Annotated in this window: 45 protein-coding genes (1 of these 45 only partly in view); 28 read left to right on the top strand and 17 right to left on the bottom strand. The window is 71.8% G+C overall.

What is annotated here, in order from left to right:
- On the top strand, positions 1–15 hold the end of the coding sequence (locus ACFT4A_RS19405; RefSeq protein WP_382831760.1) for a hypothetical protein. The gene continues 291 nt to the left of window position 1, outside the view; 15 of the gene's 306 nt are visible here — the last part of the coding sequence; its start codon lies beyond the left edge, outside the window; its stop codon occupies positions 13–15.
- Between the two features lie 33 nt (positions 16–48).
- On the opposite strand, the gene ACFT4A_RS19400 is transcribed toward ACFT4A_RS19405, so the two are convergent.
- The 4 genes from ACFT4A_RS19400 to ACFT4A_RS19385 all read right to left on the bottom strand — a co-directional run bounded on the left by ACFT4A_RS19400 (position 49) and on the right by ACFT4A_RS19385 (position 8,574).
- Positions 49–1,038: a hypothetical protein gene (locus tag ACFT4A_RS19400; protein WP_382831758.1), complete on the bottom strand. Its 990-nt coding sequence runs from the start codon at positions 1,036–1,038 to the stop codon at positions 49–51.
- Positions 1,035–2,372: a CHAT domain-containing protein gene (locus ACFT4A_RS19395; RefSeq protein WP_382831755.1), complete on the bottom strand. Its 1,338-nt coding sequence runs from the start codon at positions 2,370–2,372 to the stop codon at positions 1,035–1,037. The genes ACFT4A_RS19400 and ACFT4A_RS19395 overlap by 4 nt, the downstream gene beginning before the upstream one ends.
- Before the next feature lie 13 nt (positions 2,373–2,385).
- Positions 2,386–5,265 carry a hypothetical protein gene (locus ACFT4A_RS19390; RefSeq protein WP_382831752.1) on the bottom strand — a complete coding sequence of 960 codons (2,880 nt, stop codon included), beginning with the start codon at positions 5,263–5,265 and terminating at the stop codon, positions 2,386–2,388.
- 108 nt (positions 5,266–5,373) lie between these two features.
- Positions 5,374–8,574 carry a tetratricopeptide repeat protein gene (locus ACFT4A_RS19385; protein WP_382831750.1) on the bottom strand — a complete coding sequence of 1,067 codons (3,201 nt, stop codon included), beginning with the start codon at positions 8,572–8,574 and terminating at the stop codon, positions 5,374–5,376.
- 257 nt (positions 8,575–8,831) lie between these two features.
- Between ACFT4A_RS19385 and ACFT4A_RS19380 the strand changes: the two genes are divergently transcribed.
- On the top strand, positions 8,832–9,362 hold the full coding sequence (locus ACFT4A_RS19380) for a hypothetical protein (protein ID WP_382831748.1): 531 nt from the start codon (positions 8,832–8,834) through the stop codon (positions 9,360–9,362).
- A 25-nt stretch (positions 9,363–9,387) separates the two neighbouring features.
- On the opposite strand, the gene ACFT4A_RS19375 is transcribed toward ACFT4A_RS19380, so the two are convergent.
- Both ACFT4A_RS19375 and ACFT4A_RS19370 read right to left on the bottom strand, forming a co-directional pair.
- Complete coding sequence (locus ACFT4A_RS19375; protein ID WP_382831745.1) at positions 9,388–10,302, bottom strand: NADP-dependent oxidoreductase; 915 nt, start codon at positions 10,300–10,302, stop codon at positions 9,388–9,390.
- A complete protein-coding gene (locus tag ACFT4A_RS19370) occupies positions 10,299–10,763 on the bottom strand; it encodes a hypothetical protein (protein ID WP_382831743.1) in 465 nt (154 codons plus the stop codon). The genes ACFT4A_RS19375 and ACFT4A_RS19370 overlap by 4 nt, the downstream gene beginning before the upstream one ends.
- Positions 10,764–10,995: 232 nt before the next feature.
- Between ACFT4A_RS19370 and ACFT4A_RS19365 the strand changes: the two genes are divergently transcribed.
- The 12 genes from ACFT4A_RS19365 (at position 10,996) to ACFT4A_RS19310 (ending at position 24,037) form a co-directional block, all read left to right on the top strand.
- Complete coding sequence (locus ACFT4A_RS19365; RefSeq protein ID WP_382831740.1) at positions 10,996–12,243, top strand: sedoheptulose 7-phosphate cyclase; 1,248 nt, start codon at positions 10,996–10,998, stop codon at positions 12,241–12,243.
- A complete protein-coding gene (locus ACFT4A_RS19360; RefSeq protein ID WP_382831738.1) occupies positions 12,240–13,055 on the top strand; it encodes an SDR family NAD(P)-dependent oxidoreductase in 816 nt (271 codons plus the stop codon). The genes ACFT4A_RS19365 and ACFT4A_RS19360 overlap by 4 nt, the downstream gene beginning before the upstream one ends.
- Positions 13,056–13,074: 19 nt before the next feature.
- Positions 13,075–13,758, top strand: a complete 684-nt coding sequence (locus tag ACFT4A_RS19355) for an HAD-IA family hydrolase (RefSeq protein ID WP_382831735.1) — start codon at positions 13,075–13,077, stop codon at positions 13,756–13,758.
- Between the two features lie 11 nt (positions 13,759–13,769).
- The gene (locus ACFT4A_RS19350) at positions 13,770–14,816 is read left to right on the top strand and encodes an ROK family protein (protein WP_382831732.1); all 1,047 of its coding nucleotides are present in this window, start codon (positions 13,770–13,772) and stop codon (positions 14,814–14,816) included.
- Positions 14,813–15,943, top strand: coding sequence for an alcohol dehydrogenase catalytic domain-containing protein (locus tag ACFT4A_RS19345; RefSeq protein WP_382831730.1), 1,131 nt, complete (start codon positions 14,813–14,815; stop codon positions 15,941–15,943). The genes ACFT4A_RS19350 and ACFT4A_RS19345 overlap by 4 nt, the downstream gene beginning before the upstream one ends.
- Entirely contained in the window at positions 15,940–16,722 is a 783-nt protein-coding gene (locus ACFT4A_RS19340; RefSeq protein WP_382831728.1) for a sugar phosphate isomerase/epimerase family protein, read from the top strand. The genes ACFT4A_RS19345 and ACFT4A_RS19340 overlap by 4 nt, the downstream gene beginning before the upstream one ends.
- Positions 16,719–17,768, top strand: a complete 1,050-nt coding sequence (locus tag ACFT4A_RS19335) for a zinc-binding dehydrogenase (protein WP_382831725.1) — start codon at positions 16,719–16,721, stop codon at positions 17,766–17,768. Before ACFT4A_RS19340 ends, ACFT4A_RS19335 begins: the two co-directional genes overlap by 4 nt.
- Positions 17,765–19,036: an MFS transporter gene (locus ACFT4A_RS19330; RefSeq protein WP_382831723.1), complete on the top strand. Its 1,272-nt coding sequence runs from the start codon at positions 17,765–17,767 to the stop codon at positions 19,034–19,036. Before ACFT4A_RS19335 ends, ACFT4A_RS19330 begins: the two co-directional genes overlap by 4 nt.
- An 89-nt stretch (positions 19,037–19,125) precedes the next feature.
- Entirely contained in the window at positions 19,126–19,902 is a 777-nt protein-coding gene (locus ACFT4A_RS19325) for an alpha/beta fold hydrolase (protein ID WP_382831720.1), read from the top strand.
- Positions 19,903–20,355: 453 nt separating this feature from the next.
- Positions 20,356–21,594, top strand: a complete 1,239-nt coding sequence (locus tag ACFT4A_RS19320; RefSeq protein WP_382831717.1) for an acyltransferase family protein — start codon at positions 20,356–20,358, stop codon at positions 21,592–21,594.
- 67 nt (positions 21,595–21,661) lie between these two features.
- Positions 21,662–22,858, top strand: a complete 1,197-nt coding sequence (locus ACFT4A_RS19315; RefSeq protein WP_382831714.1) for an MFS transporter — start codon at positions 21,662–21,664, stop codon at positions 22,856–22,858.
- Positions 22,859–22,864: 6 nt separating this feature from the next.
- Positions 22,865–24,037, top strand: coding sequence for an acyltransferase family protein (locus tag ACFT4A_RS19310; RefSeq protein WP_382831712.1), 1,173 nt, complete (start codon positions 22,865–22,867; stop codon positions 24,035–24,037).
- 24 nt (positions 24,038–24,061) lie between these two features.
- On the opposite strand, the gene ACFT4A_RS19305 is transcribed toward ACFT4A_RS19310, so the two are convergent.
- The 3 genes from ACFT4A_RS19305 to ACFT4A_RS19295 all read right to left on the bottom strand — a co-directional run bounded on the left by ACFT4A_RS19305 (position 24,062) and on the right by ACFT4A_RS19295 (position 27,245).
- Positions 24,062–25,267 (bottom strand): MAB_1171c family putative transporter, encoded by a 1,206-nt coding sequence (locus ACFT4A_RS19305; protein WP_382831710.1) that lies wholly within the window; start codon positions 25,265–25,267, stop codon positions 24,062–24,064.
- Between the two features lie 323 nt (positions 25,268–25,590).
- Entirely contained in the window at positions 25,591–25,824 is a 234-nt protein-coding gene (locus tag ACFT4A_RS19300; protein ID WP_382831707.1) for a hypothetical protein, read from the bottom strand.
- 854 nt (positions 25,825–26,678) lie between these two features.
- Complete coding sequence (locus ACFT4A_RS19295) at positions 26,679–27,245, bottom strand: Uma2 family endonuclease (RefSeq protein ID WP_382831704.1); 567 nt, start codon at positions 27,243–27,245, stop codon at positions 26,679–26,681.
- A 431-nt stretch (positions 27,246–27,676) separates the two neighbouring features.
- Between ACFT4A_RS19295 and ACFT4A_RS19290 the strand changes: the two genes are divergently transcribed.
- The 5 genes from ACFT4A_RS19290 (at position 27,677) to ACFT4A_RS19270 (ending at position 36,392) form a co-directional block, all read left to right on the top strand.
- Positions 27,677–29,710 carry a thioredoxin domain-containing protein gene (locus ACFT4A_RS19290; RefSeq protein ID WP_382831702.1) on the top strand — a complete coding sequence of 678 codons (2,034 nt, stop codon included), beginning with the start codon at positions 27,677–27,679 and terminating at the stop codon, positions 29,708–29,710.
- Between the two features lie 146 nt (positions 29,711–29,856).
- Positions 29,857–31,137, top strand: a complete 1,281-nt coding sequence (locus tag ACFT4A_RS19285) for a glycosyltransferase (RefSeq protein ID WP_382831699.1) — start codon at positions 29,857–29,859, stop codon at positions 31,135–31,137.
- On the top strand, positions 31,134–32,789 hold the full coding sequence (locus ACFT4A_RS19280; protein ID WP_382831696.1) for an ArnT family glycosyltransferase: 1,656 nt from the start codon (positions 31,134–31,136) through the stop codon (positions 32,787–32,789). Before ACFT4A_RS19285 ends, ACFT4A_RS19280 begins: the two co-directional genes overlap by 4 nt.
- Entirely contained in the window at positions 32,786–34,000 is a 1,215-nt protein-coding gene (locus tag ACFT4A_RS19275) for a glycosyltransferase (RefSeq protein ID WP_382831695.1), read from the top strand. The genes ACFT4A_RS19280 and ACFT4A_RS19275 overlap by 4 nt, the downstream gene beginning before the upstream one ends.
- Positions 33,984–36,392 (top strand): galactose oxidase-like domain-containing protein, encoded by a 2,409-nt coding sequence (locus tag ACFT4A_RS19270; RefSeq protein ID WP_382831692.1) that lies wholly within the window; start codon positions 33,984–33,986, stop codon positions 36,390–36,392. Before ACFT4A_RS19275 ends, ACFT4A_RS19270 begins: the two co-directional genes overlap by 17 nt.
- On the opposite strand, the gene ACFT4A_RS19265 is transcribed toward ACFT4A_RS19270, so the two are convergent.
- The 3 genes from ACFT4A_RS19265 to ACFT4A_RS19255 are packed head-to-tail and all read right to left on the bottom strand — an operon-like array spanning position 36,383 to position 38,522.
- Positions 36,383–37,114: a Mut7-C RNAse domain-containing protein gene (locus tag ACFT4A_RS19265; RefSeq protein ID WP_382831689.1), complete on the bottom strand. Its 732-nt coding sequence runs from the start codon at positions 37,112–37,114 to the stop codon at positions 36,383–36,385. The genes ACFT4A_RS19270 and ACFT4A_RS19265 overlap by 10 nt on opposite strands.
- Positions 37,115–37,147: 33 nt before the next feature.
- Complete coding sequence (locus ACFT4A_RS19260; protein WP_382831687.1) at positions 37,148–37,774, bottom strand: TetR/AcrR family transcriptional regulator; 627 nt, start codon at positions 37,772–37,774, stop codon at positions 37,148–37,150.
- 34 nt (positions 37,775–37,808) lie between these two features.
- Complete coding sequence (locus ACFT4A_RS19255; RefSeq protein ID WP_382831686.1) at positions 37,809–38,522, bottom strand: hemolysin III family protein; 714 nt, start codon at positions 38,520–38,522, stop codon at positions 37,809–37,811.
- Between the two features lie 329 nt (positions 38,523–38,851).
- Here ACFT4A_RS19255 and ACFT4A_RS19250 point away from each other — a divergent pair, with 329 nt between their 5' ends.
- Together ACFT4A_RS19250 and ACFT4A_RS19245 are read left to right on the top strand one after the other, a co-directional pair.
- Positions 38,852–40,681, top strand: a complete 1,830-nt coding sequence (locus tag ACFT4A_RS19250) for a phosphoenolpyruvate carboxykinase (GTP) (protein ID WP_382831684.1) — start codon at positions 38,852–38,854, stop codon at positions 40,679–40,681.
- Positions 40,682–40,918: 237 nt separating this feature from the next.
- Positions 40,919–42,652 (top strand): Ig-like domain repeat protein, encoded by a 1,734-nt coding sequence (locus ACFT4A_RS19245; RefSeq protein ID WP_382831682.1) that lies wholly within the window; start codon positions 40,919–40,921, stop codon positions 42,650–42,652.
- Positions 42,653–42,836: 184 nt separating this feature from the next.
- Here ACFT4A_RS19245 and ACFT4A_RS19240 read toward each other — a convergent pair whose 3' ends face one another.
- Both ACFT4A_RS19240 and ACFT4A_RS19235 read right to left on the bottom strand, forming a co-directional pair.
- Positions 42,837–43,253, bottom strand: coding sequence for a hypothetical protein (locus tag ACFT4A_RS19240; RefSeq protein WP_382831679.1), 417 nt, complete (start codon positions 43,251–43,253; stop codon positions 42,837–42,839).
- Between the two features lie 113 nt (positions 43,254–43,366).
- Entirely contained in the window at positions 43,367–44,578 is a 1,212-nt protein-coding gene (locus ACFT4A_RS19235; RefSeq protein WP_382831676.1) for a pyridoxal phosphate-dependent aminotransferase, read from the bottom strand.
- Positions 44,579–44,997: 419 nt separating this feature from the next.
- Here ACFT4A_RS19235 and ACFT4A_RS19230 point away from each other — a divergent pair, with 419 nt between their 5' ends.
- The gene (locus ACFT4A_RS19230; protein ID WP_382831674.1) at positions 44,998–45,924 is read left to right on the top strand and encodes a trypsin-like serine peptidase; all 927 of its coding nucleotides are present in this window, start codon (positions 44,998–45,000) and stop codon (positions 45,922–45,924) included.
- A gap of 22 nt (positions 45,925–45,946) precedes the next feature.
- Here the strand turns inward: ACFT4A_RS19230 and ACFT4A_RS19225 are convergent, their stop codons facing one another.
- Both ACFT4A_RS19225 and ACFT4A_RS19220 read right to left on the bottom strand, forming a co-directional pair.
- On the bottom strand, positions 45,947–47,560 hold the full coding sequence (locus ACFT4A_RS19225; protein WP_382831671.1) for an amidohydrolase family protein: 1,614 nt from the start codon (positions 47,558–47,560) through the stop codon (positions 45,947–45,949).
- A gap of 11 nt (positions 47,561–47,571) precedes the next feature.
- Positions 47,572–48,849, bottom strand: a complete 1,278-nt coding sequence (locus tag ACFT4A_RS19220; RefSeq protein WP_382831669.1) for an amino acid deaminase — start codon at positions 48,847–48,849, stop codon at positions 47,572–47,574.
- A 140-nt stretch (positions 48,850–48,989) separates the two neighbouring features.
- Between ACFT4A_RS19220 and ACFT4A_RS19215 the strand changes: the two genes are divergently transcribed.
- The 5 genes from ACFT4A_RS19215 to ACFT4A_RS19195 all read left to right on the top strand — a co-directional run bounded on the left by ACFT4A_RS19215 (position 48,990) and on the right by ACFT4A_RS19195 (position 53,378).
- On the top strand, positions 48,990–50,024 hold the full coding sequence (locus ACFT4A_RS19215) for a sugar kinase (RefSeq protein WP_382831667.1): 1,035 nt from the start codon (positions 48,990–48,992) through the stop codon (positions 50,022–50,024).
- Positions 50,021–50,782 carry an IclR family transcriptional regulator gene (locus tag ACFT4A_RS19210; RefSeq protein WP_215118906.1) on the top strand — a complete coding sequence of 254 codons (762 nt, stop codon included), beginning with the start codon at positions 50,021–50,023 and terminating at the stop codon, positions 50,780–50,782. Before ACFT4A_RS19215 ends, ACFT4A_RS19210 begins: the two co-directional genes overlap by 4 nt.
- Positions 50,779–51,189 carry a RidA family protein gene (locus tag ACFT4A_RS19205; protein ID WP_189722954.1) on the top strand — a complete coding sequence of 137 codons (411 nt, stop codon included), beginning with the start codon at positions 50,779–50,781 and terminating at the stop codon, positions 51,187–51,189. Before ACFT4A_RS19210 ends, ACFT4A_RS19205 begins: the two co-directional genes overlap by 4 nt.
- Positions 51,190–51,285: 96 nt before the next feature.
- A complete protein-coding gene (locus ACFT4A_RS19200) occupies positions 51,286–52,764 on the top strand; it encodes a GntP family permease (RefSeq protein ID WP_382831662.1) in 1,479 nt (492 codons plus the stop codon).
- 65 nt (positions 52,765–52,829) lie between these two features.
- Positions 52,830–53,378 (top strand): hypothetical protein, encoded by a 549-nt coding sequence (locus ACFT4A_RS19195; RefSeq protein WP_382831660.1) that lies wholly within the window; start codon positions 52,830–52,832, stop codon positions 53,376–53,378.
- Here ACFT4A_RS19195 and ACFT4A_RS19190 read toward each other — a convergent pair.
- Positions 53,375–54,727 carry a M14 family metallopeptidase gene (locus ACFT4A_RS19190; protein WP_382831658.1) on the bottom strand — a complete coding sequence of 451 codons (1,353 nt, stop codon included), beginning with the start codon at positions 54,725–54,727 and terminating at the stop codon, positions 53,375–53,377. The genes ACFT4A_RS19195 and ACFT4A_RS19190 overlap by 4 nt on opposite strands.
- Before the next feature lie 272 nt (positions 54,728–54,999).
- Here ACFT4A_RS19190 and ACFT4A_RS19185 point away from each other — a divergent pair, with 272 nt between their 5' ends.
- Positions 55,000–57,645: an ATP-binding protein gene (locus ACFT4A_RS19185; protein WP_382831655.1), complete on the top strand. Its 2,646-nt coding sequence runs from the start codon at positions 55,000–55,002 to the stop codon at positions 57,643–57,645.
- Positions 57,646–57,671 lie beyond the last annotated feature (26 nt).

Here is a 57,671-nt window from a genome sequence, read left to right as displayed (position 1 = left end):
TCCGCGAACGGCTGACCAACCCGGCTGCCGCCCGTCGGCAGCTCGCTGTCACCGGCTGTGGGCGGCCAGTGACAGCAGCAGGTGCGCCGTCTCCGGCCGCAGATGGTCGGAGTGGGCGCCCGCCGGGCCGTGCCCCCGGACGAAGACGTCGCTCGCGTCCACGCTGACGAAGCGATGGTCGAGCGCGGCGAGGGGGTAGGGCTCGGCGCGCGGCAGCATCCGGATCGCCGAGACGGGGGCGGGCGCGGTCCCGATGCCCGCGTGGCCGACACCCGCCCGCTTCTCGGCCCGCAGATGCCAGAAGCCGGTGGCACGGTCGTGCCGGGAGTACGTCGCGACCACCGGGCCGCGCAGCGGCGCCTCGGAGAGAGCGGGGAAACCGGTCGCGAACGCGTCGCGCGGGGCCGCCATCTGCAACAGCAGCATCGAGTCCACCGTGAAGGGCCGGCCGGGCGGCTCCGGTGTGCTCCAGCCCAGGGTGAGCGGCTCGTCGGCGGCCCACTGCACGGCCTCGCACAGGAAGCGGCAGCCGAAGGAGTGGCCGATCAGGTGCAGATACTGGCCCTCGCGGTTGGTGAGGACGGGCGGGGCGGCCGGGTCCCCGCGCAGGCCGTCCAGACAGCCGAGCAGCCGGCCGATGACATGAGCCGCGTGACCCCGGGTGCTCATGGCGTGCGCCCGGTCCCGGATACGCCGGTAGCCCCCGAGCGAGGGCAGCGAGCGGGAGGGCCAGCGGACCAGCACGGTCCACGGCTGCCACGGCCGCAGCCCCCGGTACAGGGCCGGGCGGCGGTCGTACTGGGCCGAGGCGAGGGCCAGCAGGCGGCGGACCGCCACCAGGGCCGCGTCGGGCTCGGTCCGCCAGCCGTGGACATAGACCAGGAGGTCCGTCGCCCACGCGGGCGGGGACAGCTCCTCGTGGAAATGGTCGGCCAGCCGGTCGGCGGGGACCGGGCGCGGACCGCGCCGCGTCTCCTCCAGCAGCCAGCCGTCCGGCCCCAGGTCGACGGTGCGCACCGGCACATCCGTGGCACTCATACGGGCACCTCCCGCTCGGCGTCCGTGTCGGGCGCGTCGGCCCGTTCCAGGCGGGTGTCCATGCCGTGGTGGAGGGCGTAGGCCAGGCCCAGGGGATTGTGCAGTTCGCCGGCGAAGTGCCGGGTCACCGCGAGGGCGATGCTGCCCGCGGTCTGCGTCCCGTCCAGATAGCGGGTCAGGAACTCCAGCGCGTACTCGGCCGCGAAGACCTGGGGTATCTCTATCTGCGGGCCCAGCACACCCCGCGCCCCCGCGTCGACGAACGCCCGGCTCAGGAACTTGGCGTCCGTGCTTCCCTCGGGCAGCCCCGCGTGGCAGGCGTTGAGGACGACGAACGGCTGGAACGGGTGGTCGACGCCGAAGCGGCGGCGCCGTTCGCGGATCGTGTGCGCGTCGATGCTCTTGTGGTCGGTGAGGCTGAGCACCAGGGAGGGCGGCTGTGCCCCGTCGGCGGTGAAGCGGCCGTGGCACCAGAAGTACATCAGCTGCTCGCACAGATCGGACCGGGCCAGCGCGCTCACCAGTTCCTGCCAGGTGGACCGTTCGACGAACCGGGTGCCCTTGGCGAGGAGGGCCGCCACGTCGGCGGCGCGGGTGCGGCCCGCCCGGTCGACGCGGGTGTCGTGGTTCAGGCTCACGGCCGGTACGTGGGGGGCCTCGCGCAGGCCGGCGAGCCAGGGGTAGGCGCCGCCGGTCTGCTCGATCTGATGGCGGTGGCCGAGGAAACGCCGGAACAGCGCGGGGAGGGCCTCCGCGGGGGGCTCGGGGTCGGGCGGCAGGTCCTCCGCCGCCAGGCACACCATCGGCCAGGGCAGATGCAGATCCGAGTCGAAACGGACCCGCAGGCCCTCGCCCCGGGCGAGGGCCTCCGTCAGATAGCCGCGGAAACGGGCGATGCGCGGGTCGGTGCCGCCCAGCAGCGTGCCGTACAACAACTCCGAGCCGACCAGGGCGAGTTCCTCCATCAGGGTGGTCAGCTCGTCCACGGGACGGGAGCGCAGGTCCACCAGGGAGGCGTACGGGGTCTCCGGCTCGCCCGCGGCGGGGCGGCCGTCGGCCGTCTGGGGACGGTGGTCGACCAGGACCTCCTTCCACATCCGGCACAGCCGCGCCGCGGCGGACCGCACCTCGGCCGGATGCACCGCCAGATCCACCCGGTGCTCCGTGCCGTACAGCGACGGCACGGCCGGGCCGTAGAGCCGCGCCCTGAGACGGTCGTCGCCCAGGACGTCCAGGGACACCGTGATGTCCGGCCCCTCGGTCAGCGCGTCGGGCAGGGCGGTGAAGCCGCGGCTGGGGTCCTGGATGATGCGTACGTGAAGCTCTCTTGGCATGCGCGGGGCGTTCCTAGCGGCCTCGGTGCGTGACGGCTTCGGGCGAGGACAGCCCGCCGTGCTCGTCGTGATCCAGGATGTCGAGTTCTGTTTCCACTTGCTGCAGGACCGTCCCGGTGCGTTCGAGGGCGATGGTGAAGCGGATGCGGTGGGTGCCGGTGCGATGCGCGGTGAAGGTGAACTCGGCGCCGTGCGCGGCCTGTTCCGAGGGGCGCAGGAGGGAGCTGGCGGGGTCGACGGATGCCGGGGTGAGGGGCGCGGCCGTCACCATCAGCCAGGGCCGGTCCGCCCCTGAGGCTCCCCAGGGGTGGCCGTCCTCGGGGGAGACCCGCAGGAGCAGGCGGGCGGTGGTGTCCTCGGCGGGGGTGTCGTCGAGCAGGGTGACGCGGACGCGGCAGTGGGGGCCGGCGGGGCCGGGCACGTCCAGGAACCAGGGGCCGCTGTGGCGGACGGCGACGGTGTCACGGGCGTGGGAGGGGATGGTGCGGCCTCCCAGCACACCCCCGGCCTCCCAGAACCGCGTGATGTCCCGCATCAGTCTCTGCGGGTCCGGGATCGGGATGTCGCGCGGGAAGGGGGCGAGAAGGGACCCGACCACGCGCGGACCGTCCCCGCGCAGGTGGTCGAGTGTCGCGGCCCGGACGGTGGCCGTCCACACCAGGCCGTACACGTCTCCGAGGGCCCGGAAGCGTTCCTCCGCCGAGTCCAGGAGCGGCAGGTTGAGGCCGCTGGGCCTGCGGCGGGCCACCATCTCCAGCTCGGTCCACGCCGTCCCGAGGGGGCATCCCATCTCCCCGAACCGCGCCCAGACGGGCCCCAGCGACACCAGTACAGAGGCCGAATGGGACTCGTAGCGGGCGGAGGGCAGGAGAACGGTCCGGTGCTCCGCCCAGGCGCTGCCCAGGCCGTCTCCGCACTCCCGGAAGAGCCGCGCGGCATGCGCCAGCGACCCGCGGGCACCGTGGAGGTCCCGTTCCAGATCCGCGACGGCCCGGTACAGGCTCGTCCACGCCGCTCCGCGGACGTCCCCGGCGCGCTGGTGCTGTGCGTGTGCCTGCCGGCCCAGTTCATCGGCGGTCTCCGGCCGGCCGCGCCGCAGCGCGAGCCGGAACCGCCCCGTCATGACCCAGTTCCCACCGCGGGTGTCCGCGACGGACAGCAGCAACGCGTCGGCCTCGTCGAGCAGGCGGCCGGCCTCGGTGTCCCGGCCGCTCAGCAGGCACACCCGGGCACTGTGCAGCAGCGTCCAGCCGAGCCCGCGCCTACACCCCGAGGCCCGGTGCAGGGCGGCCGCCCGCAGAAGCGCCTGCTCGGCCTTCGCCACCTCGCCCTGGTCGCACCGGACGGCCCCGAGGACCAGCAGCGCCCAGGCCGTGTGCCGGTCGTCGGGGCGGGCATCGTTCCCGAGCAGCCCGTCCAGCAGCCTCAGCGCCTCGGTCAGCCGCCCTGACTGATGGCAGAGGGCGGCGGCGTGATGGATGGCGTCCGGGTTGCTCCACTTGTCGGTGTCGTACAGCGCTCCGGCCTGCTCCGGCAGGCCCAGATCGGCGGCGAGCGAGCTGAGCGCCCGGCGTACGGAGAGGATGGGCCACAGCCGGTGCAGCGCCACGAGCCGGTGCGCGTCACCGAGGACGGCCAGCAGCAGGGCCAGGCCGTCCGCGATCGCGTCCTCCTGTCGCCCCCGGTGCGCGCTGTTGGCGAGCAGGGACAGGAACTCGTCCAGGTGGGGGAGGAGTTCCGGCAGGTCGAGTTCCCGAGGGGCGAGTCCTTCGGGTGAAGGGCCGATGTGGTGCTCGGGCAGGGGCCTGCCGTCCAGGGCGACGGCGGCGCCTTGGAGGGAGCGCTCCGCCCACAAGGCCGTGACGATCTCTACCGAGGGCCCCGGCTCCACCGCCCGGACGACGTCCGCCACCGGTTGGGGAACGCAGAAGGTTCCGTCGCTGCTCCACCGCTGTACCAGCTCCTTGGCGAGCAGGCCGCCCAGCACGGAGCGCACGTCGCTCGGGTCGCCGTCCAGCGAGCAGAGCAACTCCGCCGTGCGCTGGGTGAACGGTGCCCCGGAGTTCCGCGCCGCCAGACGTCTCAGCAGCGCCCGCTGATCGGTCGTGCAGTCGTCCAAGGCCAGTCGCACGAGCCGTTGGGGCCCCGACTCGCCCGGTCGCGGCCCCGGTCGCGGCGGCGCCATCCTGTTGGCGATGAAGAAGCCGGCGATCCGGGCGAGCGCGGGCAACCCCTGCGCCGCTCTGACCAGAGCGCCCGGCCAGGACGCGAGCCCGTACCAGGTGTCGCGGCCTCTCCAGGGCGCTCCGGTCGCCATCCGGGCGACGAGATCCATGCTCGCCTCGGGACCCAGGGGATCGACGGCGAGCAGCCGGGCCCCGATGCGCCGCCAGCCGGCCTCCTTCCGTGAGGTGACGAGCACCGCCAGGCCGCGACAGTCACGCAGGAAGGGCAGCATGCCCCGCACCACCGGGGGCGCGGCTCCGTCCAGGACGACGAGGCGGTCGCGAAGCTGCCGGGTGAGTTCGCCGCGCAGGGCGCGCCGGAACGCGCGGTCGTCGCCCAGGGCCGCCCCCACGATGGCGGCGCGTGACCCGCCGCTCTCGCCGAGCAGCCGTAACAGTGTGGGTTCCACGTCCGCGGGAGTGGCGTCGTAGAGGGAGATCCAGTGCGTGCTTACGGCGTGCCGGTGGACGGCCTGGGCGGCCAGGGCGGACTTGCCGACGCCTGCCGGGCCGTGCAGCACCATCAGGGTGGGGAGGCTGCGGCCGGACGGCGGGGGCGGGGCTGTGCGCAGCTCCAGCCACGTCCCGATGCGGCGGATTTCGTCCGCCCGCCCGAAGAATCCCCCGAACGTCGGAGGCGGTGTCGGATCGCGCGGGTCCTGTCCCAATGGCTTCCCCCCCGTCGGCCCGCCTCCATCGGTACTGTCCGTCAACGGTTGCAGTCCCCAGGTCCGGCCGTCAGCGAAACGTCCGACAATGACCCGTAAGGGCCCGCCTCACCCCCGTGCCGCCGAGACCGCCACCCCCATCACCTCCCGCGCATGCCGGCTCGGCGTCATCCCCAGCCCCCACGCCTGCCACCCCGACTCCAGGCTCACGCCCCGTTCCAGCAGCAGCCCCCAGGCGTCGATGTACTCGTCGAGCTTCTCGTCCCGCAGGGGATGGCCCGCGCGGGACAGCTGGGCCAGTTCCTCCTGGGCGACGGCCGTGCCGACCTCCGCGCCGCCCGGGGCCGCGTACGGCAGGAGGGTGCAGCGCAGGAAGCGGGCCCAGTCCTCGCCGCGGCGGTCGCCGTAGGACGTGAAGAGGGCCGTCGCCTCCTCGCAGAGGGCGAGGGCCTGCTGGGTGCGGGCGTTGCCCGCGTCCACGACGGCCAGTTCCAGGCAGGTCCACGCCTCGCCGTGGGCGACGCCGATGCGCTGGAAGTCGGCGCGGGCGTCGACGAGGAGCTGGCGGGCGAAGCCGGAGTTGCGCAGGGAGCCGGTCTGGGCGGCGCGCTGGTCGCGGGTGGCGCGGGCCGAGTGGTGGCGGGCGCAGGCCAGGCCGTAGACGTCGCGCATGCGGGAGAACATCGTGCGGGAGCGTTCGAGTTCGCGGACCGCCTGGTCGAGGTTGCCGGTCTCCTCCAGGGCCTGGCCGAGGTAGTAGAGGGTCCAGGCCTCGCCCCGGGCGTCCTCGTTGTCGCGGTGCCGGGCGGCCGCGCCGCGCAGTTCCTCCACGGCCGGGGACGCGTCGCCGGCGACCAGCAGGGCCCGGGCCAGCTGGGTCAGGGCCCAGGCCTCGCCGCGGGCGTCTCGGGTACGGCCGTAGAGGTCGAGGGCCGCGCGCAGTTCGGACTCGGCGCGCGGGACGTCGCCCATGCGCAGGCCCAGTTGACCGAGCTGGAAGTGGGCCCACGCCTGGCCGTGCACGGACTCGCCGGCGCGGTGCAGGACCAGGGACTCGGTCAGCAGGTCCAGGGCCTCGGCGACCCGGGCGCGGTCCCGCTCCACCGCCGCGAGGGCGTGCATCGTCCACGCCCGGTCCGTCGCCAGCTCGGCGGAGGACTGCAGGGCCAGGGCCTCGCGGAGCTTCGCCGACGCCTCCGTCAGATTGCCCTGGTGGTGCAGGGTGATGCCGAGGGAGCACAGGGCCCGGGCGGCACCGGCGTCGTGGTGGGCCTCCCGGTAGAGGTCGACGACCGAGGCGAGCGTGGTGCGGGCCTTGTCGAGTTCGCCCAGCTGCCGTGCCGCGATGCCGGTGCGCCACTGCACCGAGCGGACGAGCAGTCCCTCGTCCACGGCCTGTGCCAGCTCGCTGATCTCGCCCAGGCGGTAGAGGTCGCCGCGCAGCAGGCAGTAGTCGCACAGGGCGCCCAGGAGGTTCAGGACCGCCGCCTGGTTCACGCCCTCGGCGTGCCGCAGCGCCGCCGTGATGAAGCTCGACTCGTCGTCCAGCCAGCGCAGCGCCTCGTCGAGGGAGGTGAAGCCGTACGGGCTGAAGCGGTTGGTGCGGGTCGACATGTTGCCGTCGACCATGCGCAGCACCGAGTCGGCCAGCTCGGCGTAGTTCACGATCAGCCGTTCCTGCGCCGCCGTGCGCTCGGCGGGTTCCTCCTCGTCGAGGAGGCGGGCCTGGGCGAAGGCGCGGACCAGGTCGTGCAGCCGGTAGCGGTCGCCCCGGACGTGGTCGATCAGGCCCGCGCGGGTCAGGGCCTGGAGATGGCGCTTGGCCTCCGTCTCGTCGGTGGCCAGCAGCGCGGCGGCCGCCGCGGCGCCGAGCGAGGCCCGGCCGGCCAGGGCCAGCCGGCGCAGCAGCCGCCGTACGGTGTCCGACTGGTCGGTGTAGCGCAGCCACAGGGCGCGCTCCACCGGCTCGACCGGGCCGTACGCGCCGAGGTCCGTGGCCAGCGCGCGCGGGGAGCGCGGGCCGAGGCACGACCCCACGATGCGCAGCGCCAGCGGCAGCCCGCCGCACAGCTCCCGGACCTGGTCGGCGGACTCGGCGTCGTACGGCCCGGAACGGTCCTGCGCCGCCGCGCCCAGCAGTTCCTCCGCACCCGCCGCGTCCAGCGGCTCCACCGCCAGCTGATGCACCCGCGCGGGCAGCTCGGCCGGCTCCAGCGGCCCCCGCGCGGTCACCAGCACCAGACTGTCGGACCGCTCCGGGACCAGGGCGCGGATCTGCTCGGCGTCCGAGGCGTCGTCCAGGACGATCGTGACGGGCAGGCCGGTCAGATGCTGGTGGTACAGCTCGCTCAGCCGCTTGACCTGCTGGTCGGGGGAGGAGCGCTCACGGAACAGCAGTTGCTCCCGGGGCGCGCCGAGCCGGTTGAGCAGATGCAGCAGGGCGTCTCGGGTGGACAGCGGTGACCCGGCCGGGCCCTCGGCGCGCAGGTCGACGACGCAGGCGCCGCGGAAGTAGTCCCGCAGCTCGTGTGTGGCCTGCACCGCGAGCGTCGTACGGCCGCTGCCGGGCGTGCCGTGCAGGACGACCACCGTCGGCCGGGTCTCCGTGCTCGCGCGGGCCGCCTGCACCCACTGCCGGATCTGCGCCAGCTCCGGTCGCCGCCCCGCGAACGGCTCCGCCGGATCCGGGAGTTGCGCGAAGGACTGCTCCAGCACATTGCGCCCGCGCGCCGCCGCGCTCTTGTCGGCGCCCCGCAGCCGCGGCCCGGTCTTCTTCGGCCCGGTGGAGGCGGCGAGCACCCGCTGCTGGTCGAGGAACGGCCGGATGCCCCGCACCTCCAGCGCCGTCAGCCACTGCAGCCGCAGCTGTTCGGGACCGCCCGGCTGGCTCACGGCCCCGGCGCGGTGGTGCGCGGCCGGCAGATGGGAGCCGACCACCTTGACGACCGTCGCCGCGGCGCCCACGACCCCGACGGCCACGCCCGCGCCCAGCGCCGTCCCGGTGCTGGTGCCGAGGGACATGTCGGCGACGACGGCCGCGACCGCCGCGACCCCGGCCACCAGCAGCGGAGTCCCGGCGCCCTCCCGGGCGTACCGCTGCCCGAAGGTGAGCTGTCCGGCCGCCGCCTCGTCCAGGGCGCGCGTGTAGGCCTCGTACTCCTCGGCCGCGCTCCGCGCCATCCCGTCGAGTCCCCCGCGTGCCCGCGCGAGCAGCACCTTTCCGTCGCTGCGCCCGCCGGTCCGCCGTACCTCCTCCTCCACGGCCCGTGCCAACAGCCCCTCGGCCTCCGCCCGATGACTGTCCCGCATGTCACGTCCCCCTTCGGCGGCACCGGTGTGCCCCTGCTCATGCCCACGGTCGTTTCTTGGTCAAGTGTGCGGTGGACGGCGCATCGGGGCGAGAGGGCGTGCGTGGCCCGATGGTGTGAAGGGCCGGGCCCGCAGGGGTGCGTGGGCCCGGCGGACGGGCCGGGGCCCGGGGGCGTAGATTGGGTACCGGCCTGCTCTGGCTCAACGGTGCGTCGTATGCGGTCCGTGCGTTGACGTCGTGAAACACAGGGGGTCAGGTGTTCAGCAGGCTGTTCCGGCGTGGGGCGGGGCGTTTCCCGGCGGCTTTCGAGGACCGGCGCAGAGACGCCGAGTTGAGAGCGCACAGCCGTCGGCTGATGCGGGAACTCGCGCCTCCGCTGCCGCTCGGCGTGACCACGCTCTGCGCCTTACTGGCCGAGCAGCGTGGCACCCCCATCAGGCTTCTGAAGTGGGATCTGCCCGCCGACGGCCCCTTCGGGATCCTGCTCTCCCGTCAGGACGAGGACGTCATCGTCTACCAGGCGAAGACCACCAGGGCGCACCAGCAGCACATCATCCTGCACGAGGTCGGCCACATCGTCGCCTACGACCTCGCCGGTGCACGGCCCGAGCAGCCGCAGTGGCGCACTTGCTACTCCGATCGGGACGAGCGGGACGCCGAGATCGTCGCGTCCACGCTCATGCACCAGGCGATGTCGATGCAGCGGCAGGCACAGCGCTACGGTCTGGACGAGCCGTGGCGGCCCTCCGTCCACGGCAGCCTCGTCTTCGAGAACGGGCTGACGTGAACGTCCCTGAAGGTCCCGGAGGCCCTTAAGGGACCAGCACCAGCTTGCCGCGGAAGCCGCCCTGTTCCAGGCGGCGGTGGGCCTCGGCCGCCTCCTCGAAGGGGAGCACGGTGATCCCCTGGTCCGGGACGGTTCCCCGGGCCGCGGCCTCGGCCACGCTCACCAGGTCGTCCCGGTCCAGCTCCACGCCGATCAGGGTGTACGCCACGTCGGGGCGGGAGTCCGGGTCCGGGGCGCTGAACGGGGTGATGGTGAGGAAGGCGCCCCCGGGGCGTACGGCCTCGATCAGGCCGGGTGCGCCGCCGGCGTCGATCACGATGTCGTAGGCCCCGGCCTCGGCCTGCGAGGGGTCGGTGAGCACTACGCCCTCGGCGGGGCGTCCCGCCCGCCGCTCCTGCCACGCGGCCCGGTCGGCGGGCCGGACGAGCAGGTCGGTGCGGGCCGACGCCTCGTCGAGCAGGCGGGCCGCGAGGTGACCGCCGACGCCGCCCTGGGCGCCGATCAGCAGGATCCGCTTGCCGTGGCGCTCCGGGGTCCGGCGCAGCAACTGCACCGCGGTCACGCCCGCCAGGGGCAGCGCGGCGGCGTCCGTGAGCGTCATTCCGTCCGGGACGTGTGCGACGTAGCGCGGATCGAAGGCGACGTACTCGGCCATGCTGCCCACGCCCGTGCCCAGTTGGGCGGTCATCGCCAGGACGCGGTCGCCGGGCCGGAAGGCGGAGCCCTCGGGGGCGTGCTCGACGGTGCCCGCCAGGTCCCAGCCGAGGACGGCGGGCAGGGAGGTGGGTATCTGGCCCGAACGGGTCGCCAGATCCACGGGGTTGACGGCGGTGGCGGCCGTCCTGATCACGACCAGGCTCTCCGCGGCCTCGGGCTCCGGCACGTCCCGGACCTCCAGCACCTCCGGTCCGCCGGTCCGTGACATGCAGACGGCCCTCATACGTCGTCCTCCTCGCTGCCGGACCTCGTGGACTTCGGGTCGTCCAGGACGTCCATGATCGACAAAAGCTGTTCACGCATCTCCGGCGTGAGCCGGCCGGCGCGCATCGCGATCGAGCGCACCTGCCGGTCGGAGAGCGCCTCGGCCCACTCGTCCTTCTCCTCCTGGACGGCGGCGGGCGGCGCGGCCTCGGAGATGAGGGCGCTCACCGACACCGGCAGGGTCATCTCCCGGGACTGGAAGTAGCGCACGATCGCCGAGAGCACACTCACCGTCGGGTTGGTCTGCGAGCCGTTGCGCAACGCCGTCAGATAACTCCGGGAGATGGTGACGTCGTGGCTCGGGTCCTGCGAGATCGCCTGGGCGACCTCGGAGGTTGTCGGTTCACGCAGGCGGCCCACGGCATTGGCCGTGGCGGCATCCGCGAACCAGGCATTCAGGCGTTCTGCCAGCGTGGCCATGCGGGTCGACCTTCCTAAGGCTCCGGCGACTCAGGGGGGCGGAGGCAATGCGTCGGGCGGCTCTGTCCGACGGGTGCGCGCAGCGCGCTCCCCCGTGCGCCGACAACCTCGTCTCCTTGATCACGAGCGTAGCACTGCGGCACCCAGCGGGTCACGCTGCTACTATATTGGACGCAGTGCCGATAAACCTGCCTTCTGTTCAGTGATGTGGCACCAGATCTTCGGAGGGGACATGCATAGCGGTACTCAGTTCACCCAGGGGCTCCGCCTGGCCATGGACGACGGTCCGGCCTGGACGATCGAGGCCGTACGCCAGGTGCGGTACCACGTCGTCAGCTCCGACCACCTCTTCTCGCCGGACAACACCACGCTGCTGACCGGCTGCCCGGACACCCCGCTGCGCGCCGGTGAGCGGCGGCTCGTCGTCATCGACGAGAACGTGGACGCGCTGCACGGCGCGCGGATCCGCGAGTTCTTCGCCTTCCACGGCATCGAGATCACGGTGCTCGCCCTGCGGGCCGACGAGACTGTCAAGCAGTGGGACGCCGTCTCCCGGGTCGTCGACGCGATGAACGACTTCGGCATCGACCGCCGCCGTGAGCCCGTCATCGCCATCGGCGGCGGAGTGCTCACCGACATCGTCGGATTCGCGGCGAGCCTCTACCGGCGGGGCACCCCGTACATCCGTATCCCCACGACGCTGATCGGCCTCGTCGACGCGGGAGTCGGCGTCAAGACCGGGGTCAACTACGACACCGGCAAGAACCGGCTGGGCACGTACGCGGCGGCCACGGCCACCTTCCTGGACCGCTCCTTCCTGAGCAGCCTGGACCTGCGGCACATCAGCAACGGCCTGGCCGAGATACTGAAGATGGCGCTGATCCGCTCCGAGGAGCTGTTCGAGCTGCTGGAGACGCGCGGCCCCGAGGTGCGGGCGGACCGCTTCCAGGGCTCCACCGGCGACCTCGCCCAGGCCGCCGACGCCATCGTCGCCGAGTCCATCCACCTCATGCTCGAGGAACTGCAGCCCAACCTGTGGGAGTCCGCGCTGGAGCGCTGCGTGGACTACGGCCACACCTTCAGCCCGACCATCGAGATGCACGCCCTCCCCGAGCTGCTGCACGGCGAGGCCGTCGTGATCGACATGGCGCTCACCACGGCGCTGAGCGCCCTGCGCGGTGACGTCAGCCAGGCGCAGGCCGACCGGATCTTCTCCGTCATCCAGGCACTCGGGCTGCCGCTGTGGAACGACGTGCTGGACGACCCGAGCCTGCTGGAGGAGGCGCTGCGCGACACGGTGCGCCACCGCGACGGCCACCAGCGGCTGCCGCTGCCGGTCGGCATCGGGCGCCACCGCTTCGTCAACGACGTCGAACCCGCCGAACTGCGCGCGGCGACGGAGCTGTTGCGCCGCCGGGCCCGGGGCGCGGCCACGGGAACGGCACTCGACGCTCCGGCCGAGGCCCTGGTGGGCGCGTGAGCACCCCCGCGCGCATTCCCGAGCGCACCCCCGCGAGCATCCTCGATCGCACCTCTGTGCCCAGGCCCGAACGGGCCGTGGTGATCGGCGGATCGACCGGGATCGGGCGGGGCGTCGCCGACGCCTGGGCCGCGTCCGGCATCGAGACCCATGTCTTCAGCCGCAGCCGGCCCGCCGGTGACGGCGGCGACCGGCTGATCTGGCACCGGCTCGACTTCCGCGACCCGGAGCAGGCCAAGGAGGCGCTGCGTACGGGGATCCCGGAGCGGGTGGACCTGGCCTGCTACTCCGCCGTCTACTTCACCGCCCGGCGCGAGCCGTTCACCCGGGTGAGCGAGGCCGACTGGCTGGACCAGTTCGCGATCAACGTGCACGGCCTGTCCTGGGCGCTGCGCGCGGCGCTCCCGGCGTTGCGCGCGGCCGGCCCCGGCCTGTTCCTGCACATCTCGTCCGAGGTCGTCTACAACGCCGGTCCCAACCGCTCGGGCTACGCCGCCACCAAGGCCGCCGCCGACTCGCTGATCCGGTCGGTCGCCCAGGAGATCGACCCCGCCGAGACGACGTTCGTGCAGGCGCTGCCCGCCGGCATGGTGGACAGCCCCGGTATCAGGGCCCGCCGGTCCGCGGACTTCGACTACAGCGGCTACATGTCCCCGGCCACGTTCGCGCCGCTGGCCGCCGAGCTCGCCCGTACCCGGGGCGTGCCGTACGCCGGTGACGCGCTCGTCGTGCACCAGGACACCACCTGGTCGTCCGTCGCCGAGGACCTTCCGGTGTCCCAGTCGCGTCCGCCCGCCGCCCTTTCCCAGTGACCTTTCCCAGGAGCAACCCTTGCCTCAACTGCACGCGGCAGCACTGCTGTTCGATATGGACGGCACCCTCGTGGACTCGACCGCGCTGGTCGAGGCCACCTGGGCCGGCTTCTGCGAACGGCACCGGCTCGATCTCACGGAGGTGCTGGCCTTCGCCCACGGGCGCCCCACCCGGGAGACCGTGCGCCACTTCCTCCCCGACCCCGGCCGGGCGGCCGAGGAGACCCGGCGCCTCGTCGCGCACGAGGAGTCGGAGACCACCGGCATCACGGAGGTCCCCGGCGCCCGGGCGCTGCTGACCGCGCTGCCGCCGCACGCCTGGGCCGTCGTCACCTCCGCCGGCCGCCGCCTCGCGGAGGTGCGGATGGCGGCGGCGGGGCTTCCGCTGCCCCGGCTCCTGGTGAGCGCCGACGACGTGACCCACGGCAAGCCGGACCCCGAGGGCTATCTGCGTGCCGCCGCCGCGCTCGGCTGCGCGCCGGAGGACGCCGTCGTCGTCGAGGACTCCGGCGCCGGAGTGCGTGCCGGACTCGCCGGCTGCGGGCACACCGTGGTCATCGGCGGCCTCGACGCCTACGACGACGTGGCCCCGCGCTGGGCCGACTTCCGCGGATTCCGTGTCGCCGCGCCGGAGCCGGGGCGGGCCGGGGTGACCCTGGACGTACCCGAGCCGGTCGCTGCGGGGGCGGTGGTGGGGCTGTGAGCCGGGGTGTCATGCCGCTCGAGGGTGTTGCCGTGGGGCGGGGTGCCTCTGAGGGCCGGCGGGCCAGCCCCACGGCACCGGCCGCCACCTTCGCGGCGGACATCGGTGGCACCTGGGTGCGGATGCGCGTCGGTGGGGCTGACGCGCCGGTGGAGCGGGTGCCCTCGCCGAGCCGTCTGCGCCATCCGGACCGTTCCACCGCCCGGCTGCGGGCGGACATGGTGGAGCTGCTCGGCGACCGGGTTCCGGCCGGTGCCCGTGCCGCCCTGTCCTTCGGCGCGGCCATCGACCATCTGACCGGGACCGTCTACGGATCGGCCCCGCTGTGGGGGGACGAGGCCGCCCCGTACGATCTCGCCGCCGATCTGCGAAGGCGCCGGCCCGACGTCACCTGGCACCTCGTCAACGACGTCACCGCCGCGCTGCTGGACTTCGCCGCCGTGCACGCCCGGCCCGGTACCCGCCGGGTCGCCTATCTGACCGTCAGCAGCGGCATCGCGTTGCGCATCGCGGACCTGGAGCGGACCAGGATCCCCGTCGACGCCTGGGGACTGCAGGGAGAGGTCGGCCATCTGCCGGTCCCGCTCACCGACCCCGGCGCGGACGTCCTCGCGGGGCTGTCCTGCGAGTGCGGCCAGACGGACCATCTCGCCTCGGTCGCCTCCGGGCCGGGCCTCGTCCGCGCGGCCCGGCGGCTCGGACTTCCCGCCGCCCCGCAGGTCGCCGACTGGCTCCCAGGCGCCCTCGCGTCGGACGACCCCGGCGCCCGCCGGCTGCTGGAGCTGTGCGTCGCCCCGGTCGCCCAGCTGCTGCGCACCCTGTGGTGCCTCGACCCGCACCTCGACCTGATCGGGATCGGCGGGGGAGTGGCCGAGGGACTCGCCGCCCCCTACGCGGCCGAGATCCGCCGCCGCCTCACCACCGCCACCTCCTACGCCGACCGGGGGCGCGACGACGCCTGGCTCGACGACCGGCTCGTGTTCTGCGAACCAGGGCAGGTGGACCCGCTGCGCGGAGTACGACGCGTCGGCGACTGGATACCGGGGGTCAGTCGATGAGCGCCGCGGGCGAGACGATGAGCGTCGTAGGTCGGCCGGTCACCGGTGCGACCCACCGCGCCCTGGTCCGCCGGACGGCAGACCGTTCGGGCCGCACCCTGGTCGACGTCGCCGAGGTGCGCACACCGCGCCTCGACCCGGGCGACATGCTGCTGGCACCGACGACCGTGGGCATCTGCGGCACCGACTGGCAGATCCTGCGCGGCCTGCGTGACGACCCCAGCCCCGTCCTCGGACACGAGGGCGTCGCGTATGTGGTCGAGCCGGGGGAGTCCGGGCTGCCGGCCGGCACGCCGGTCACCGTGAACCCCACGCATCCGCACGACGCGTCCTTCCTGCTCGGCCATAACCTCCCCGGCCTGTGGGCGGAGCGCACCCGCATCCCCGCCACGGCCGTACGCGCCGGACTGGTCGTCCCGGTGCCCGCCGACGCCGCGCGACCGCGCGTGGCCGCGCTCGCGGAACCGCTCGCCTCCGCCCTGTACGGCGCCCGCATCGCACGCCACACCCTGACCCCGGCGGCCCTGGTCGTCTGGGGAGACGGCATCGTAGGTCGCCTCGCACGCGACCTGTGGCTGACGGAGCGGCCCGGGTTGCACACCCTGCTCGTGGGGCACGGCGACGACGCCACCGACCCGCGCGCCGCCGGTCTTCCCGGGCTGCTCGCCGGCCTGCCCTCGCCGGTCGTCGCCGTGATCGCCACACCGCGCACCGGCACCCGCGAGGCACTGACCACCCTGGACCGGTACGTACCGGGCACGCTCCTGGTCGACCTGCACGCCGGGGTGCCCTCGGGGCCGGTCCCGCTGACCGCCGGCGACATCGACGCCGCCGCGATCCGCGCGGCCAACTGCGGCGGCACGCCCTGGCCTCCGAAGGTCGAGGAGTTCACCCGCCCGCACGGCAGGCTCCTGCTCTGCGGCCACCGGGGAGTCTCCGGTGACCATCTGCGGCAGGCGGTCGACCTGCTGCGCACCACCCCGGCCCTCGGCGAGGAGGCGCTCACCCACCAGGTCGGCCTGGAGGAGGCCGCAGATCTCGTCAACACCGTGCTGACCTCTTCCACGCGCAGGGCCGGCGGGCGCCGGGTGCTCAAGGCCGCCGTGCGTATCGGGAGCAAGTCATGACCGCGTCGATCGCCGTCGCCGCGCCGCAGTGGCGGATCGGCACCGACCGCCGGGCGGCGGCCCGGGCCGCTGTCGCGGCGGGGGCCGACCAACTGCACCTGGACTACGGCGGCGCCCACCGCGGGCCGCCGCTGAGCGACCCCATCGCGCTGCGGGCGGCCGAGGCGGCCGCCGGGGAGATCCCGGTGCCCGTGCTCGCCGTCAACCACCTCAACGACATCGGCCTGGCGCGGGAGGACGGCACCCCCGACCCGGCGGCCGTCGACCTCCTGCTGCGGGCCCTGGACTGCGCACGACGGCTCGGTGTCGCCGTACTGCACGTGCCCGGGTTCCGACGGAGCCTGCCGGTCACCGCCTCCCTGCGCGCCGGGACGGCCGAGGCGCTGCGCGGCCTGTGCGAGCGGCTGGCCAGGGCGGACCTGCTGGTCGCCTACGAGTCGCCGCTCGGCCCGCACGACTCCCTGGAGCTCGCCCGGGCGGTGGACCATCCGGCCCTGCGCCTGGTCCTGGACACCGGCAACCTGCTCGACGCGGGGCATCGGCCGCTCGCCTTCGCCGAACTGGTCGGGGGAGCCGGGCTGCTGCTGCCGGACCCGCACATCAAGGACGGCTCCCGTACGCCCTTCCCCACCGCCGGCCTCCCGGCCCTGCTGCGCCGCTCCGGCGCCCGCTCGGTGCTGGTGGAGAACGACTACCGGGACGCCCCGGACCGTCTGCGCGAGGACATCGCACTGTGCCGCCGCGCGGCCGAAACCCGTCACCCGAAGGACGCACCATGAAAGCCATCCGGCTCATCGCCCCCCGCACCCTGTCGGTCACCGACACCGCACCGCCCGAACCCGGCCCCGGCGAAGTCCTCGTCAGGGTGGGCCTGCTCGGGCTGTGCGGCACCGACCTCGGCTTCTTCGACGGCAGCAGCAACTACCTGCGGGACGGGCTGAAGAGCTACCCCTTCGTCCTCGGCCACGAGTGGATCGGCACCGTCGTGGAGACCGGCCCGGGAACTGACCCGGAACTGCTCGGCCGACGCGTGTCGGGCCACAACTTCCGCGGCTGCGGCACGTGCGCACACTGCCGCGCCGGACGCGTCCGCTCCTGCCCGGACCGCAGCGAGATCGGTGTGCTCGGCCCCCGCCCGGGCGCCGGCGCGCAGCTGATCACCGTGCCGGTGGACACCCTCACCCGGATTCCGGACGCCCTGTCCGACGCGGCGGGTGCCCTGCTGGAGCCGACCGCCGCCGCGGTGCACGCCGTGGACCGGCTCGCCGTGACCGCCTCCGACCGGGTCGCGGTGCTGGGCGCGGGCACGCTCGGACTCGCCGCGGCGCAGACGGCCCGCGCGAGCGGCGCGGACACCGTCGTCCTCGACCCGCAGCCCGCCGCCCGGGAGCTGGCGGCCGAGCTGGGCCTGCGCGCCCAGGCCGGCCCGGGCGCGGCGGACGAGGAGGCCTACGACGCCGTGATCGAGGCGTCGGGCAACGAGGCGGCGGTCCGCTCCGCCGTCCGCCTGGTCGCGGCGGGCGGACGCATCGCCCAGCTGGGCACCCCCCACCACGCCGTGGACGGATTCGACGCGGCGGGCCTGGTGATCCGGGACGTGACGCTGCACGGCGTACTGTCCGGCATCGGCTACTGGGACCGGCTCGTCGGCCTCGTCGAGTCGGGCGCGGTGAACCTGGACGCCCTCGTCGACCGGGTCTTCCCGCTGGACGAACTGGACGCCGCCTTCGCCCGTCTCACCGACGGGAACCGGAGCCGCCCCAAGGTCCTCGTCCGGCTCGGCCCGGCGCTCGGCGCATCCGACGACCCGGCGTCCGCCGTATGAGCGGCACGGAAGTGGCCCGGGAAAAGGAACGGGAAAGGGAACGGGAACGGGAAAGGGAACGGATCGACGCGCCGACCGCCGCGCGGCTGGCCGTCCTGGCGAGCGCCACCTTCGTCTACGTCACCTTCGAGGTCTTCCCGGTCGGGCTCATCGCGGACATCGCCCGCAGCCTGGACGTCTCGGCCGGCCGGGTGGGGCTGCTGATCAGCGGGTACGCCGTGGTCGCCGCGATCGTCACCGTGCCGACGGTCGCGCTGGCCTCCCGTGTCTCCCGGGGCACCGCGCTGGTGGTCTCCCTGCTCGTCCTCGTCGCCGCCGAACTGCTCGCGGCAGCCGCGACCAGCTTCTCCATGATGGTGGTCAGCCGGGTCGCCGCCGCCCTGACGCACGGGGTGCTGTGGTCGCTCATCGCCCCGGCCGCGGCCACGCTGGTGCCGCGGTCGCGGGTGGGCACCGCCACCGCGGCGGTGTTCGGCGGGTCCACGCTCGCCGCGATCGCCGGCAGCCCGGGGACCACGCTCATCGGCGAGCTGATCGGCTGGCGTGCCACGGCCCTGGTCCTCGCGGCGGCGACCGTGGCCGTGACCGTCGGACTGGTGTGGGCCCTCCGGCCGCGCGACGCCGCGCGGCAGGAGACCGGGCAACCGCAGGGGACGACCGCCCCGGAGACCGCGCGAGGGGCCGTGCACTGGCCGCGCGTACTGACCTTGTGCGCCGTGGCGGTGGTGCTCATCACGGCGCACTTCCTGAGCTACACCTACTTCGCCGTTCTCGTCGCCGACATCACCGGCACCTCCGGCGCCGTGGTCGCGCTGCTCGCGGTCTTCGGGCTCGCCGGGGCCGTGGGCACGTATCTGGCGGGCCGGAACAACGACACGGCTCCGCAGCGGACGGCGGTCGTGACCATCGGGGTGTTCGCCGCGGGCGTCGCCCTGCTGGCGCTGTCACCGGCCCTGGGCTCCGCCGCCGTGCGCGGCGCGGCGGCCGCTGCCGCCGTCGCCCTGTGGGGCGGCGCGTTCGCCGCGGCCGGACCCGTCTTCCAGACGGGCGTGATGCGCCTGGCCGGCCAGGACGCCGACCGGGCCTCCTCGGTCTACGTCACCGGCTTTCAGATCGGGATCGCGGGCGGCTCGGCGCTGGGCGCAGCGCTGCTCGGCCACTCCTCGCTCTGGCTGCCCGTCACCTCGACCGCGCTCGTGGCGGCGGTGCTGCTGGCGGTCCTGGTACTGCGCCCGGTGCCCGCTGCCGAAGCACCGACGCACTCCTGAAAATCAACTTGCTTATATAGTGGCAGCTAAGCTTTTATAGAGTCGGTTCCAGTCCCGATCCCTCTCCCCCCACGCAGGAAGGCAATGAGATGCCCCAGACGTCCGTCGACAGCGCGACCGTGCACTACCGCACCGAGGGCCAGGGCCCCGGTCTGCTCCTGGTGCACGGCACCGGCGCCACCGGCGAGACCAACTACGGTCACCTGGTGGAGGAGTTCACCGACCGGCGCACCGTGATCCTCCCCGACTACGCGGGCAGCGGCGGGACCGTCGACGACGGCAGCCCGCTGTCGCTGGAGCGGCTCGCCGACCAGGTGCTCGGCGCCGCCGACGAGGCGACCGACGAGCCCGTCGACGTCGTGGGCTTCTCGCTCGGCGCGCTCATCGCCGTGATGGCCGCGGCCCGCCGCCCCGAGCGGGTCCGCCGGCTGGTGCTGGTGGCCGGCTGGGCGCGCAACGACGACCTGCGCAAGCGCCTGGGCTTCACCGTCTGGCGCCGGCTGGCCGACCTCAGCCCGGAGCTGTACTCGCACTACATCAGCCTGCTGCTCTTCACCCCGGGCTTCCTGGCGAACCTGGACGAGGAGGGGTTCGACGCGGCCGTGGGCGGCGCCGAGGTCAACGAGGGCACGCTGCGGCAGATCGAGCTCGGCCTGGACGCCGACATCCGGGAGCTGCTGCCGAAGATCGGCGTCCCCACGCTGGTGGTCGGCTGCCGTCACGACCAGCTCGTGCCCGTCGACCACTCCCGCGAGCTGCACGAGTCGATCCCGGGCAGTGACTACCTGGAGATCGAGAGCGGCCACCTGGTGCCGGCCGAGGCGCCGGAGGAACTGGTGAACGCCATCCGCAAGTTCCTGGACTGACCCGGACGCCACGGACCCCTCGGGGCGGCCGGCCGACGCCTTCCGCCCCACCGCCCGCCCCACCCGGGGCCCGCCCTCACCGGCTCTCCCTTTTCTCACCCTGGTCCAGCCCGGCCGGCCACCTCCCACCCTCGCCGGCCCCTCTCGGCTGAACCGCCCTTCTCGGCTGAACCGCCCCGCTAGGCCCGGCCCTGCTAGGCCCGGACCCGCTCGGCCGAACGCTCACCGCCTGCCCTTCCCGGCTAAACCGCCCCGGCGCGCCCTGCCCATCCGGCCCCGACCCCGGCAGGCCCCCTCGCCCCGCGCCCCTCGCGCCCCCTCGGGCCGTGGCCCCGGCGCGCCCTGACCCGCCCTCAGCCGCCCGGGCCGCCCCAGGTCACCGTCACCGCTCCGCCCGCGGCCCCGCCCCAACAGCACTGCCCGCCAGCCCATCCCGTCAAAGAAAGCCCGCCCATGGCCACACCCCAGACCGCCCCGACCGAACTCATACCGCCGTCGCCTCCGGAACTCAGACGCGAAGAACCCACGGCCGCAGAACCCACGGCCGCAGAACCCACGGCCGCACCCCGTGTCGGCGGCCCGGCGGTCCGGCTGCCCTCCCTGACCGGCATGCGGTTCCCGGCTGCCCTGCTCGTCTTCCTGTTCCACCTCTCCCTGCCCGCCCACTGGCTCATGGCCGGCGACGCGAACGGCACCCTCTTCGCCCGCCTGGTCGAGCAGGCCGGCGGCCTGGGCGTCACGTTCTTCTTCCTCCTCAGCGGTTTCGTCCTCGCCTGGTCCGCCCGCGACGGGGACCCGCGGACCTCGTTCTGGCGCCGGCGGTACGTCAAGATCGTGCCCAACTACGTCGTCGCCTGGGCGCTCGCGATGCTGCTGATCGCGGCCGGTACGGCCCCGTGGCAGTCGGCGGCCACCTTCTTCATGCTCCAGTCCTGGGTACCGGACTACGCCACCAACTTCGCCGTGAACTCCCCGGGCTGGTCGCTGTCCACCGAGGTCTTCTTCTACCTCTGCTTCCCGCCCCTGTTCGCCGGAGTCCGGCGGATCGCCCCGCAGCGGCTGAAGTTCTGGATCGCGGGTGTCATCGCCGCCGTGTGCGCCACGCCCTGGCTGGCCACCACCTTCATCCCGCCCGGCGACGTCTACATGTCGAACGAACCCGGCGTCTCCGGCCTCCACCTCTGGTTCGCCTACGTCTTCCCGCCCGCCCGGCTGCTCGACTTCCTGCTCGGCATCCTGGTCGCCCGCGCCGTCATGCTGGGCCGCTGGCGCGACATCGGCCTCGTTCCCTCCGGCCTGCTGCTTGCGGCGAGCTACGTGATCGCCGAACTCCCGGGCGTGCCGTACCTGTTCGCCCAGCGCGCGGTGTGCCTCGTACCGTGCGCCCTGCTGATCGCCGCCGGAGCGCTGGCGGACGCGTCGGGCCGGCCCACCCCCTTCCGGCATCGCGCGATGGTCTGGCTCGGCGAGGTCTCCTTCGCCTTCTACCTGCTCCACTTCATCGTGCTCTCCGAGGCGCGCGACCTCTTCGGCGCCCGCCTGGAGTCCGGCTGGGCCGTGACCGCCTTCGTCGTCGCCGAGTGCGCCGTGTCGGTCCTGGTCTCCTGGGCGATGTACGCCTGGGTCGAGAAGCCGCTGGTACGCCGCTGGGCCCGCCCGCGGGCCAAGGCCCCCGCCGCCGCGGTCGCCTGACCGGCGACGCCCCGGGCCCGGCGGCCGCCCGCTGTCCCTCCCGCACGACTCGAAGGTGCACACACTCATGCCGTTCCGACTCGCCGCCCTGATCCTCGCGATCTTCTGTGTCGGCACCGCGGAGCTGTCACCCAGCGGCATGCTGGACGATCTCTCCGCCGATCTCACCGTGAGCCTGGCCATGGCCGGCCTGCTGGTGACCGCCTACGCGTTGACGATGGTCGTCGGCGGCCCGCTGGTCACCGCGCTCACCACACGCGTACGCCGCAAGACGCTGCTGGTGGGCCTGCTGGCCGTCTTCGTCCTGGGCAACGTCGTCTGCGCCCTGGCGCCGGGCTTCGGCGTGCTGATGGCCGGCCGGGTACTGACCGCGGTCGTGCACGGCACCTTCATGGCGGTGTGCGTCGTCACCGCGGGCGCCATGGTGGGGGAGGGCAAGGGCGGCGCCGCCGTCGCCGCCACCCAGCTAGGGATCAACCTCGCCACCGTCCTCGGCGTCCCCATGGGTTCCTTCCTCGCCCAGCACTACGACTGGCGGGCCCCGTTCGGCATCGTCGCGGCGCTGGCCTCGGTGGCCATCGTGCTCGTCCTCCTCTGGGTGCCCGACACCCCCCGCCCGACCGTGTCGGCGGCTCATGAGGCGCGGGTGTTCCGCCGTCCGGCCGTCTGGGGCACGGTGGGCGCCACCGTGCTGTGCTCCGGCGGCATGTTCACCCTGATCACCTACATGGTGCCGCTGCTGACCGGCGTGGGCCATCTCTCCCGGCAGTGGGTGCCCGCCGTGCTCCTCGCCTACGGAGTGGGCTCCATCGTGGGCAATCTGCTCGGCGGGCGGTACGCGGACCACGGCGTAGACCGGGCCGTGGGACGGCTGTCCTGGGCGCTGGTGGCCGTCTGCCTGCTCGCCTGGCTCCTCGCCCCGCACCCGGCCGGCGGCGCGCTCGCCCTCGTACTGTTCTCGCTCGCCACCTTCGCCCTGATCCCCGGCCTCCAGGCCAAGGTGCTGGCCGAGGCGGCCGACGCGCCCACGCTGTCCCTGACCGCCAACATGTCCGCCTTCGGGCTCGGCGCCGCGCTCGGTTCGTGGATCGGCGGTCTCCTCATCGACTCCGGCCTCGGCACCCGTGCCGTGCCCCTCGGCGCCGCCGCGCTCACCGCCGCGGGCGCGCTGCTCGTGCTCGGCCTGGCCCGTGCGGCCCGCCGCGCCCCGGCCGACCGCACGCCGGACCCCCTCCCTCTCGCCGTCCCTACCCCCAAGAGGTGACCCGTGGTGACCACACCGCACGACACCCCCTCCAGACGCCCGGCACCCCTGCCCTCGCTGACCGGCCTGCGGTTCATCGCGGCGGTCCTGGTCTTCTTCTTCCACTCCTCCTTCTTCGAGCCCCTGACGAACCCCTTCGCGGACCGCGGCCAGGCCGAGGGATTCCAGTGGCTGTTCAGCAAGGCGGGCTGGATGGGGGTGTCCTTCTTCTTCGTGCTGAGCGGCTTCGTCCTGACCTGGTCGAGCAGGCGTGACGACACGGTCGTGGCGTTCTGGCGCCGCCGGCTGCTGAAGATCTTTCCCAACCATGTCGCCATGTGGGCGCTGGCGATGGTGCTCTTCGCCGGGGCGGCGACCCCGCTCACCGCATGGCTGCCGAACCTCTTCCTGATCCACTCCTGGTTCCCGCAGCACGGCATCTACATCAGCGTCAACGCGCCGAGCTGGTCGCTCTGCAGCGAGCTGCTGTTCTACCTGCTCTTCCCCTTCCTCATCCGGCCGGTGCGGCGCATCCGTACGGAGCGGCTGTGGGCCTGGGCCGGCGCCATGGTGGCCGGCATGGTGGCCCTCGAAGCCGCCGTCGACCTGCTGGTCCCGGCGCAGCCGCGCACCCCCGAGGGATTCCCCATCTCCTCCCTCCAGTTCTGGCTCGGCTACAACTTCCCCCCTGGCCGCCTGTTCGAGTTCGTCCTCGGCATGCTGCTGGCCCGGCTGGTTCTCGCGGGCCGGTTCCCCCGCGTACCGCTCGCCGGTGCGCTCGCCCTGGCCGTGGCCGGCTACGCACTCGCGCTGAACGTGCCGTTCCTCTACGGGTTCACCGTGGCCACCGTCGTCCCGGTCGGTGTGCTGGTGTGCGCGGTGGCCCTGGCCGACCTCCGCGACGAGCGCACGCTGCTCGGCGGCCGCGTGATGCGCTGGCTGGGGGAGGTGTCCTTCGGCTTCTACCTCGCGCAGTACGTGGTTCTCTACTACGGCCGGACCCACGTCCTGCACAACAGGACCTACGGCCTGGTCGGCGGCGTGCTCGAACTGCTCGTCATGCTGCTGGTCACGCTCGCCCTGGGCTGGCTGCTGATGGTGTGCGTCGAACGCCCCGTCATGCGCCGGTGGGCCCGGCCCCGCAGCAGCAGCACGCCCCGGACCCCGTCCGAACCGGTCCTCGTGTCGCCGGCGGCCTGAGCCCGACCCCGGTCTCGCGGTGTGTCAGACGCCGACGGCGTGGGAGTCGTTCTCCGCCGGGGCGGTACGCAGTTCCCGCAGCCCCCGGGAGAGCGCGATCAGGCCCGCCAGGTCGCTCTCGTAGTCGGCGGCATGACTGTCCCCCGGGGCCACGAACACCGTGGGTTCCGGTGTCGCGGCAGCGGCGAGGTCGGCCTCACCGCGCAGCCGCAAGGACCGGTCGACCAGACGCACCAGGTCGGGCCCGGCCGCAGGCGAGGCCTGCTCCCCGGCCCCCTCCCCGTCCTTCTCCGCGACCGTCTCCTGCGAGGCGAGGTGCAGATAGGGGCTGAGCCGGGTGAGCCCGTCCCGGCACTCCACGTACCTGCGGTACACGGCCGAGGTGTAGTCCAGGAGCGGCAGCCACCGACGGCCCCGGCGCTGCTCCAGGACCAGCTCCGGATAGAAGTCCACGAGCCGCTGCCACAGCTCTCCCAGCTCACGGAACCGGGCCCGCTGGACGGAGCGCTCCCGCAGGAACTGAGCGGCGCTCGCGAAGCACGGCAGGCTCAGCCCGGCGCACACCGCGATGGTGGCCAGCTGGCCGAACAGGAAGATGTTCGGGTAGGTCAGGTGATGCCCGAAGCCACGGCAGGCAGGGCAGTTGACCCACAGGATCCGCAGGACGCAGCTGAGGGCGAGCCCGAGGAGACCCGCGGAGACGGTCCCCAGGGCCGCCTGGAGCAGCGGCCGGCGACTGCTCCGGGCGTGCCGCACGGCGAGCACGGCGCACGTGGTGTAGCCGAAGACCAGATAGGCGCCGCCGATGTCGTAGAAGGCGCGCACCTGCCAGTGGTCCAGATACGGCAGGGCGAAGGTGTGGTCGCGCAGGCCCGGCGGCATCAGCGCGGTCACGCCGGCCATCGCGGTCAGACAGAGGAGGCAGAACACCACCTCCCAGCTGCGCCACAGCGCCCGGCGCCGCTCGCACAGGAAGCTGACCATGAGGCACAGCCCGGTCAGGATCGCCACGTTGTACGCGAGCTTCGTGAAGCCGGTGAAGGCGAGGCCGTCCAGCGCCGCCGGATCGGAGAGCTGGGCCGGCACGTTGCCCGCGCCCAGCAGGAAGAGCGACAGGCACAGCTGCAGCCGCATGGGGGCACGGAAGCGCTGCCGGATCAGCAGCGGAAGCGTCCACGCCGTGCCGCCGAGCAGCGTCACGATGGCCAGCAGATTCACGAAGTCCTTCACAGCGGCCCGCCCACCGGAGCACGGCCGCCGCATTCCCGTCTCCGGCGACACCGGACGCACGAGGTCCCCGCACGCCCCGTCCCTCGGCCGAACACACGCCCCCCTCGTCCCCGAACCCACTGACAGGCCTCACGCAAGCTACGGCGCCCCGGTAGCGAAGAGCAAACCCAAAGTGATCACCACCCCGACGCCCCGGCCGGGAGGGCCGTCCCTCGCCGCGGGGCCTCCTGCGGCAGGATGGTGAATGGCCGTTTTCGTGTGGACACCAACGGTGCTGGTGCAGCGGCTGCGTCTGACATCGCGCTGAGCACTTGAATGCCTCATCAATGCGGATGAGTTGAGGCGCGGCGTAGGGGCGATCGAGCGGAACCGCTCGTGGGGTGGCTGCTCGCGTCCGCGACTGCTTGGGCAAAGACGCGGAAGGTCGAGACCCGTTCACGGGTGCTCAGGCCGCGCAGCGCTGACAAGAAGCCGACCAGAAGGGCCAGCGGGTAGATGGCGCGCTGGAGGGCGAGTACGCCAGCGCAGATCACGGTGGACAGCAGTGCCACGGTCACGATGAGAGCCCCTTCGGAACGACGGCGCACCGACTGGTGCGCTGCCGCTCATACAAGGCTGCGTGGTACCGGAACTCCGAGGCGCCATGTGCGCCAGGGCGCTCGAAGTGCCTGGTCAGACAGATAGACCGGTCGAGGTCGTCAAGCCAGAGCACCCACTTCCGACGGCGGGTCTCCGGTAGGGAGATGTGCGACAGTACGGGGCTCAGCTCGCTTGCCGCAGGCGGTGCGATGATCCAGTGGTCGGAAAGTTCGCGTCGTACAGCCTCGAAGGCGCACCGTGATTTTCCGGCCGTGGATTCGCCGACCAACAGGACAAGGCCACCGTTCTCCCTGGCTTCCAGCAGTTGAGCTGAGACTGCCCTGTCCGCGTCCCGTGGCACGTAACTCGGTAGTGAAGGAGCATCCTCCAGACGACTCGTTCGGTGTACGCCCAGTTCCAGGGGATTGGCGTCAGTCACCGGACGGACCGGGATCTGGACTGGGCCGACCGTGATGTGACGCGATTCTTCCTGCGCCGGAGTGGGATTCTTTGCTCGTGCTGCGCGCAGTAGGCGATCCCAGGCTGCCGGGTCGGCGAGTGCGGCGGGGAGGGTGATGTTTCGCTGCCGAGCCAAGGTGTCGATCGCACGAAGGAACTGTCGAAAGAGCTTGCTTGTCGGTAGGTGTTTTCCGCTTCGCCAATCACTGATGCGCTGTACTGACAGGGAAGTTCGTCCAAGGCGATCCTTGCTCGCAGAGCAGATCGCGGTCGGCTTAGGGGAGCCGGCGGCAGCGAAAAGCGCCTCCAGGTGCTCCCGGAACTTCAGCCTTCCCCTGTGCGCAGCCATGAGGGGAGTAACTCTCCAGCGCTGTCAGATGGTTCCCAGGTCGACGGTGCAGGAGAAGGGTGCGGCAGCCTTGATCACGCCGGTGAACATCTCGCCGTCCCTGTAGGCGGTGGTGGCGGGGTCGAGAACATAGGTGTAGACGATCGGGACACCGGTGGCGGCCTGTTCGATACGCCAGTAGAAGGGGATGCCGGCCTTGGCGTACTGATCCACCTTCACGATCCGGTCGGTGGTCTCCGAGCCGGGCGATACGACCTCGACGACCAGGAGTACGTGTTCGGGGCGGGTGGGCGTGAGGTCGATGGTCTCCGCCCGGTAGACGATGACATCCGGACGGCGGTTGGTGAGTGGAACGTCCTGCAGGCGGACGTCGAAGTCAGTGTCGGCATTCCAGTCCGGGCCTGCGGCGGCGTCCAGGGCATTGGCCAGGATTCGGGCCAGCCGATTGTGCCGCTTGGATGCGCTCGGGCTCACAACGACCATTCCGTCCACGATCTCAATGCCGGCGCACTGCTCCTCGGACCAGGAGTCGTACTGCTCCGCGCTGATCTGCTTATGCATCCACGCGGGCGCCACCATCTCGGCGGTCATGGTGTACCTCCTCCGAGGAGCCTCTACAGTTCCAGGGCTGCTGCGCCCATCAGCCTACTGTCCTGTGATGCCGGGGCGCCTGATTCGGAAGAGCGCGATGGCCCCCTTCGCCATTTGGGCGCACCGGCAACCCTCGAGCCGGTGGGGGAGCCAGTGCACTTGCTGAGTTCGTGAGAGCCGACCAGGTGTGACGCCATTGGGCAGCGTAGATGATTACCGATAGTGACGACCTTGATCTCTAGGTGATGCGCGGACGCAAGCAAGAGGGCGGCCGAAGGTCGACCGCCCAGGTGGTTGAAGCGAGCGCCAGGCTCGTACTGCGTCGGCGCTGCGGAGCCTTTGGACTCACCAGAGGCGCCGGTCCCAAGGTGCACCCCGCCCGAATAGCTCGCTGGGCAGGATGTTCTGGGCATTGTGAGAGGCTGGATCGCATGAACCGGCTGGCTGGTGTGACCTCGCCTTATCTGCTGCAGCACGCTGACAATCCGGTCGACTGGTGGCCCTGGTCGGCGGAGGCGTTCGAAGAGGCACGGCGGCGCGACGTGCCCGTTCTGCTGTCAGTCGGCTACTCGGCATGTCACTGGTGCCACGTCATGGCCCACGAGTCCTTCGAGGACCAGCAGACCGCCGAGTACCTCAACGCGCACTACGTGAGCGTCAAGGTCGACCGCGAAGAGCGCCCCGATGTGGACGCCGTCTATATGGAGGCCGTGCAGGCGGCGACCGGGCAGGGCGGCTGGCCCATGACCGTGTTTCTCACGCCGGAGGCCGAGCCGTTCTACTTCGGCACGTACTTCCCGCCCGCACCCCGCCAGGGCATGCCCTCCTTCCGGCAGGTGCTCCAGGGCGTGCACCAGGCGTGGGACGAGCGGCGGGACGAGGTGACCGAGGTCGCCGGGAAGATCGTCCGGGATCTGGCGGGACGGGAGATCTCCTACGGGGACGACCGGACCCCCGGTGAGGAGGAGCTCGCGCAGGCGCTGCTCGGGCTCACCCGGGAGTACGACCCGCAGCGCGGCGGATTCGGCGGGGCGCCGAAGTTCCCGCCGTCCATGGCGCTGGAGTTCCTGCTGCGGCACCACGCGCGGACCGGCGCCGAAGGCGCCCTGCAGATGGCATCCGACACCTGCGAGCGCATGGCCCGGGGCGGGATCTACGACCAGCTCGGCGGCGGTTTCGCCCGCTACTCCGTCGACCGCGACTGGGTCGTGCCGCACTTCGAGAAGATGCTGTACGACAACGCCCTGCTGTGCCGGGTGTACGCCCACCTCTGGCGTGCCACCGGGTCGGAACTCGCGCGCCGGGTCGCTCTGGAGACCGCCGACTTCATGGTGCGCGAACTACGGACGAACGAGGGCGGGTTCGCCTCCGCGCTCGATGCCGACAGCGACGACGGGACCGGCAAGCACGTCGAGGGCGCGTACTACGTGTGGACGCCCGAGCAACTGCGTGAGGTGCTGGGGGAGGAGGACGCCGAGCTCGCCGCGCAGTACTTCGGCGTGACCGAGGAAGGCACCTTCGAAGAGGGCGCCTCCGTTCTGCAGCTGCCGCAGCAGCAGGAAGGGCTGGTCGACGCCGGGAAGATCGCCTCGGTGCGGGAGCGGCTGCTCGCGGCGCGGGCCGAGCGGTCCGCGCCCGGCCGGGACGACAAGGTCGTCGCCGCCTGGAACGGCCTCGCGATCGCCGCGCTCGCCGAGACCGGCGCCTACTTCGACCGGCCCGACCTCGTCGAGGCCGCCGTCGCCGCCGCCGATCTTCTGGTGCGGCTGCACCTGGACGAGCAGGCCCGGCTCACCCGCACCAGCAAGGACGGCCACGCCGGTGCCAACGCGGGCGTCCTGGAGGACTACGCCGACGTGGCGGAGGGCTTCCTCGCGCTGGCGTCCGTCACGGGTGAGGGCGTCTGGCTGGAGTTCGCCGGGTTCCTCGTCGACCACGTCCTGGTCCGCTTCACCGACCCGGAGTCGGGGTCCCTGTACGACACCGCCGCCGACGCCGAGCAGCTCATCCGCCGCCCGCAGGACCCGACCGACAACGCCGCCCCGTCCGGCTGGACCGCGGCGGCGAACGCCCTGCTCGGCTATGCCGCGCACACCGGCTCCGAGCCCCATCGCACCGCCGCCGAGCGGGCGTTGGGCGTCGTCAAGGCGCTCGGGCCGCGCGTGCCCCGCTTCATCGGCTGGGGGCTCGCCGCGGCGGAGGCCGTGCTGGACGGGCCACGCGAGGTCGCGATCGTGGGACCGTCGCTCGATCACGAGGGCACGAGGACCCTGCACCGCACGGCACTCCTGGGCACCGCGCCGGGCGCGGTCGTCGCCGTCGGCGCTCCGGAGAGCGACGAGTTCCCGCTGCTCGCGGACCGTTCTCTTGTCGGTGGTGAACCGACCGCGTATGTCTGCCGTAACTTCACATGTGACGCGCCGACAACGGAAGTTGACCGGTTGCGTGCGGTGCTGAACGACTGAAGTCGGGAATCAAGGGAAACACGCTCTTTATCTGAACAGCCCCCAGGCTTCACAGTTCCCCCCTAATCTCTGCACGGTGACGTGACGGATGGGGCCGCACCGGCACACCGTCACGCCTGGGGGTTCTGGGATCTGGGGGGATCTGTTTGCTCACGTCTGTCTTCATCGCTGCCGTCTCACTGGCTCTGTTCTGGATGGCGGCCTTCACCCTGTGGTGGCAGATGCACGCCTGGCGTACGCCGGAAGTGCTCGCCTCCACGCGGTTCAGCAGCCCGGACGGGGACGAGCACGTCTCCTTCTCGCTGCTGCTGCCCGCCCGGCACGAACAGGCGGTGCTGGACCACACGATCCAGCGGCTGCTGGAGTCGAGCCACACCGACTTCGAGATCATCGTGATCGTCGGGCACGACGACCCGGAGACCACCGAGGTCGCCGAGAAGGCCGCCGCACGTGACCCACGGGTCCGTGTCGTCGTCGACACGCACGAGAAGAAGAACAAGCCGAAGGCCATGAACACGGCCCTGCCGCACTGCCGCGGCGATGTCGTCGGGGTCTTCGACGCGGAGGACCAGGTCCACCCCGAGCTCCTCGCGCACGTCGACCACGCCTTCCGCACCACCGGCGCGGACGTCGTCCAGGGCGGCGTGCAGCTGATCAACTTCCACTCCAGCTGGTACAGCCTGCGCAACTGCCTGGAGTACTTCTTCTGGTTCCGCTCGCGGCTCCATCTGCATGCGCAGAAAGGATTCATTCCGCTCGGCGGCAACACCGTCTTCGTCCGCACGGACGTCCTCAGGGAGGCCGGCGGCTGGGATCCGGACTGCCTCGCCGAGGACTGCGACCTGGGCGTCAGGCTCTCCAGCGTCGGCAAGAAGGTCGTGGTCGCCTACGACTCCGACATGGTGACCCGGGAGGAGACCCCGGGCTCGCTGATGTCCCTGCTGAAGCAGCGCACCCGCTGGAACCAGGGGTTCCTCCAGGTGTACCGGAAGAAGGACTGGAAGCAACTGCCCACCCTCGGGCAGCGGCTGCTCGCCCGCTACACCCTGATGACCCCGTTCATGCAGGCCTTCACCGGCCTGATCATCCCGCTGAACGTGGCGATCGCGCTGTTCCTGGACGTGCCCGTCGGCATCGCCTTCATCACCTTCCTGCCGGCCGTCACCGCCCTGGTCACCTTCGTCTTCGAGATCGTCGGACTGCACGACTTCGGCAGGCAGTACGGGCTGCGCGTCCGCTTCGCGCACTACCTCAAGCTGGTCCTGGGCGGCCCCTTCTACCAGGTCCTGCTCGCCGGGGCGGCCGTGCGCGCCGTATGGCGTGAGCAGCGCGGCCGCAACGACTGGGAGCTGACGACCCATGTCGGCGCCCATCTCGACGAGACGCGGCACGACGTTCCCGTGACCCGAGAGGACGTTCCCGCGTGACCTCCACCCTTCCCGCGGCGACCACCCCGAAGGTCCCCGCGCAGCGGCAGCCTGTGCGGGGCACCGCTCCGGCGGCCCGTCGCATACCCGAGCCGCCGAGCCGGCTGCGCTCCTCCCGGTCCGACCTGATCCTCTGCGGTGTCCTGCTGGTCGCGGTCCTCACCGTGCAGGGCTGGAACATCGCCGACTACCCGGCCCTCAGCGACGACGAGGGCACCTACCTCGCCCAGGCCTGGTCGGTCCAGCAGGGCGACGGCCTCGCCCACTACACCTACTGGTACGACCACCCGCCCCTCGGCTGGATCCAGATCGCCGTGCTGACCTGGATCCCCGCGCTGATCAGCCCCGAGTCGATGACGGTGGGCACCATGCGCGCCGCGATGCTGCTCGTCAGCGGCGTCAGCGCGGTCCTGGTCTTCGTGCTGGGCCGCCGTCTGGCGCTGCCCCGCTGGGCGGCCGGACTCGGCATGGTGTTCTTCGGGCTCTCCCCGCTGTCCGTGGTCCTCCAGCGGGAGATCTTCCTCGACAACCTCGCGGTGATGTGGACGCTGCTGGCCTTCACCCTCGCCGCGTCCCCGAGCCGCCACCTCTGGCACCACTTCGGCGCGGGCATCGCGGCCGCCACGGCCGTCCTCACCAAAGAGACGATGCTGCTCGTCCTGCCCGCCCTGTTCCTCACCATGTGGCGCCACAGTCACAAGGACACCCGCAAGTTCGCCCTCGCCGGAGCCGTCACGGCCTGCACGCTGATCGGCTTCTCGTACCCGCTGTTCGCCCTGCTCAAGGGCGAGCTGCTGCCGGGCGCCGGGCACGTCTCCCTCTGGGACGGCGTCAAGTACCAGATGACCAGACCCGGTTCGGGCTTCGTCCTCGACCAGGGCTCCGGCTCCTGGGGCGTGCTCCAGTCGTGGCTGTACTACGACAAGATCCTGCCCCTCGGTGGCCTCGCGGGCGCGCTGCTCCTGCTCGTCACCTGGCGCTGGTCGGTCACCGCCCGGGCCCTGGCCGGACCGGCCCTGGCCGTCGCGATCTTCGCCGCGCTGGCCCTGCGCCCGAACGGCTACCTGCCCGCGATGTACGTCATCCAGGCCCTGCCGTTCCTCGCGCTCGTCCTCGCCGGCGGCACCGCCTCCATCGCCCACGGGGTGCTGCGCCGCCGGCGCACCGAGGCGGAGAAACGGTACGTCAGCCTGGGCCGGTACACACTCGCCGCGGTCCTGGCCCTCGCCGCCTGCGCCTACGTCGTACCGCGCTGGTACGACGGTGCCCGCATCGCCGTCACCACCGACGCCAACGCCGGCTACCGGGCCGCCTCGAAGTGGCTGGCCACGGAGGTCGAGGACCCGGAGCGCACCCGGGTACTGGTGGACGACGCCCTCTGGCTGGACCTGGTGCACCAGGGCTACCGGCCGGGGCTCGGCGTCATCTGGTTCTACAAGGCCGACCTCGACCCGGCGGTGACGAAGACGATGCCGCGCGGCTGGAAGGACCTGGACTACGTCGTCGCCTCGCCGACGGTACGGCGGGACGCGGCCGACCTGCCCAACGTCAAGGCCGCCATGGAGCACTCGGACCCGGTCGCCACCTTCGGCACCGGCGAGGACCGCATCGAGATCCGCCAGATCCAGACGTCCGCCGGAGGCGCGCGATGAGCCAGGAGTCCACCGCCCCCGGGGAGGTCGTCGAGACCGAGACCACCGAGATCCCCGAACCGGGCGCCGTCACCGTCGTCGTACCGACGTTCAACGAGTCGGCGAACGTACGGCAGCTGCTGCACCGGATCACCGAGGCGGTCCCGGCCCGGCTGCCCTGCGAGGTCGTCTTCGTGGACGACTCCACCGACGACACGCCCGAGGTCATCCAGAAGGCGGCGCGGGACTGCCCCTTCCCGGTGACTGTGCTGCACCGGGACGAGCCGGTGGGCGGGCTCGGCGGCGCGGTCGTCGAGGGCCTGAAGGCGGCGACCTCCGACTGGATCGTCGTCATGGACGGCGACTGCCAGCACCCGCCCTCGCTCGTGCCCGACCTGGTCGCCACCGGCGAGCGGGCCAACGCCGGGCTCGTCGTCGCCTCCCGGTACATCAAGGGCGGCAGCCGGGCCGGGCTCGCGGGCAGCTACCGGGTGTTCGTCTCGCGCGGGGCGACCTGGCTGACCAAGGCGCTGTTCCCGCGCCGGCTGCGCGGCATCAGCGACCCGATGAGCGGCTTCTTCGCGATCCGCCGCAGCGCCGTCACGGCGGAGGTCCTCCAGCCCCTCGGCTACAAGATCCTCCTCGAACTCGCCGTCCGCAGCCGCCCGCGCACGGTCACCGAGGTGCCCTTCGTCTTCCAGGACCGGTTCGCCGGGGAGTCCAAGTCGACCGCCCAGGAGGGCTTCCGCTTCCTGCGCCACCTGGCCGGGCTGCGCACCGCCTCGCCGGCCGCGCGCATGGTCGGCTTCGGCCTGATCGGGCTCACCGGCTTCCTGCCGAACCTGGTCGGCCTGTGGGCGCTGACCGCGCTCGGCATGCACTACGTACCGGCGGAGATCCTCGCCAACCAGCTGGGCGTCGCCTGGAACTTCCTGCTCATCGAGCATCTGCTGTTCCGCGAGCGGCGCCGGCACCGCCGCTGGTGGGACCGGGCCGGGCGGTTCGCGCTGCTCGCCAACGCCGATCTGGTGCTGCGCATCCCGCTGATCGCCCTGTTCGTGCACCAGTTCCACCTGGGTGTGCTGTCCGCCACCGCGCTCGCGCTGGTGACGACGTTCGTCCTGCGCTTCGCGGGGACCGAAGCGCTGGTCTATCTGCCGCGCCGGGGGCGTGAGAAGCCCGTGCGCGGGAGCACCGCAGAGCAAGGAGAGCCGTGTGAACAGACGTCGTAGAGCTACCGCACTCCTGGCCGTGGCGGGCCTCGCCTCGGGCCTGCTGCTGGCCTCTCCGCAGACCGCCTCCGCCGCCAACCTCATCAAGAACCCGGGCTTCGAGACCGCCGGCACCGGCGACATGCCGTACTGCTGGGAGAAGTCCGGCTGGGGCGACAACGACTTCACCTTCACCACCACGGCCGACGCGCACTCCGGCGGCAAGGCCATGAAGGTCGAGCTGACCCGCCGCGCCGACGGCGACCGCAAGGCCCTGATCACCGAGTCCGCCGAGTGCGCGCCGGTGGTGACGCCGGGCAAGCAGTACGACCTCGGCCTCTGGTACAAGACGACCACCCCGGACGCGGCCCTCACCCTCTTCCGGCACGACGCCACGGCCGGCTGGCAGTACTGGACCGATCTCAAGACGCTGGACCTGGCCGGGAACTGGACCGAGGCCACCGTCCGCACCCCCGAGGTCCCGGCCGGCACCGACCGCATCTCCTGGGGCGTCTCCGTCTACGGCACCGGCTCCGCCACCACCGACGACTACCGGATGGACCAGGTCCCCGACCCGGTCCTGCCGCCGCGGTGCACCGGCACCGCCGAGCAGTGCGCCAACGGCAAGTGGGACGTCCTGCCCACCCGGAACCCGGTCCGCTCCATGCACTCCGTCGTCCTGCACAACGGCAAGGTGCTGCTCATCGCGGGCTCCGGCAACGACGAGTCGATGTTCGAGGCCGGCACCTTCACCTCCTCCGTCTACGACCCGGCGGACGGCTCCTACAAGATCGTCCCCACGCCGAAGGACATGTTCTGCGCCGGGCACGTGCAGCTCCAGGACGGGCGCGTGCTGGTGATGAGCGGCAACAAGGCGTACCCGGTGCCCGGCGGGCACGGCTACGAGGGCTACAAGGACTCGTACATCTTCGACCCGGAGACCGAGACCTATTCCAAGACCAACGACATGAACGACGGCCACTGGTACCCGTCGGCGACGATCCTCGGCAACGGTGACGTCATCTCCTTCGGCGGCCTGCGCGAGGACTCCACCGGCTCGGTCACCGCCGAGCTGTTCTCCGAGGCCGAGCAGCAGTGGCAGCCGCTGTGGAAGGTCAACCAGACCTGGTCGTACTGGGGCCTGTACCCGTCGATGATCCTGATGCAGGACGGCCGCCTCTTCTACTCGGGCAGCCACGTCTTCGGCAACAACATCCCGGGCACCGGGTCGGCGATCTACGACTACGGCGCCAACACCACCACCCAGGTGCCGGGCCTGCGGAACAAGGACGAGCGCGACCAGTCGGCGAGCGTGCTCCTACCCCCGGCGCAGGACCAGAGGGTCCTCACCCTCGGCGGCGGCAACATCGACTCCAACCCGGAGGCGAACCGCCTGACCGACATCATCGACCTCAAGCAGCCGAACCCCTCGTACGTGGCCGGACCGCCGATCCCGCAGGGCACGGTCGACCTCGGCAACGGCCCGGTCCCGCAGAGCGGCAACCAGGGCAAGATGTACGTCTCCGCCGTGCTCCTGCCCGACGGCAAGGTGCTGGAGACGGGCGGCGCGCTGCACAACCGCGCGAACCCGGTCTACGAGACGTCGATCTTCGACCCGGAGGCGGAGACCTTCGACCCGGTGGCCGTCGACCCCGAGGCGCGCGGCTACCACTCGTCGGCGTTCCTGCTCCCCGACGGCCGGGTGATGACGACCGGTGACAACCCGGGCAACGGCACCTGGAACCACGACGTGTCGGTGTACAGCCCGCCCTACCTGTTCAAGGGGCCGCGCCCCACGATCACCTCGGTGATCGACACCGAGTGGACCTACGGCGACACCCAGCGGATCACCGTCGACCGGCCCATCGCCAAGGCCCAGCTGATCCGCCCGGCCGCCGTCACGCACTCCTCCGACCCGAACCAGCGGTTCGTGGACCTGCCCCTGTCGGTGGACGGCGACAACGTCGACCTGAACGTGACGAGCAACCCCAACCTGGCCCCGCCCGGCTGGTACATGCTCTTCGCGGTGGACGCCAACGGGGTGCCGTCGGTGGCCGAGTGGGTGCACCTCCAGGGTCCGCGGGCGCTCCAGGCCACGGACGCGTCAGCGCACGTCCACGACTTCGCCGACGCGCCGAAGGGCAAGGTGGTGAAGCCCGGCGAGAAGCGGGTGTCGCAGAAGGTCAGCCCGACGATCTCCGGCTGTGACCGCCACTACGGCTCGATCAACGTCTGCGTCCCGACCGACTTCCCGGCGGAGGTGAGGACGTCGACGGCCGCCCGCTGCGCGTGGCTGAAGGCGAACGACTACGGCCGCCTGAAGGTCAACGGCAAGGACGACCCGCTGGGTCTGGACCGGAACAGGGACGGCATCGCCTGTGGAAAGGGTGATGTGAGGAAGGGTCAGCGCTGACCGCGTGACTCCGCCAGGGCGCGTTCCACGATGGCCTCCAGCTGCTCGTGGTGCGCGCCCTTCCAGTACGCCCGGCCGCACTCCGTGCACTGCGCGAACACGTCGTACGTCGCGTGCGTGCCGTGCTTCAGCTGGTCGGAGACCTCGTCCTTGGTCGCCTTGCGGAGCACCCCGTTGCAGGCGGTGCAGCGCGTCCAGGGAAGCAGCTCGGGCCGGAACCGGTCCAGGAAGTCACGGAGCTGCTCCTCGGGACGCGTGCTGTACACGAACGCCCCCGCCCACAGCTCACGCCTGCGCAGCAGCCCCCGGTCCCGGCTCAGCATGACCCGCTGTTCCGCCGCCGAACGAGCGGCCAGCGCCGGGTCGCCGATGTCGGTCGACTCATAGGCCGTGTCCACGCCGAGCAGCCGCAGCCGGCGGGCCAGCGTGCCGAGGTGCACGTCGAGGAGGAAGCGCAGGGGAGCGCCCGGGACCTTCTGAGGGCGTGCGACGGTCCGTACGGACACGGACTCGCCGGCGACCGGGACGTGCGAGACGGGCACCTCGCGGCCGTCCACGACCAGCGCGCCCACCTCGGTCAGCGGCACGCCCAGCGACTCGACGACATGGCCGAGGCTGGAGAATCCGTCGGTGGCGGCCGGCACGGAGCCCGTAGGCCGGGCCCGGGGGACGAACACATGCAGCTCGGGGGCGAACTCGACGTGGATCTCGGGACCGTTCACTCGGTCAGGATGACACGGCGGCGGGCCGCCGCCTCAGGGTTTTGCGGTCGGCAGGCCGTGTTCCAGGACGTCCAGGGCGCGGTCGACGAGGTCCCGGATGTCGTCCCGGTGGCCGGTCCCGGCCCAGTAGTGGGAGACCTCCATCAGCCCGCCCATCACGGACATGGCGAAGACCCGTAGCTCCAGGCTGTCGGGGTCGAGCCCGGAGCGCTCGGCGAGGGCCTCGCGGAGCGGCAGGCCGGTGGCCGCCGTGCTCTCGATCATGCGGGCCCGTACCGCCGGCACCTCGACCCCGAGCCGCGCCCGCAGCCGGGTCACCTCGGGCTCCTCGGCGAGGCTCAGGTCGAGTGCCTTGCGCATCACGTGCCTCAGGACGTCGGCCCACGACTCGTCCTTGGGCCGGGCCCGCAGCTCCGCCGTCATCACCGGGTCCCACTCGTCGGTGACGACGATGTCCTCCTTGGTCGGGAAGTAGCGGAAGACGGTCGACGGCGACACCTCGGCACGGTCGGCGATCAGCTCGATCGTCGTGGCGTCGTAGCCCTGCTCCTCGATCAGCGCGTAGGTCGCGCCGCGGATCGCCTGGCGGGTCTTGATCTTCTTCCGCTCCCGGAGTCCCAGCGGGGGCCGGTCGGCGGGGGTGCTGCGTGGGGCCGTCATGACATGACAGTAACTGTCAAAAGGCATTCACTGCCTACGCGTGCTGGTACGCCACCAGCGAGATCCCCACGTAGTGCGTGATGAAGGCCGCGAGGGTGAAGGAGTGGAACACCTCGTGGAAGCCGAACCAGCGCGGTGACGGGTTGGGCTTCTTTATGCCGTAGACCACGCCGCCGGCGCTGTAGAGCAGACCGCCGACGATGACCAGGACGAGGACGGCGATACCGCCGGCCCGCATGAAGTCCGGCAGATAGAACACGGCCGCCCAGCCCATCGCGATGTAGCACGGCGTGTAGAGCCAGCGCGGGGCGCCGACCCAGAAGACGCGGAAGACGATCCCGGCCGCCGCCGCGGCCCAGACGCCCCACAGCAGCCACTGCCCCTTCGCGCCCGGCAGGAGCAGCATGGTCAGCGGTGTGTACGTGCCCGCGATGATCAGGAAGATGTTGGCGTGATCCAGACGGCGCAGAACGCCGTCCATGCGCGGACTCCAGTTGCCTCGGTGGTACAGCGCGCTCACGCCGAACAGCAGGCAGGCCGTCAGCACGTAGATACCGCAGGCGACGCGCCCTCTGGACGAGTCGGCGAGGGCGGTCAGCACCAGGCCCGCGACGAGAACGGCCGGAAACATGCCGAGGTGCAGCCAGCCTCGCAGCTTGGGCTTCACCGGGTGAGGCAAGGAGAGCGCCACCGGGCCACGGCCGTCGGCCGGCGGATCCGTGGGCGCGTCGGGGACGAACGCAGTCATGGCCGAATGGTAGCTACGGAAGCGTAAGTGACCCATCAGTCCGGTCGTTTGGCCGATGAAGAGTGGCCATCCTCTCATCGTCACCGAATGATGGTCACGCAAACGGACGGTCATGTGAACCCAACGTGCATGCAAAGCGTCTCCGAGAAACCGTGGCGATCCTCACGTTGCTCACCTGTGCGCTCCTCTGGACAGATGGGCGCGGACGTCGGATGATCAAATGAGTGCGGTCGGCACCGGATGAGCGCCAAGTTGCACCGTGAAGCATCCGGGTCGCAGCCCCCACGGGGCCTCCACATCGACAAAAAAACCCTCATTTAGGAGCAATCGTGGCGCGCGACATCGCGGCTCCCACCGTCCCCACCACTCACCAGGGGTTGATCTCGTGGGTGAACGAGATCGCCGAGCTGACCCAGCCGGACAACGTGGTCTGGTGTGACGGATCCGAGGCCGAGTACGAGCGCCTGTGCGAGGAGCTCGTCCAGAAGGGCACCTTCCGGAAACTCGACCCGATCAAGCGCCCCCACTCCTACTACGCGGCCTCCGACCCCACCGACGTCGCCCGCGTGGAGGACCGGACGTTCATCTGCTCCGAGAAGGAGGAGGACGCGGGCCCGACCAACCACTGGAAGGCCCCCGCCGAGATGCGGGAGATCTTCCAGGGCTCCGGAGGCCAGGGAGGCCTGTTCCGCGGCTCGATGCGCGGCCGCACGCTGTACGTCGTGCCCTTCTGCATGGGCCCGCTGGGCTCGCCGCTGTCCGCGCTCGGCGTCGAGATCACCGACTCGGCGTACGTCGCCGTCGCCATGCGCACGATGACGCGCATGGGCCAGGCGGTCCTGGACGAGCTCGGCTCCGACGGCTTCTTCGTCAAGGCCGTGCACACCCTGGGCGCCCCGCTGGAGCCCGGCCAGCAGGACGTCCCCTGGCCCTGCAACCAGACCAAGTACATCTCGCACTTCCCCGAGGACCGCGAGATCTGGTCCTACGGCTCCGGCTACGGCGGCAACGCCCTGCTCGGCAAGAAGTGCTACGCCCTGCGCATCGCCTCCGTGATGGCGCGTGACGAGGGCTGGCTCGCCGAGCACATGCTGGTCCTCAAGCTCACCCCGCCGCGCGGCGAGGCCAAGTACGTCGCCGCGGCCTTCCCGAGCGCCTGCGGCAAGACCAACCTCGCCATGCTGGAGCCGACCGTCCCCGGCTGGACGGTCGAGACCATCGGCGACGACATCGCCTGGATGCGCTTCGGCGAGGACGGCCGCCTCTACGCCATCAACCCCGAGGCCGGCTTCTTCGGTGTCGCCCCCGGCACCGGCGAGCACACCAACGCCAACGCGATGAAGACGCTCTGGGGCAACTCCGTCTTCACCAACGTCGCCCTCACCGACGACAACGACATCTGGTGGGAGGGCATGACGGAGGAGACTCCGGCCCACCTGACGGACTGGAAGGGCAACGACTGGACGCCCGAGTCGGGCGTTCCGGCCGCTCACCCCAACGCCCGCTTCACCGTCCCGGCCTCGCAGTGCCCGATCATCGCGCCGGAGTGGGAGGACCCCAAGGGCGTGCCGATCTCGGCGATCCTCTTCGGTGGCCGCCGCGCCACCGCCGTACCGCTGGTTACGGAGTCCTTCGACTGGAACCACGGCGTCTTCCTCGGCGCCAACGTGGCCTCCGAGAAGACCGCCGCCGCCGAGGGCAAGGTCGGCGAACTGCGCCGCGACCCGTTCGCGATGCTGCCGTTCTGCGGCTACAACATGGGCGACTACATGGCCCACTGGATCGACGTGGCCAAGGACAAGGACCAGTCCAAGCTGCCGAAGATCTACTACGTCAACTGGTTCCGCAAGGACGACCAGGGCAAGTTCGTGTGGCCCGGCTTCGGTGAGAACGCCCGTGTCCTGAAGTGGATCGTGGGCCGCCTGGACGGCTCGGCCGAGGGCGTCGAGTCGCCGATCGGCGTCCTGCCGGCGAAGGGTGCCCTCGACACGGACGGCCTCGAACTGTCCGACGCCGACCTGGACTTCCTGCTCACGGTCGACAAGGAGGTCTGGCGCGAGGAGGCCGCCCTGGTCCCCGAGCACCTCAACACCTTCGGCGACCACACGCCGAAGGAACTGTGGGACGAGTACCGCGCGCTGGTGAAGCGCCTGGGCTGAGCCCCCATCCAAGACTCCGCGGCCGGTCTACCGAGAGTGCCCTGACCAGCAACATCGTCACGGCCGGCCGCGGTGCCAGCACCACCGGAGGCAGGGATTCGCACAACGGCGTGCGAGCCCTGCCTTCGTCGTTCCCGTCGCGCCCCCTTGCTCACCGATTCTTCACGGCTGTTTCATGCTCTTCAGGTGCCTCACCGGTCCCGGTGAGGCTCTCAAAACAGTCTGTGGGGGGCACAGTTGAATACCGCACACCGTTCCAGACGGCTCGCCGCCACGCTGTCCGCCGCGTTACTCGCGGGGACCGGCTTGACCGTCGCCGCCGCACCCGCGGCGCACGCGGCGGCCTCCGACGCCGTGGCCAAGCTGCCGATCTCGTCGTACTCGGCGCTGGCCGTCGACAACGTCCACCAGCGCGTCTTCGTCGCCGACAGCAACGTCGGCTACTACCTCAACTCCGGCACCATCGCCGTCTACACCTTCGAGGGTGAGCGGCTGACGACGCTCACCACCAACCAGGCCCATGTCTCCGGCCTCGCGGTCAGCGCCGACGGCAACACGCTGTACGCGGGGCTGCGCGACCGTATCGAGGCCTTCGACACCACCACCTACCAGCGCACCACCGTCGCCTCCGCCAACACCGACACCTGCGGCCGGGAGGTCGCCCAGTCCGGCGGCCAGACCTACTTCACGACGCCCTACGCGTCCTCGACCTCCCAGTGCGCCACCGCCGAGACCCACCTCGACGGGATCGTGAACGGCACGCACACCCGCACCGGCTGGAACGACAGCGGCGATCTGCTGCTGGAGGCCGGCGCCGGGGACCGCATGCTCATGGGCCAGCCGCTCAACGCGAAGGCGGCCGACCCCTTCCTCGCCGTGTACGACACCAGTGACGGCGCCCTCGTCCGCAACGCCGCGCGGCGCTTCGCCGACGGCCAGGGCAACGGCGCCCTGAACCTCAAGGACCTGGCGTTCTCCGCCGACGGCGGCAAGGTCGCCCTGGCCGACGCCACGGCGGGCACCCGGCTGCTCAACACCGGCGACCTGTCGGACGCGGCGACCGGCTACCGGGCCCTGCCCGAGGGGGCCACCGCCAGCGCGGTCGCCTTCAGCGGCGACGGCAAGTACATCGCCCGCGGAGCCTCCGCCACCGGTGCCGTGCCCGACCTGCTGGTGCAGCCCGCCGACCCCGGCGACTCCACCACCCCGCTGGAGTTCGTCTTCGAGGGCAGCCTCGACGGCGACCGGGTCGTGCCGCGCGGCATGAAGTGGTCGGCGGACGGCTCCCGGCTGTTCGCGGTCACCACCAACGCGTCCGGCGGCCAGTACTGGCTGCACATCATCAAGCCGCCCGCCGTCCAGTACGACGCCCGCTTCACCGGCGGCCTCACCCACAGCCCCGGCCAGGCCGTGGCGGGCGAGCCGCTGGCCGTGCGCGGCAAGCTGGAGCACGACGGGCCGGCGCCCGCCGAGCCGCTGAAGGTCAAGGCGACCCGCACCGACGCGAGCGGCACCCACGACCTGGGCACCGCCACCGTCAAGGCGGACGGCACCTTCACGGTCCTCGACGAGCCCGACCGCCTCGGCGAGGCCACCTACACCGTCTCCTACCTCGGCGACCTGACCCACCGCCCGGCCACGGACATCACCCACACGGTGACCGTCGCCAAGGCCCCCACCACCATCGCCCTCACGGCACCGGCGGAGGCGAACCTGTCCGACGGCATCGAGATCACCGGCAGATTCGAGGCACGGGGCAAGGCGCTGGCGGACCGAGCCGTCCTCAAGGTCGTCCGCGAGGACCGCCTCGGCAGAGGCACCCTCTCCTCGGTGACCGCCGCCGCCGACGGCACCTTCACCATCAACGACATCCCCCGCACCTACGGCGACACGACCTACACGGTCAGTTGGCCGGGCGACGCCCTGCACGAGAACTCGACGGCATCGGCGGAGACCTACGTCAGACGCTAGTTGTTGCGATGCCGTCAGGGGCACGTCCTCAAGGGGCGCGGGGCTGTATCGATGTGCGGCTCCGCCGCGTGGGCGCGACCGGCCCAACTCAACCCGCACCCACCCGCAAACGGTGGCTCCCGGCCCGCGCGTCGCTGCGGGTGCGCGCGGACCGGGGCCGTTCAAGGGAGCCCGTGAAAGAGGCTCAGTGGGAGGCGAGCTCGCGCGGATCGAGGGCCGCCGAGTGCACGTCCATCTGCTCGGCGGCCAGAATCGCCGCCGCCGTATCGGCCCGGGACGCGGCGACAACCAGCGCCCGCCCCGCCAGGGCGTGCGCCCGCCGATGGAGCGCCACGGCACTCCGCTCGCGGCGCCCCCGGGACGCACGGGTCGGCGTACGCCCACCCCTCAGCCGGGCCACCTGCTCCGTGAGCCGCTCCGCCGAGGTGTCCAGGTCGGCCGAGGGTGCTGCCGCGCGGAGTTCGTCCGTGACGGCGAGCAGTGCGGCGAGATGGCCCGCGAGCTGGATGTCCAGCTCTTCCTCACGCGATCGGTGGGGGAAGTCGGCGGTGGTGCCGGCCATCGAGCTGTGGACCGACTTGGCGCGGATCGGTTCGTACATGGGACGGCCTCCTGAGTGCTTCAGGAAGCCATCCTAGCTTAGATTTCGTCTAAAGTTGAGTTGTTCACAAAACCGGACCGGTCGCACACGCAGTGTGAGCGGGGTCTCTTCGGTCAGGGCTGGCTGTAGCCGTCCAGGAAGTGCCCGATCCGGCCCATCGCGTCCCGCAGGTCGCCGACCGACGGCAGGGTCACCACGCGGAAGTGGTCGGGCTCGGGCCAGTTGAAGCCGGTGCCCTGGACGACCATGATCTTCTCGCGCCGGAGCAGGTCCAGGACCATGCGCCGGTCGTCCTTGATCTTGAAGACCTTGGGGTCGAGCCGCGGGAAGAGGTACAGCGCGCCCTTCGGCTTCACGCAGCTCACGCCCGGGATCTGGGTCAGCAGCTCGTACGCCACGTCCCGCTGCTCGCGCAGCCGCCCGCCCGGCAGTACCAGGTCGTTGATCGTCTGCCGTCCGCTGAGCGCCGCGACCACGCCGTGCTGGCCCGGCATGTTCGCGCACAGCCGCATGTTCGCGAGGATCGTCAGGCCCTCGATGTAGGAGTCGGCGTGGGCGCGCGGCCCGGAGATCGACATCCAGCCGACGCGGTAGCCGGCGACCCGGTACGCCTTCGACATGCCGTTGAAGGTGAGGGTGAGCAGGTCGGGGGCGACGGCGGCGGTCGGGGTGTGCGTGGCCTCGTCGTAGAGGATCTTGTCGTAGATCTCGTCCGAGCAGACCAGCAGGTTGTGGCGGCGGGCGATGTCGGTCAGCCCCTTGATCATCGCCTCGTCGTAGACGGCCCCGGTCGGGTTGTTCGGGTTGATGATCACGATCGCCTTGGTGCGGTCGGTGACCTTGCGCTCGATGTCGGCCAGGTCCGGCATCCAGTCGGCCTGCTCGTCGCACCGGTAGTGCACGGCGGTGCCGCCGGACAGGGAGACGGCGGCGGTCCACAGCGGGTAGTCCGGCGCGGGGACGAGGACCTCGTCGCCGTCGTCGAGCAGCCCCTGCATCGCCATCACGATCAGCTCGGAGACGCCGTTGCCGATGAAGACGTGCTCGACGTCCGTCTCGATGCCGAGGGTCTGGTTGTGCATGACGACCGCGCGCCGTGCGGCCAGCAGTCCCTTGGCGTCCCCGTATCCGTGTGCCGAGGACACGTTCCGGAGGACGTCCTCCAGGATCTCGGGCGGACACTCGAAGCCGAACGCCGCCGGATTGCCGGTGTTGAGCTTGAGGATGCGGTGACCTGCTGCTTCCAGGCGCATCGCCTCCTCGAGCACCGGGCCCCGGATCTCGTAACAGACGTTGGCGAGCTTGGTCGACTGGATCACCTGCATGTCAGGGAGCTTACGGCCCGGTAATGCCTCGTGGCTCGTGTTTTCCGCCACGCGAGACGCGCCGGTTTCGCATGAAATCGCCATACGCAGCCTCATTGGCCCTCAGGGGCGCCGGGAGTGGGCGCGGAGGCGGATTGGGCCAAAGGGGCGACGGGTGCGCGGTTCCCCGCAGCCCGGGGCGGGACGCCGGTACCCGGGCAAAGCCCGACGAAGCTCGGAAGCGGCCATCAAGTCCCCCAACCGTGCCCCCCAAGTTCCCGGCGGGTCACGGCGGTTGCGTAGGGTCGGCCCGGACGCCGAGGGGCCCGTTGTGAAACAGGTTCTTGTGCCGCCCGCCTTGCGACGATCACAATGCACATGACAACAGTGCGGGCGGCCGGAGGATTTCCGGCCGCCTCCGTCGCAAGAGGGGACCCCCCATGAGAAAACCTCTCGCCGCCGCGTTCTTCGCCCTGGCGATAGCCGGGGCCGGCGCGGCTCCCGCGACCGCTGCCGAGGCTGGCCCCCAGGGCTTCGGCAAGGGCGCGGAAACGGGCAAGGTCACGTCCGCCGTCTCGGACGTGGTCACGTCCGCAACGGAGACCCTGTCCGGGCTCAGGAGCCCGTCGGCCAAGGCTGTGAACTTCGCCGGCACCGTCGCGCTCAGCAACTGCTCCGGCTCCGTCGTCCGCATGCCGGACTCCGAGGACAACGACCCGGCGCTGGTGATGACCAACGGCCACTGTCTGGACGGCGGCATGCCCGGCCCCGGCGAGGTCCGCGTCGACCAGGCCTCCAGCCGTACCTTCGGCCTGCTCAACGCCTCCGGTTCGCGCGTCGCCACCCTGCGCGCCAACAAGCTCGCGTACGGCACGATGACCGACACGGACGTCGCGTTCTACCAGCTCACCACCACGTACGGGCAGATCAAGAGCTCGTACGGCATCAACGCGCTGACGCTGAACGACTCGCACCCGGCCGCCGGCACCGCCATCAGCGTCGTCTCGGGCTACTGGAAGCGGATCTACAGCTGTGACATCGACGGGTTCGCCCACACCCTGAAGGAGGGCGACTGGACCTTCAAGGACTCGGTCCGCTACACCTCCGCCTGCAACACCATCGGCGGCACGTCCGGCTCGCCCGTCGTCGACCAGGCCACCGGCAAGGTCGTCGCGATCAACAACACCGGCAACGAGGACGGCGAGCGCTGCACGGTGAACAACCCCTGTGAGGTCGACGCGAACGGCAACGTGACCGTCCGCAAGGGCATCAACTACGCCCAGCAGACCTACCAGATCCCGGCCTGCTTCGGCGTCGACAACAAGCTCGACCTGAGCGCGAGCGGCTGCACCCTGCCCAAGCCGTAGGGCAGGGTGCCGGGCCGGGTGGTCACGCGAGAGCGGTTCCGCGGACCGCCCGGCCCGCCAGGACGTCCGTGCGCCGGCCGTCCTCGATCACGAAGCGGCCGTCGACCAGGACGTACGGGATGCCCGTAGGGAGCGTGCGGGGTTCGTCGAAAGTGGACCCCGCCGCCACCGTCGCCGGATCGAAGAGGACCAGGTCGGCGACATACCCCTCGCGCACCAGGCCCCGGTCCGGCAGTCGCAGCCGGGCCGCCGGGCGTGCGGTGAGGTGCGCGACGCACTCCTCCAGCGACAGCACCCCCAACTCCCGCACGTAGTGCCCGAGGTAGTGCGGGAACGTGCCGTAGGCGCGCGGGTGCGGCTTGGCGCCCTGGAGGATGCCGTCCGAGCCGCCGGTGTGCACCCGGTGGCGCATGATCGCCCGGACGTTCTCCTCGTGGCCGACGTGCTGGAGGATCGTCGGGGCCAGCCGGTCCGCCAGCAGCAGCCCGCGCGCGGTCGCCCAGGGCGCCTCGCCGCGTAGGTCCGCCGACTCCCGCACCGTCCGGCCGACGAACTCCGCCAGGGCCGGATCGCCCACGCCCGAGATCTCGATCGTGTCCCACTCGATGGGCACGCCGTGGCAGCCGTCCGAGCCCGTGACCTCCAGGTCGTGGCGGATCCGCGCCGCCGTCTCCTCGTCCGCCAGCCGCTTCAGGGCCTGCTCGGGGCCGCCCTCGTTCGCCCAGCTCGGCAGCATGGCCGCCAGCGTCGTACAGCCCGGGGTGTAGGGGTAGGTGTCGAGGCTGATGTCGGCCCCGGCCGCCAGCGCCTCGTCCAGGAGGGACAGCAGCTCCGGCGCCCGGCCCTTGTTCACGCCGAAGTTCATGGTGGCGTGGGCGAGATGCAGGGAGCAGCCCGCCTCACGGGTCAGGGCGACCATCTCCCGGTACGCCTCCAGGGCGCCCGCGCCGTAGGAGCGGTGGTGCGGGCAGTAGTAGCCGCCGTACGACGCCACCACCCGGCACAGCTCGGTCAGTTCGGCGTCCTGCGCGTACATGCCGGGTGTGTACGTCAGCCCGGACGACATGCCGACGGCGCCCTGCTCCATGCCCTCGGCGACCAGCCGCCGCATCCGGTCCAGCTCTTCGGGGGTCGCCTCCCGGTCCTCCCAGCCGACGGCGAGCGCGCGGACCGTGCCCTGCGGGATCAGATAGGCCGCGTTGACCGCGATCCCCCGGTCCAGCCGGTCCAGATACTCGCCGACCGACCGCCAGTCGAAGTCGATGTCGTCACCGGAGCCGTTCCACCCGGCGATCGCCCGGCGCACCTCGCCGAGCGTGCGGTCGTCGACCGGCGCGTACGACAGTCCGTCCTGGCCGATGACCTCCAGGGTGACGCCCTGCGCGGCCTTGGCACTGTGGTCGGGGTCGCGCAGCAGGGCCAGGTCGCTGTGGGCGTGCATGTCGACGAAGCCGGGGGAGAGGACCAGCCCCTCCGCGTCCAGCTCCCGGCGCGCCCTCGGCCGCTGGCAGCCGGCCGCCGCCGCCTCCTTGACGATCGACACGATCCGGCCGCCGTCGACCACGACATCGGCCCGGTACGGGGGTCCGCCGGAGCCGTCCACGACCTCCGCGTCCCGGATGACGAGCTCTTCCATCGCGGGCCTCCTCAGAAGAACGTACGGACGTAGTCGACGACCGTGCCGTCCGCCGCCACGACCGGGATCAGCTGCCACTTGTCGAACGACGTGCACGGATGGGACAGACCGAGACCGACCCAGTCCCCGACCTCCAGATCCGCCTCCGGCGTGGTGCTCAGCCAGGCGTGCTGGTCGGACAGGCCGGTCACCGACACCCCGGTGGCCGGGCGCTCGGCGCCGTCCCGGCGGATCACCTGCGCGAAGGGCAGATCGAGGTCGTAGGCCGCGTCCCGCTTGCCCGCGTTGACGAAGGCCTGCTCGGCGGAGGGCCGCGACACGACCTGCGTCCACAGCCGGAACGCCGGCTCCAGGGCGCCCTCCTCGGGGACCCGGTTGAACGGCGTCAGCTTGCGGTAGTGGCCGTCGTCGTGCGAGACGTAGGCGCCCGAGCGCAGCAACTTCAGCACGGGACGCGAGAGTCCGGGGATCTCCGCGAAGACCTCGGCGACCGCGTCGAACCAGGCGCTGCCGCCCGCGCTGACGACGATCTCGTCCAGGCCCTCGAAGCGCCCGGCCTCGTCGAAGCCGGCGGCGAGCGCGACCAGCCGCCGCAGCCACGCCGTCACCCGCTCCTGGTCGGCCTTCGGCACCTCGCCCTCGTAGCCCGCGACACCGACGAGCCGCAACGTCCGCGTGCGCGCCACCGCGTCCGCGACCGCCGCGCACTCCGCCTCCGTACGGACCCCGGTCCGGGCGCCCTCCCCGGCGGCGAGTTCGACGACGACGTCCACCGGCCGCGCGGAACCGCTCAGGGCCGCGTCCATCAGCTCCACCGCGCGCACGGAGTCGACGTAGCAGACGAAGCGGAAGTCCGGGTCGGCGTCCAGCTCGGCGGAGACCCAGCGCAGGGCCGCCGCGTCGACCAGCTCGTTGGCGAGGAAGATCCGCCGGGTCCCGAACGCGCGCGCCACCCGCGCCTGGTGGGGGACCGCCAGGGTGATGCCCCACGCCCCGTGCTCGATCTGCCGCTGGAACAGCTGCGGGGCCATGGAGGTCTTGCCGTGCGGCGCGAAGGCCAGGCCGTGCCGGGCCGCGTACGTCTCCATGAGCCTCAGGTTGTGCTCCAGGCGCTCGGCGGACAGCGCGAGCACGGGCGTGGCGAAGCCGCCGGTGAAGAGGTTGCGGCGCTGGTCGGCCAGCTCGCCCACGGTCAGTCCGTCGGCGTCCGGCGGGAGGCCCTTGAAGCGGTGGTCGACGCGCTCGGCAGCGAGCCGGGCGAGGGACTCGGCGGCGGTGTCGGCTGTCATGGAGCCTCCTGATCAGCAATGTTGCGTTCTGTGCAACCGTCGTTGCGTATGTCGATGCACGCTGTCTAACATCTCGGCCACCCCCGGTCAATGAACCGTCATCGGCCGGCCCGACGCCTCGAAGAGGAGCCACGAGCATCGTGACCCCCACCGGACCCTGCAACGCCCCCGACGTCGTGGACGTCGTCGCGCTCGGCGAGTCCATGGTCACGTTCCTGCCCTCCCGGCCGGGGCGGCTCGCCGACGTGCCCTCCTTCGAGCGGGGCATCGGCGGGGCGGAGTCGAACGTGGCGTGCGTGCTGGCCGCCGCCGGGCATTCCGTGCGGTGGGTGAGCCGGGTGGGGGACGATCCGTTCGGTGATCACCTGGTCGAGGCGATCGGCGGGTACGGGGTCGACGTGGCCCACGTCCGGCGCGACCCCGGCCGCCCCACCGGCATCTACTTCCGCACCGCCGGGGACCGGGCCACCGACGCGCACGAGGTGGCGTACTACCGGGCCGGTTCGGCGGCGTCGGCGATGAGCGTCACGGACCCCGATCCGGCGGCGGTGCGCGCCGGGCGCGTGCTGCACCTGTCCGGGATCACGCCCGCGCTCTCCGTGAGCTGCCTGGAGCTGATGCGCGAGCTGACCGCCCGCCGCCCCGCCCGCCCGCTGGTCTCCTTCGACGTCAACCACCGGCCCGGACTCTGGGGCGACACCGACGCCCCCGAGGTGCTGCGGGACCTCGCACGCGGCGCCGACCTCGTCTTCGTGGGACAGGACGAGGCCTGGGGGCTGGACAGCCCCCAGGCCGTCCGCGCCGCCCTCCCCGAACCCGACGTGCTGGTCGTCAAGCAGGGCGCGGCGGGAGCCACCGTCTTCGAGAAGCGGGACGTCACCTTCGTCCCCGCCCCCCGGGTCGACGTCGTCGCCGAGGTCGGCGCCGGCGACGCCTTCGCCGCCGGGTTCCTCTCCGCCACCCTGCGCGCACTGCCCGTCCGGGACCGGCTGCGGCACGGGCATCTGATGGCCGCCGCCGCGCTCACCGTCCCCGGCGACCACGCCACGCCGCCTTCCCGGGAGCACGCCGACCGGCTCGCCGCCCTGGACGACGCGGCATGGGGGAGACTGCGACTCGGCCCGGGCTGGACCGCGGAGGCACAGCGGGCCGACGAGGAGGTACGTACGCCATGAGCCAGACCGTCGACCGCGCGCTCAGCATCCTGCCGCTGCTCGCCGAGGGCCCCGCCGACCTGGGGCAGGTCGCCGACCGCCTCGACGTGCACAAGTCCACGGCCCTGCGTCTGCTGCGCACCCTCCACGAGCACGGCCTCGTCTACCGCCAGTCCGACCAGCGCTACCGCCTCGGAGCCCGGCTCTTCGCGCTCGCCCAGGAGGCGATGGAGAACCTCGACGTCCGCGAGATCGCCCATCCCCATCTGATCCGCCTCAACGAGAGCTGCGGGCACACCGTCCACCTCGCCGTGTACGAGGAGAACGAGGTCCTCTACATCGACAAGGTCGAGAGCCGCTACCCCGTGCGGATGTACTCCCGCATCGGCAAGCCCGTCGCCATCACCGTCGCCGCGGTCGCGAAGCTGCTGCTCGCCGACCTGCCCGAGCACGAGCGGCGGGCCGTGGCCGAGAAGCTCGACTACCCCACGTACACGGCCCGTTCGACACCCAACGCCGGCGCGTTCCTGCGCGAGCTGGACAAGGTGCGCGAACAGGGCTGGGCCACCGACCTCGGCGGCCACGAGGAGTCCATCAACTGCGTCGCGGCGCCCATCCGCGGCGCCGACGGCCGGGTCGTCGCCGCGATGTCGGTCTCCGCGCCGAACGTCGTCGTCACCGCCGACGAACTCCTCACCCTCCTGCCGCTGGTGCGCCGTACGGCGGACGCCATCAGCGGCGAGTACTCCGGCAGGACACCAGTGAAGGGCACCGTATGACGGACAAGATCGCACTCACCCCGAAGACCCACACCACCCCGCCGGCGAAGTTCTCGCACGGGGTGAGGAAGGGCAACATCCTCCAGGTCGCCGGCCAGGTCGGCTTCCTGCCCGCCGAGGAGGGCAAGGCGCCCACCCCCGCCGGGCCGACCCTGCGCGAGCAGACCCTCCAGACCCTGGCCAACGTCAAGGCCATCCTCGAGGAGGGCGGCTCCGGCTGGGACGACGTGATGATGATCCGCGTCTACCTCACCGACGTCGACCACTTCGCCGAGATGAACGCGATCTACAACGCGTACTTCGAGGAGCAGGGCCTCACCCAGCCGCCCGCCGCGCGCACCACGGTCTACGTCGGCCTGCCCGCGGGTCTCCTCATCGAGATCGACGCGCTGGCCGTCCTCGGCTGACACACCCCTCTTTTCGTTGAGGCGCGGCGCCTTCAGTGCGCCGCGCCGCGCTCCCCCCTACCCCGAAACCGAATGCATTTACGTAGAGGACCCCCCATGTCCCTTCCGCTCGCCGCGGCCGCCCCTGCCGAGACCCCACCCCACACCGGAGGCCTGCTCCTCCTCGTGGACGGCACGGCCGGACTGCTGCTCACCGCCGCCCTCGGCATAGCACTTCTCCTCTTCCTCATCATCAAGATGAGACTCCAGCCGTTCGTCGCGCTGCTCGCGGTCTCCATAGCCGTCGGCCTCGCGGCCGGTCTCTCGGTCACCGAACTCTTCGGCACGGTCCAGAAGTCGGACGCCGTCTCCACGATCGAGTCCGGCATGGGCGGCATCCTCGGCCATGTCGCGATCATCATCGGCCTGGGCACCATGCTCGGCGCGATCCTCGAAGTCAGCGGCGGCGCGGAGGTACTGGCGAGTCGCCTCCTCAACCTCTTCGGCGAGAAGCGCGCCCCGCTCGCCATGGGCCTCACGGGCCTGATCTTCGGCATCCCGGTCTTCTTCGACGTCGGCATCTTCGTCCTGGCCCCGATCGTCTACGCCGCCGCCAAGAGCTCGGGCAAGTCGATCCTGCTCTACTGTCTGCCCCTGCTCGCGGGCCTCTCCGTCACCCACGCCTTCCTGCCGCCGCACCCCGGCCCGGTGGCCGCGGCCGGTCTCCTCAACGTCGACCTAGGCTGGGTCATCCTCATGGGCATCGTCTGCGGACTGCCCGCCGTGCTGGCCGCGTGGGCGTACTCGGCGTGGATCGGCCGCCGTATCTTCGTCGCCGTGCCGCAGGACATGGTCGAGGCGGCCGAGGAGGCCAAGCAGGCGGTCCTCGACGAGCAGCGGGCGACCGGCACCGAGCCGCGCGAGCAGCCGGTCTCCCTCGGCACGGTCCTCGGCATCATCGGCACGCCCCTGGTCCTCATCCTCGCCGCCACCTTCTCCTCGATCGCCCTGGACCCCTCCACGCTCCGCTCGGTGATCGAGTTCTTCGGCAACCCCTTCGTGGCGCTCACGCTCGCCCTGTTCCTCGCGTACTACCTGCTCGGCATCCGGCGCGGCTGGTCCCGCAAGTCCCTGGAGACGGTGTCCACGGCGTCCCTCAAGCCGGTCGGCAACATCATCCTCGTCGTCGGCGCGGGCGGTGTCTTCGGCGCCGTCCTCAAGGCCAGCGGCGTCGCCCAGGCCCTCTCCGACACGTTCAACGACGTGGGCCTGCCGGTGATCGCCCTCTCCTACCTGATCTCCGTGGTCCTGCGCGTCGCCCAGGGCTCGGCGACGGTCGCCATCGTCACGACGGCGGGCATCGTCGCCCCGCTCCTCTCCGAGGGCGACCACTCCCAGGCCTTCGTCGCCCTGGTCATCATGTCCATCTCGGCCGGCTCCATCTTCGCCTCGCACGTCAACGACGGAGGCTTCTGGATGGTCGCCAAGTACTTCGGCATCAGCGAACGCGACACGCTCAAGTCGTGGACGGTGCTGGAGAGTGTGCTGTCGGTGGCGGGGTTCGTGGTGGCCGCGGTGCTGAGCCTGTTCGTGTAGGCGTCTGATAACGATGCAGGGGCTGGTTGTGTGCGGCACAGGTTTGTCGACCATACTGCTCCGCTGTGGAGCAGCGCATAGGTTCGAGCAGCCAGCCCCTGGAAGGCGCCGGATTCGACCCGGCCTTCATCCCCGGGCTCACGTCACCCGCGTCCGGACGGACGAAGGACGAGGAGCCGGAGAAGGAGCCCGAGGTCGCGGAAGCCGAGGACGCCGAAGCCGCCGACGACACGGAGGAGACCGAGGAAGCCGAGGGGGCCGAAGAGGCCGCCCCGGAGCCGGTGGAGGACGCCGCACCGGAAGACGGTCCCGTCTTCGAGGCCTCCGACCGCCGCGCGAAACTGGTCGCCGACCACAGAGGCGTACGCCTCTTCCTGGACGACCAGGAGTGCGAGTTCCGCTGGGACGAGATCGGCGCGGTCGAGACGGAGACCGCCCGCTTCGGCAAGCGCTGGACCGTCACCGTCCACACCCCTGACCGGCGCTGGTACCCGATCGAGATCGAAGCACCGGCCAGGAGCCGTTTCACGGAGTGGGACGCTCAGTTGGACGCGGTTCTGGACGCCTACTTCGAGGAAGACGCAAAGGCAGACGTCGAGGCAGACGCCGACTAGGCGCAGTACTGGCCTTCCTTGCCGATCGACCGGTACATGCAGTCCGCGTTCTCCAGCAGTTGCAGCACCGCATCGCGGTTACGGGAGGTCTCCCGCTCGATCACCTCGTCGGGCGGGTAGAACCCACCTCCACCGGACCTCGGATACATCTCGAAGGTGTACGCGAAGATCTTGTGCGTGCCCCAGAGGAAGTCGTCGATCGACCCGTCCGTGATGTACAGATCGCTCGACTGCTCCGCGGTGTAGCCGTTGCTCGCGGCCAGCTTCTGCCCGACCGCCTTGAACGCCGCGTTGTCGTCCGCGGTCATCCCGGTCGTGGTGTCCGAGTACGTGTAGCCGAACGGCCACAGCACCAGCTCGCTGTACGTGTGGAAGTCGACACCGGCCCTGATCTGCTGCTTCCCGCCGACGACCCGGCTGCGCACGAAGTCGGCGACGACCTTCACCTCGGGCGCCGACTCCGCCGCCGTGCCCCGGTAGGTGTCGGAGGACGCCGAGCCGGAGGAGCCGCCGCAGCAGCCCCAGCGGTAGTTCCAGTTGCGGTTCAGGTCCGTGCCGACGTACGACGAACCCGAGTTGGGCTGACGGTTCTTGCGCCACGAGCGGTACGACCCGGTGGCGATGTCGTACTCGCCGCCGTCCGGGTTGAGATCCGGGACGATCCAGATCTCACGGTTGTTCACCATGCTGGTGACGCGTGAGTCGGAACCGTAGTCGGAGGTCAGCTCGCGCAGCAGGTAGAGCGCCATCTCGACGGTCAGGTGCTCGCGGGCGTGCTGGTGGTGCGTGAACAGCACCTCCGGCTCGGCCTCGTCGCTGGCGACGTTGTCGCTGATCTTGAGGGCGACGATGTCCCGGCCCTGGTACGACTTGCCGATCACGCGCCGGCTCGCGATCGACGGGTTGGCCGAGACGATCGAGTTGATCTCGGTCGTCATCTCCGCGTAGTTGTGGTACCGCGAGTCGGCGGACGGGAAGTCGTAGATCCGGACGTCGTCCTCGCCCGCGGACCGGTCGGGCACCGCGCCGAGCGTGGTGACCTCGTAGCCCAGAGCGCGCAGCTTCCTGATCTGGTCCGCGCGGCCGGAGACGACGACACCGTGGCCGTGGGACTCGTCCACGGTCACGCCCGTGCGCTGAAGTGCCGTGCGGTCCTTGGCCGTCGCGTGCAGATGGACCTCGTACTGCCTGACGTCGTCGGCCGAGGGGGCCGCCTTGGGGGCGCTGTCGGCGGTGGCGTCCGGCGCCGTCGCGGACAGGGGCGCCGCGAGGGCGAGTGCGAGAAGGGCGGCGAGGGCGGCGGTGCGTCTGCCGGTGCCGGCCCCGGAACCTCGTATGCGAAGTCGCATGAAATCTCCTTGTGGGAGGTGGGGTTGTTCGTGCGACGTACGTAGTGCGGGTGGCGCACATCGTTCTGCCAATGGCATGAGCAGGTCAAGACTGAAAGCGGTCGCGCAGTGTACGCGTGCGGCGTGGCCGTCGAGGTGTCACGGGCGAAGTACACCCACGGGTGTGACGCGCGCGTGCATATATGTAGGCCAGGGGAGAGAGTGAGGATCCGCGCAAGGGGCGCCGGATTGTCCGGATCCCCGGACCACACCCCCCAGAGGACTGGCTGATCATGGGCGGATCAGCGCCACGACGGGACAGCCGGCTGCCGGCCGAGACGACCAGCTTCGTCGACCGGCGTGGCGAACTGACCGAAGGCCGCGAACTGCTGGCCCGCGCACGGCTGGTGACGCTGACCGGACCGGGCGGCGTCGGCAAGACCCGGCTCGCCGCGCGCATCGCGGCCCGCGTGCAGCGTGCCTTCCCGGACGGCGTGCGCTTCGTGCACCTCTCCGGGGTGCACGACCCGGCGCTCGTCCCGCTCGCCGCCGCCGACGCGCTGGGGCTGCACGACCACTCCGCCCAGCCGCCGCTGGACGCCCTCGTCGAGCAGGTGCGGGACCGGCGGCTGCTCCTCGTCGTCGACAACTGCGAGCATCTGGCGGGCGCGTGCGCCCGGCTGGCCGCGGCCCTGCTGCACGGCACCGGGGGTGTCCGGATCCTCGCCACCAGCCGGCACCGGCTCGGCCTCACCGAGGAGCATCTGCTGGAGGTGCGGCCGCTGCCGGTGCCCGACCCGGACGGCGACCTGTCCGCCGCCGAGGGCTATCCGGCCCTCACCCTCTTCGCCGACCGGGCCGCCGCCGTCGTCCCCGGCTTCCGCCTCACCCCCGGCAACCTCGTGTCCGTGGCCCGCCTCTGCCGCCGCCTGGACGGCCTGCCCCTGGCCATCGAACTCGCCGCCGTCCGGATGCGCGTCCTCGACGTCGACCAGCTCCTGGACCGCCTCGACGACCGCTACCGCTTCCTCACCACCGGCAGCCCCGCGGCCCTGCCCCGCCACCAGACCCTGCGGGCAGCGGTCGCCTGGTCCCACGACCTGTGCACCGGCCCCGAACAGACGGTCTGGGCCCGCCTGTCGGTCCTGCCGGGCAGCTTCGACCTGGAAATGGCGGAAGCGGTGTGCGCGGACGAGACCGGGAAGGGGGCGGCGGGGTGGGACACGGGCTTGATCTCGGGACAGGCTGTCCTGCCCGAGGGTCCGGGGGGCTTCGGCAGCGGGGCGGTTCGGGCTGTGGCGCCGGGTGAGTGCGCTCGGCCCGTCCAAGCGCTTGCGGGCACCGTGACCCTGCCCCCGCGCGGCGGCGGCTCCGGGTGCATCGCGCCGCCCGCCACCGGTCCGGCCGGTGGGATCGTGCGGCTTCCGATGATGCGCCTCGACCCTCAGGCCGCTCTGCCCCCGGCCGGGAACGCCGTGGACGCCGCAGGCGACTGGCAGGCCGGGTCCGGACCCGTCGCGCTCCGGGCCGATGAAATCCTCGACGCCGTCGCCGGGCTCGTGGACAAGTCCGTGTTGTGTCGGGAGCCGGGGCCCGGTGGGGTGCGGTACAGGATGCTCGACACGTTGCGGCAGTACGGGCTGGAGCGGTTGCGGCGGTCGGTGGGGGAGGAGGGGGCCGCGCGGCGGCGGCAGCGGGACCGGATGGTGTGGCTGGCCGAGGAGTGTGAGCGGGGCTGGTTCGGGCCGGGGCAGCCGGAGACCGTCGCACGGCTGCGCGCCGACCGGGACAACCTGCGCGCCGCCCTCGACTTCAGCCTGTCCACCCCGGGCGAGGAACGCGCCGGGCTCAGGCTCGCCGGCACCCTCTGGTTCCACTGGCACGCCTGCGGCGCCCCCCGCGAGGGCCTGTACTGGCTCGAACGGGCCCTGGCCGCGAGCCCCGAGCCGACCCGGGAACGGGCCCGCGGCCTCTGGGTCGCCGGGCTGCTGGCAGCCGCCACCCAGGACTTCCCCCGGGGCCACCGCCAGGCCACGGACGCCCTCGCCCTCGCCCGTGCCCTGGGCGACACCGCCGAGGCCGCCCACGCCGAGTACGTCATCGGCGTCATCCGGCTGTTCGGCGACGACCTGCCCGGCGCGCTGACGCACTTCGAGACCACCGTCGCCCGCGGCCCCGTACCCGGCCAGCACCTGAGCCTCGTAGGCCTCGACCAGGTCGAACTCGCCTGCGCACTGGGCTTCCTGGGCGAGGCCGACCGGGCCGTCGAGGTCTGCGAGCAGGCCCTGCGGCTGTGCGAGCGGCACGGCGAGCAGTGGGTGCGGTCGTACGTGCTGCGCATCCTCGCCCTCGCGCACACCGTGCGCCGCGACTGGCCCCGGGCCGAACGGCACGCCCGCGAGGCCCTGCGGCTCAAACACGCCGTCCACGACATCATCGGCATGGCCCTGACCCTCGACCTGCTCGCGTCGATCGCCGCCGAACGCGGCGCCCACCGGCACGCGGCCCTGCTGATGGGCGGCGCCGACCGCGTCTGGGCCGACATCGACACCGGCCGCTGGGGCGCGCACACCCTCAACTCCGTACGCCGGGACAGCGAGGAGCGGGCCTGCCGGGCCCTGGGACGGGACGCCTTCGACCGGGCCCACCGACGCGGCGCCGGCCTCGCCCTCGCGGAACTCGTCGGCCAGGCGCTCCAGGAGCCGGCCCGCCCGCGCACCGCGGACGCCCCGGCCCCGCAGGACGACACCACGGTCCGCCTGACCCGCCGCGAGTCAGAGGTCGCCCGGCTCGTCGCCGAGGGCCTCGCCAACCAGCAGATCGCCGACCGCCTGGTGATCGCCCGCCGCACCGCCGAAGGCCATGTGGAACGCATCCTCAGCAAGCTCGGCTTCAGCAACCGCAGCCAGATCGCCGCCTGGGTGACGGCGCAGCGCTGACCCTCCCGCACCGGAACACCCACCCG

It is taken from the genome of Streptomyces sp. NPDC057099 (genome assembly GCF_042671245.1).
Taxonomy (GTDB): domain Bacteria; phylum Actinomycetota; class Actinomycetes; order Streptomycetales; family Streptomycetaceae; genus Streptomyces; species Streptomyces purpurascens.
Note: the sequence above shows the minus strand (reverse complement) of the source record. Positions and strands in the feature narration are given on the sequence as shown.

Coding starts and splice junctions, on each gene's coding strand:
- ACFT4A_RS19400 (WP_382831758.1), bottom strand. CDS start 1,038: ATGAGTGCCACGGATGTGCCGGTGCGCACCGTCGACCTGGGGCCGGAC.
- ACFT4A_RS19395 (WP_382831755.1), bottom strand. CDS start 2,372: ATGCCAAGAGAGCTTCACGTACGCATCATCCAGGACCCCAGCCGCGGC.
- ACFT4A_RS19385 (WP_382831750.1), bottom strand. CDS start 8,574: ATGCGGGACAGTCATCGGGCGGAGGCCGAGGGGCTGTTGGCACGGGCC.
- ACFT4A_RS19375 (WP_382831745.1), bottom strand. CDS start 10,302: ATGAGGGCCGTCTGCATGTCACGGACCGGCGGACCGGAGGTGCTGGAG.
- ACFT4A_RS19370 (WP_382831743.1), bottom strand. CDS start 10,763: ATGGCCACGCTGGCAGAACGCCTGAATGCCTGGTTCGCGGATGCCGCC.
- ACFT4A_RS19365 (WP_382831740.1), top strand. CDS start 10,996: ATGCATAGCGGTACTCAGTTCACCCAGGGGCTCCGCCTGGCCATGGAC.
- ACFT4A_RS19350 (WP_382831732.1), top strand. CDS start 13,770: ATGCCGCTCGAGGGTGTTGCCGTGGGGCGGGGTGCCTCTGAGGGCCGG.
- ACFT4A_RS19345 (WP_382831730.1), top strand. CDS start 14,813: ATGAGCGCCGCGGGCGAGACGATGAGCGTCGTAGGTCGGCCGGTCACC.
- ACFT4A_RS19340 (WP_382831728.1), top strand. CDS start 15,940: ATGACCGCGTCGATCGCCGTCGCCGCGCCGCAGTGGCGGATCGGCACC.
- ACFT4A_RS19335 (WP_382831725.1), top strand. CDS start 16,719: ATGAAAGCCATCCGGCTCATCGCCCCCCGCACCCTGTCGGTCACCGAC.
- ACFT4A_RS19330 (WP_382831723.1), top strand. CDS start 17,765: ATGAGCGGCACGGAAGTGGCCCGGGAAAAGGAACGGGAAAGGGAACGG.
- ACFT4A_RS19325 (WP_382831720.1), top strand. CDS start 19,126: ATGCCCCAGACGTCCGTCGACAGCGCGACCGTGCACTACCGCACCGAG.
- ACFT4A_RS19320 (WP_382831717.1), top strand. CDS start 20,356: ATGGCCACACCCCAGACCGCCCCGACCGAACTCATACCGCCGTCGCCT.
- ACFT4A_RS19315 (WP_382831714.1), top strand. CDS start 21,662: ATGCCGTTCCGACTCGCCGCCCTGATCCTCGCGATCTTCTGTGTCGGC.
- ACFT4A_RS19295 (WP_382831704.1), bottom strand. CDS start 27,245: ATGACCGCCGAGATGGTGGCGCCCGCGTGGATGCATAAGCAGATCAGC.
- ACFT4A_RS19290 (WP_382831702.1), top strand. CDS start 27,677: ATGAACCGGCTGGCTGGTGTGACCTCGCCTTATCTGCTGCAGCACGCT.
- ACFT4A_RS19275 (WP_382831695.1), top strand. CDS start 32,786: ATGAGCCAGGAGTCCACCGCCCCCGGGGAGGTCGTCGAGACCGAGACC.
- ACFT4A_RS19260 (WP_382831687.1), bottom strand. CDS start 37,774: ATGACGGCCCCACGCAGCACCCCCGCCGACCGGCCCCCGCTGGGACTC.
- ACFT4A_RS19255 (WP_382831686.1), bottom strand. CDS start 38,522: ATGACTGCGTTCGTCCCCGACGCGCCCACGGATCCGCCGGCCGACGGC.
- ACFT4A_RS19240 (WP_382831679.1), bottom strand. CDS start 43,253: ATGTACGAACCGATCCGCGCCAAGTCGGTCCACAGCTCGATGGCCGGC.
- ACFT4A_RS19235 (WP_382831676.1), bottom strand. CDS start 44,578: ATGCAGGTGATCCAGTCGACCAAGCTCGCCAACGTCTGTTACGAGATC.
- ACFT4A_RS19230 (WP_382831674.1), top strand. CDS start 44,998: ATGAGAAAACCTCTCGCCGCCGCGTTCTTCGCCCTGGCGATAGCCGGG.
- ACFT4A_RS19225 (WP_382831671.1), bottom strand. CDS start 47,560: ATGGAAGAGCTCGTCATCCGGGACGCGGAGGTCGTGGACGGCTCCGGC.
- ACFT4A_RS19220 (WP_382831669.1), bottom strand. CDS start 48,849: ATGACAGCCGACACCGCCGCCGAGTCCCTCGCCCGGCTCGCTGCCGAG.
- ACFT4A_RS19210 (WP_215118906.1), top strand. CDS start 50,021: ATGAGCCAGACCGTCGACCGCGCGCTCAGCATCCTGCCGCTGCTCGCC.
- ACFT4A_RS19205 (WP_189722954.1), top strand. CDS start 50,779: ATGACGGACAAGATCGCACTCACCCCGAAGACCCACACCACCCCGCCG.
- ACFT4A_RS19200 (WP_382831662.1), top strand. CDS start 51,286: ATGTCCCTTCCGCTCGCCGCGGCCGCCCCTGCCGAGACCCCACCCCAC.
- ACFT4A_RS19190 (WP_382831658.1), bottom strand. CDS start 54,727: ATGCGACTTCGCATACGAGGTTCCGGGGCCGGCACCGGCAGACGCACC.
- ACFT4A_RS19185 (WP_382831655.1), top strand. CDS start 55,000: ATGGGCGGATCAGCGCCACGACGGGACAGCCGGCTGCCGGCCGAGACG.